The sequence below is a fragment of the Paraburkholderia suaedae genome, assembly GCF_040812055.1.
In the GTDB taxonomy this organism is placed as follows: domain Bacteria; phylum Pseudomonadota; class Gammaproteobacteria; order Burkholderiales; family Burkholderiaceae; genus Paraburkholderia.
Genome location: NZ_JBFOAH010000008.1, coordinates 56,865 through 114,535, shown reverse-complemented (window position 1 = coordinate 114,535; position 57,671 = coordinate 56,865). Strand labels below are relative to the sequence as shown.

General features: G+C 63.9%; 45 protein-coding genes and 3 pseudogenes (1 of these 48 only partly in view). 15 read left to right on the top strand and 33 right to left on the bottom strand.

Features of this window, described 5'->3' with window-relative positions; translation table 11 throughout:
* Window positions 1–149 precede the first annotated feature (149 nt).
* From ABQJ48_RS13915 to ABQJ48_RS13900, 4 genes are all read right to left on the bottom strand, one after another.
* Window positions 150–989, bottom strand: a complete 840-nt coding sequence (locus ABQJ48_RS13915) for an ABC transporter permease (protein ID WP_367838584.1) — start codon at window positions 987–989, stop codon at window positions 150–152.
* Between the two features lie 16 nt (window positions 990–1,005).
* Window positions 1,006–2,283: an ABC transporter permease gene (locus ABQJ48_RS13910; protein ID WP_367838583.1), complete on the bottom strand. Its 1,278-nt coding sequence runs from the start codon at window positions 2,281–2,283 to the stop codon at window positions 1,006–1,008.
* Between the two features lie 143 nt (window positions 2,284–2,426).
* The gene (locus ABQJ48_RS13905) at window positions 2,427–3,476 is read right to left on the bottom strand and encodes an ABC transporter substrate-binding protein (protein ID WP_367838582.1); all 1,050 of its coding nucleotides are present in this window, start codon (window positions 3,474–3,476) and stop codon (window positions 2,427–2,429) included.
* A 109-nt stretch (window positions 3,477–3,585) separates the two neighbouring features.
* Entirely contained in the window at window positions 3,586–4,683 is a 1,098-nt protein-coding gene (locus ABQJ48_RS13900; protein ID WP_367838581.1) for an ABC transporter ATP-binding protein, read from the bottom strand.
* Window positions 4,684–4,861: 178 nt separating this feature from the next.
* On the opposite strand from ABQJ48_RS13900, the gene pdxR reads away from it, so the two are divergent.
* Window positions 4,862–6,409, top strand: a complete 1,548-nt coding sequence (gene pdxR, locus ABQJ48_RS13895) for a MocR-like pyridoxine biosynthesis transcription factor PdxR (RefSeq protein WP_367838580.1) — start codon at window positions 4,862–4,864, stop codon at window positions 6,407–6,409.
* A gap of 16 nt (window positions 6,410–6,425) precedes the next feature.
* On the opposite strand, the gene ABQJ48_RS13890 is transcribed toward pdxR, so the two are convergent.
* Both ABQJ48_RS13890 and ABQJ48_RS13885 read right to left on the bottom strand, forming a co-directional pair.
* Window positions 6,426–10,235: a DUF748 domain-containing protein gene (locus ABQJ48_RS13890; RefSeq protein ID WP_367838579.1), complete on the bottom strand. Its 3,810-nt coding sequence runs from the start codon at window positions 10,233–10,235 to the stop codon at window positions 6,426–6,428.
* A gap of 291 nt (window positions 10,236–10,526) precedes the next feature.
* Window positions 10,527–11,972, bottom strand: a complete 1,446-nt coding sequence (locus tag ABQJ48_RS13885) for a DUF1254 domain-containing protein (RefSeq protein WP_367838578.1) — start codon at window positions 11,970–11,972, stop codon at window positions 10,527–10,529.
* 334 nt (window positions 11,973–12,306) lie between these two features.
* Between ABQJ48_RS13885 and ABQJ48_RS13880 the strand changes: the two genes are divergently transcribed.
* Together ABQJ48_RS13880 and ABQJ48_RS13875 are read left to right on the top strand one after the other, a co-directional pair.
* Entirely contained in the window at window positions 12,307–13,023 is a 717-nt protein-coding gene (locus tag ABQJ48_RS13880) for an FMN-binding negative transcriptional regulator (protein WP_367838577.1), read from the top strand.
* 131 nt (window positions 13,024–13,154) lie between these two features.
* Window positions 13,155–15,881: a heavy metal translocating P-type ATPase gene (locus ABQJ48_RS13875; protein WP_367838576.1), complete on the top strand. Its 2,727-nt coding sequence runs from the start codon at window positions 13,155–13,157 to the stop codon at window positions 15,879–15,881.
* A gap of 203 nt (window positions 15,882–16,084) precedes the next feature.
* Here ABQJ48_RS13875 and ABQJ48_RS13870 read toward each other — a convergent pair whose 3' ends face one another.
* The 6 genes and pseudogenes from ABQJ48_RS13870 to ABQJ48_RS13845 all read right to left on the bottom strand — a co-directional run bounded on the left by ABQJ48_RS13870 (window position 16,085) and on the right by ABQJ48_RS13845 (window position 21,316).
* A complete protein-coding gene (locus tag ABQJ48_RS13870; protein ID WP_367838575.1) occupies window positions 16,085–16,696 on the bottom strand; it encodes a flavin reductase family protein in 612 nt (203 codons plus the stop codon).
* Between the two features lie 183 nt (window positions 16,697–16,879).
* Window positions 16,880–17,839, bottom strand: coding sequence for a 3-hydroxyacyl-CoA dehydrogenase family protein (locus ABQJ48_RS13865; RefSeq protein ID WP_473094137.1), 960 nt, complete (start codon window positions 17,837–17,839; stop codon window positions 16,880–16,882).
* Window positions 17,840–17,951: 112 nt separating this feature from the next.
* Window positions 17,952–18,251 (bottom strand): hypothetical protein, encoded by a 300-nt coding sequence (locus ABQJ48_RS13860; RefSeq protein WP_367838573.1) that lies wholly within the window; start codon window positions 18,249–18,251, stop codon window positions 17,952–17,954.
* Between the two features lie 457 nt (window positions 18,252–18,708).
* Window positions 18,709–18,867, bottom strand: coding sequence for a hypothetical protein (locus tag ABQJ48_RS13855; RefSeq protein WP_367838572.1), 159 nt, complete (start codon window positions 18,865–18,867; stop codon window positions 18,709–18,711).
* 198 nt (window positions 18,868–19,065) lie between these two features.
* Complete coding sequence (locus tag ABQJ48_RS13850) at window positions 19,066–20,496, bottom strand: hypothetical protein (protein WP_367838571.1); 1,431 nt, start codon at window positions 20,494–20,496, stop codon at window positions 19,066–19,068.
* 133 nt (window positions 20,497–20,629) lie between these two features.
* A pseudogene (locus tag ABQJ48_RS13845) lies at window positions 20,630–21,316 on the bottom strand (MgtC/SapB family protein).
* Between the two features lie 296 nt (window positions 21,317–21,612).
* Here ABQJ48_RS13845 and ABQJ48_RS13840 point away from each other — a divergent pair.
* A complete protein-coding gene (locus ABQJ48_RS13840; protein WP_367838570.1) occupies window positions 21,613–22,722 on the top strand; it encodes an AGE family epimerase/isomerase in 1,110 nt (369 codons plus the stop codon).
* Window positions 22,723–22,728: 6 nt separating this feature from the next.
* The gene (locus tag ABQJ48_RS13835; protein ID WP_367838569.1) at window positions 22,729–23,124 is read left to right on the top strand and encodes an HNH endonuclease signature motif containing protein; all 396 of its coding nucleotides are present in this window, start codon (window positions 22,729–22,731) and stop codon (window positions 23,122–23,124) included.
* 84 nt (window positions 23,125–23,208) lie between these two features.
* Here the strand turns inward: ABQJ48_RS13835 and ABQJ48_RS13830 are convergent, their stop codons facing one another.
* Window positions 23,209–23,484, bottom strand: a complete 276-nt coding sequence (locus ABQJ48_RS13830) for a hypothetical protein (RefSeq protein ID WP_367838568.1) — start codon at window positions 23,482–23,484, stop codon at window positions 23,209–23,211.
* A gap of 228 nt (window positions 23,485–23,712) precedes the next feature.
* Here ABQJ48_RS13830 and ABQJ48_RS13825 point away from each other — a divergent pair, with 228 nt between their 5' ends.
* Window positions 23,713–23,916: a cold-shock protein gene (locus ABQJ48_RS13825; protein ID WP_102632542.1), complete on the top strand. Its 204-nt coding sequence runs from the start codon at window positions 23,713–23,715 to the stop codon at window positions 23,914–23,916.
* Window positions 23,917–24,026: 110 nt separating this feature from the next.
* Here the strand turns inward: ABQJ48_RS13825 and ABQJ48_RS13820 are convergent, their stop codons facing one another.
* Window positions 24,027–25,649: a methyl-accepting chemotaxis protein gene (locus ABQJ48_RS13820; RefSeq protein WP_367838567.1), complete on the bottom strand. Its 1,623-nt coding sequence runs from the start codon at window positions 25,647–25,649 to the stop codon at window positions 24,027–24,029.
* A gap of 264 nt (window positions 25,650–25,913) precedes the next feature.
* Here ABQJ48_RS13820 and ABQJ48_RS13815 point away from each other — a divergent pair, with 264 nt between their 5' ends.
* On the top strand, window positions 25,914–26,348 hold the full coding sequence (locus tag ABQJ48_RS13815; RefSeq protein ID WP_367838566.1) for a PaaI family thioesterase: 435 nt from the start codon (window positions 25,914–25,916) through the stop codon (window positions 26,346–26,348).
* A gap of 391 nt (window positions 26,349–26,739) precedes the next feature.
* On the opposite strand, the gene ABQJ48_RS13810 is transcribed toward ABQJ48_RS13815, so the two are convergent.
* From ABQJ48_RS13810 to ABQJ48_RS13770, 9 genes are all read right to left on the bottom strand, one after another.
* The gene (locus ABQJ48_RS13810) at window positions 26,740–27,588 is read right to left on the bottom strand and encodes an ureidoglycolate lyase (protein ID WP_367838565.1); all 849 of its coding nucleotides are present in this window, start codon (window positions 27,586–27,588) and stop codon (window positions 26,740–26,742) included.
* Between the two features lie 55 nt (window positions 27,589–27,643).
* On the bottom strand, window positions 27,644–28,387 hold the full coding sequence (locus ABQJ48_RS13805; protein ID WP_367838564.1) for an SDR family oxidoreductase: 744 nt from the start codon (window positions 28,385–28,387) through the stop codon (window positions 27,644–27,646).
* 45 nt (window positions 28,388–28,432) lie between these two features.
* Window positions 28,433–29,263: an amidohydrolase family protein gene (locus ABQJ48_RS13800; RefSeq protein WP_367838563.1), complete on the bottom strand. Its 831-nt coding sequence runs from the start codon at window positions 29,261–29,263 to the stop codon at window positions 28,433–28,435.
* A 7-nt stretch (window positions 29,264–29,270) separates the two neighbouring features.
* On the bottom strand, window positions 29,271–30,311 hold the full coding sequence (locus tag ABQJ48_RS13795; RefSeq protein ID WP_367838562.1) for an aldo/keto reductase: 1,041 nt from the start codon (window positions 30,309–30,311) through the stop codon (window positions 29,271–29,273).
* A gap of 236 nt (window positions 30,312–30,547) precedes the next feature.
* Window positions 30,548–31,858, bottom strand: a complete 1,311-nt coding sequence (locus tag ABQJ48_RS13790) for a UxaA family hydrolase (RefSeq protein ID WP_367838561.1) — start codon at window positions 31,856–31,858, stop codon at window positions 30,548–30,550.
* A gap of 42 nt (window positions 31,859–31,900) precedes the next feature.
* Window positions 31,901–32,227: a UxaA family hydrolase gene (locus ABQJ48_RS13785; protein ID WP_367838560.1), complete on the bottom strand. Its 327-nt coding sequence runs from the start codon at window positions 32,225–32,227 to the stop codon at window positions 31,901–31,903.
* Between the two features lie 25 nt (window positions 32,228–32,252).
* The gene (locus ABQJ48_RS13780) at window positions 32,253–33,320 is read right to left on the bottom strand and encodes an ABC transporter permease (RefSeq protein WP_367838559.1); all 1,068 of its coding nucleotides are present in this window, start codon (window positions 33,318–33,320) and stop codon (window positions 32,253–32,255) included.
* Window positions 33,310–34,857 (bottom strand): sugar ABC transporter ATP-binding protein, encoded by a 1,548-nt coding sequence (locus tag ABQJ48_RS13775; protein WP_367838558.1) that lies wholly within the window; start codon window positions 34,855–34,857, stop codon window positions 33,310–33,312. The genes ABQJ48_RS13780 and ABQJ48_RS13775 overlap by 11 nt, the downstream gene beginning before the upstream one ends.
* Complete coding sequence (locus ABQJ48_RS13770; protein ID WP_367838707.1) at window positions 34,854–35,816, bottom strand: sugar ABC transporter substrate-binding protein; 963 nt, start codon at window positions 35,814–35,816, stop codon at window positions 34,854–34,856. The genes ABQJ48_RS13775 and ABQJ48_RS13770 overlap by 4 nt, the downstream gene beginning before the upstream one ends.
* A gap of 352 nt (window positions 35,817–36,168) precedes the next feature.
* Here ABQJ48_RS13770 and ABQJ48_RS13765 point away from each other — a divergent pair, with 352 nt between their 5' ends.
* Window positions 36,169–36,957: an IclR family transcriptional regulator gene (locus tag ABQJ48_RS13765; RefSeq protein ID WP_367838706.1), complete on the top strand. Its 789-nt coding sequence runs from the start codon at window positions 36,169–36,171 to the stop codon at window positions 36,955–36,957.
* Window positions 36,958–37,086: 129 nt separating this feature from the next.
* Window positions 37,087–37,632, top strand: coding sequence for a hypothetical protein (locus tag ABQJ48_RS13760; RefSeq protein WP_367838557.1), 546 nt, complete (start codon window positions 37,087–37,089; stop codon window positions 37,630–37,632).
* 199 nt (window positions 37,633–37,831) lie between these two features.
* Here the strand turns inward: ABQJ48_RS13760 and ABQJ48_RS13755 are convergent, their stop codons facing one another.
* The 7 genes from ABQJ48_RS13755 to ABQJ48_RS13725 form a co-directional block, all read right to left on the bottom strand.
* Window positions 37,832–40,228: a bifunctional acetate--CoA ligase family protein/GNAT family N-acetyltransferase gene (locus tag ABQJ48_RS13755; RefSeq protein WP_367838556.1), complete on the bottom strand. Its 2,397-nt coding sequence runs from the start codon at window positions 40,226–40,228 to the stop codon at window positions 37,832–37,834.
* 252 nt (window positions 40,229–40,480) lie between these two features.
* Window positions 40,481–42,082: a peptide chain release factor 3 gene (locus ABQJ48_RS13750; RefSeq protein WP_367838555.1), complete on the bottom strand. Its 1,602-nt coding sequence runs from the start codon at window positions 42,080–42,082 to the stop codon at window positions 40,481–40,483.
* Between the two features lie 864 nt (window positions 42,083–42,946).
* On the bottom strand, window positions 42,947–43,243 hold the full coding sequence (locus ABQJ48_RS13745) for an H-NS histone family protein (protein ID WP_367838554.1): 297 nt from the start codon (window positions 43,241–43,243) through the stop codon (window positions 42,947–42,949).
* Between the two features lie 126 nt (window positions 43,244–43,369).
* Complete coding sequence (locus ABQJ48_RS13740) at window positions 43,370–44,569, bottom strand: serine hydrolase domain-containing protein (protein WP_367838553.1); 1,200 nt, start codon at window positions 44,567–44,569, stop codon at window positions 43,370–43,372.
* A gap of 119 nt (window positions 44,570–44,688) precedes the next feature.
* Window positions 44,689–44,892 carry a hypothetical protein gene (locus ABQJ48_RS13735; RefSeq protein ID WP_367838552.1) on the bottom strand — a complete coding sequence of 68 codons (204 nt, stop codon included), beginning with the start codon at window positions 44,890–44,892 and terminating at the stop codon, window positions 44,689–44,691.
* 508 nt (window positions 44,893–45,400) lie between these two features.
* Window positions 45,401–45,661: a hypothetical protein gene (locus tag ABQJ48_RS13730; protein WP_367838551.1), complete on the bottom strand. Its 261-nt coding sequence runs from the start codon at window positions 45,659–45,661 to the stop codon at window positions 45,401–45,403.
* Between the two features lie 88 nt (window positions 45,662–45,749).
* Window positions 45,750–47,237, bottom strand: a complete 1,488-nt coding sequence (locus ABQJ48_RS13725; protein WP_367838550.1) for a sigma-54 interaction domain-containing protein — start codon at window positions 47,235–47,237, stop codon at window positions 45,750–45,752.
* A gap of 313 nt (window positions 47,238–47,550) precedes the next feature.
* On the opposite strand from ABQJ48_RS13725, the gene ABQJ48_RS13720 reads away from it, so the two are divergent.
* From ABQJ48_RS13720 to ABQJ48_RS13705, 4 genes are all read left to right on the top strand, one after another.
* Complete coding sequence (locus tag ABQJ48_RS13720) at window positions 47,551–48,951, top strand: GntP family permease (protein ID WP_367838549.1); 1,401 nt, start codon at window positions 47,551–47,553, stop codon at window positions 48,949–48,951.
* Between the two features lie 224 nt (window positions 48,952–49,175).
* Window positions 49,176–49,649: a helix-turn-helix domain-containing protein gene (locus ABQJ48_RS13715; RefSeq protein WP_367838548.1), complete on the top strand. Its 474-nt coding sequence runs from the start codon at window positions 49,176–49,178 to the stop codon at window positions 49,647–49,649.
* Window positions 49,650–51,199: 1,550 nt separating this feature from the next.
* Entirely contained in the window at window positions 51,200–51,928 is a 729-nt protein-coding gene (locus ABQJ48_RS13710; RefSeq protein ID WP_367838547.1) for a hypothetical protein, read from the top strand.
* 996 nt (window positions 51,929–52,924) lie between these two features.
* Window positions 52,925–53,422, top strand: a complete 498-nt coding sequence (locus ABQJ48_RS13705) for a hypothetical protein (protein WP_367838546.1) — start codon at window positions 52,925–52,927, stop codon at window positions 53,420–53,422.
* Between the two features lie 1,365 nt (window positions 53,423–54,787).
* Here ABQJ48_RS13705 and ABQJ48_RS13700 read toward each other — a convergent pair.
* The 3 genes and pseudogenes from ABQJ48_RS13700 to ABQJ48_RS13690 form a co-directional block, all read right to left on the bottom strand.
* Window positions 54,788–55,405 (bottom strand): annotated as a pseudogene (locus ABQJ48_RS13700) (XdhC family protein); the annotation flags it as partial.
* Between the two features lie 227 nt (window positions 55,406–55,632).
* Window positions 55,633–55,983 (bottom strand): annotated as a pseudogene (locus ABQJ48_RS13695) (porin); the annotation flags it as partial.
* A gap of 150 nt (window positions 55,984–56,133) precedes the next feature.
* On the bottom strand, window positions 56,134–56,412 hold the full coding sequence (locus tag ABQJ48_RS13690) for an HU family DNA-binding protein (RefSeq protein ID WP_367838545.1): 279 nt from the start codon (window positions 56,410–56,412) through the stop codon (window positions 56,134–56,136).
* A 581-nt stretch (window positions 56,413–56,993) separates the two neighbouring features.
* On the opposite strand from ABQJ48_RS13690, the gene ABQJ48_RS13685 reads away from it, so the two are divergent.
* The gene (locus tag ABQJ48_RS13685) at window positions 56,994–57,119 is read left to right on the top strand and encodes a hypothetical protein (protein ID WP_367838544.1); all 126 of its coding nucleotides are present in this window, start codon (window positions 56,994–56,996) and stop codon (window positions 57,117–57,119) included.
* Window positions 57,120–57,290: 171 nt separating this feature from the next.
* Window positions 57,291–57,671 carry the 5' portion of a phage integrase family protein gene (locus tag ABQJ48_RS13680; RefSeq protein WP_367838543.1) on the top strand. 1,389 nt of this gene lie beyond the right edge of the window, so the window shows 381 of its 1,770 coding nt (coding positions 1–381); its start codon is at window positions 57,291–57,293; the stop codon falls past the right edge of the window.

Below are 57,671 nucleotides of genomic sequence, written 5' to 3'. Positions count from 1 at the left end.
CTAAAGAAGGCCTAGAGTATGCAGACCGGCAAACCTGTGGGGAATGGGAACATTCTTAGAATGGCGTCAGAGAGTTTGCTGATTGGGACGCCCGCGGGGAATGAGCTGTCATTCCCCCTGCCGAACGATGCGGCAGGCTGCCGCCCCGCTCAAACCCTGACCGCGCGCGCCGCATTGCGCCCGCGCAGCCATTCGAGCGCGAGCAATAGAGAGGTCGAGAAAATGATCAGGATGGTAGCCAGCGCGGCGATCGTCGGGCTGATGTTCTCACGGATACCAGTGAACATCTGCCGTGGCAGCGTGGTTTGATCGGCGCCCGCGAGGAACAGCGTCACCACCACTTCGTCGAACGAAGTCGCGAACGCGAACAGCGCGCCCGAGATCACGCCCGGCGCGATTACCGGCAACGTGATGCGGAAAAACGTCCTGACCGGACTCGCACCGAGCGACAGGCTCGCGCGCACCAGGTTGTAGTTGAAACCCTGCAAGGTGGCGGCCACCGTCGTCACGACGAACGGCACGCCGAGCGACGCATGCGCGAGGATCAAGCCGACATAGGTATTGGCCAGTCCGAGCGGCGCGAAGAAGAGATACATGCCGACACCGACTACGACCACCGGCACGATCATCGGCGAGATGAGGATCGCCATCAGCAGGCCCTTGCCGCGGAAGTTGGCCTTGGTGAGGCCGATCGCCGCGAGCGTGCCGAGCACGGTCGCGACCACCGTCGCCGATGGCGCGACGATGAAGCTGTTCTTCGCGGCCATGCGCCACTCGTCGGATGCGATCAGGTTCTGATACCAGCGCAGCGACCAGCCGGGAATCGGATACACCAGGAACGTGCTCGACGAAAACGACAGCGGCACGATCGCCAGCACGGGCAGGATCAGGTAGAGCAGCGTCAGCACGACGAGCACGCGCAGCGCGAAATACCACGCGCGCTCGATGAGCGACGTATGCGGTGCGAACAGGGGCTTGGCAAGTTTCATCGCAGGTGCGCTCCGTTCAGCCGAGACTCAAAGACGAACGCGTGAAGCGTCCATAGATCACGTAGAGCACGAGCGTCGCGGCGAGCAGCAGGCCGCCGAGCGCGCATGCCATGCCCCAGTTGATGGTGACGTTGGTGAAGTACGCGACGTAGTAGCTGACCATCTGATCGTTCGGGCCGCCGAGCAACGCGGGCGTGATGTAGTAGCCGATCGCCAGAATGAACACCAGCAGCGCGCCGGCGCCGATGCCCGGATAGGTTTGCGGCACGTACACACGCCAGAAGGCGGCGAACGGATGGCTGCCGAGCGACACGGCGGCGCGTTGATAGGTGGGCGGAATCGACTTCATCACGCTATACAGCGGCAGGATCATGAACGGCAGCAGAATGTGCGTCATGGAAATGTACACGCCAGTACGGTTGAACAGCAGTGCAAGCGGATCGTGCAGCAGTCCGCTCGCGATCAGCGCCCTGTTCACCAGGCCTTCGCTTTGCAGAATCACGATCCATGCAGCGACACGCACAAGGATCGACGTCCAGAACGGAATCAGCACGAGAATCATCACGAGATTCGCGCGACGCTCGGACAGCGTCGAAACCCAGTACGCGAGCGGATAGCCGAGCAGCAGCGTGAGCAAGGTCACGACCGCGCCGATCACGAAGGTGCGGCCGAACACCGTCAGATAGATCTGCTGATCGGGATCGGTCGGAATGATGCGGCCGAACGCGTCCTGTTTGTGATCGAGCGAAGCCAGCAGATAGAAGGGTGAAACTGTGCTGGCGTTTTTGGCGATGGCCTGCCAGTACGCGATGTCGTTCCAGCGCTCGTCGAGTTCGACGAACTTCGCGCGCAGTTGGGCGGGCGTGAGTTGCAGGGGCTGGCTGTTGTCATCGGCGAACGGCATGGCGTGCGCGGATTTGGCGACGAGCGAGCGATAGCCTGGAATTTCCACGTTCAGGCGCCGGGCGAGCGCGCCCATGCCGTCGCTGTCGGCGATCGCGGTGAGGTCGGTGGCGAGCGCGGTGAAGGCGGCATCGGGCGGCGGCGTCTTGCGGTCCCAGCCGCTCAATGCGCTGAGCGTATGCGGCAACGCGTTGGCGACTTCGGGATTCTGCGCGGCGCGGGTTAGCAGCGCGCCGATTGGCACGACGAAGATGAGCAACAGAAAAATCGCGAGCGGTGCGATCAGCAGCAGGGCCATCGCGCGCTTTCTGGACTCCGCGGCTTTTAGTTCGCGCTTGAGCCGACCTGTCGATTCAGGCGTCGGATCGGCGGCGATCGTCATCGTGGTCATGTCCGTTTCCTTTGTCGACTGGAGTTAGCGCTTTAGCGCTTACTCCAGTCCCATGCGAAGCTGTCGGGAGGAGTCAGCGCTTCAGCACCTACCCCAGTCCCATGCAGAGCCGTCGACCAGAGTCAGCGCCTCAGCACTTACCCTCACTTCGAAGCCCACGACGAGAACCGCTGCTCCAGCTCATCGCCATGATCGGTCCAGAACGTCAGGTTCTGCAGCACCGCGTTCTTGCCATTGGCCGGCGAATTCGGCAGATCCGCGAGGGTCTTCGCATCGAGCGACTTGATCGCGACCACATTCACCGGACCATAGGCGATGTGATGCGCGTAGTCCTGCTGCGGCTTCGGCGACAACGAATACGCGATGTACTTCTCGGCCAGCGCCTTGTTCGGCGAGCCCTTCGGAATCGCCCAATAGTCGAGGTCGTAGATGCTGCCGTTCCAGACCACCTTGAGGTTCTTGCCTTCGCGCTGCGCCGCGTCGATCCGGCCGTTATAGGCGGTGGACATCACCACGTCGCCGGCGACGAGAAACTGCGGCGGCTGTGCACCGGCCTCCCACCACTGGATGTTCGGCTTCAGCTCATCGAGCTTCTTGAACGCGCGGTCCTGGCCTTCCTTGGTGGCGAGTACCTTATAGACATCCTTAGGCGGCACGCCATCGGCCATCAGCGCGAATTCGAGGTTGTAGCGCGCACCCTTGCGCATCGCACGCTTGCCGGGGAATTTCTTCACGTCCCAGAAATCGACCCAGCCGTTCGGCGCGGTTTTCAGCTTGTCGGCGTTATACGCGAGCGCCGTCGACCACACGAAAAAGCCGACGCCGCATGTTTGCGGAGCCTCGGGAATCAGATCCGACTTCTTGCCGATCTTCGACCAGTCGAGCTTCTCGAACAGCCCCTCATCGCAGCCCCGGCCGATATCGCCCGACTCGACTTCCACCACGTCCCAGTTGACATGCTTGGCTTCGACCATCGCCTTGACTTTCGCCTGCTCGCCGTTGTATTCGACCGCCGTGACCTTGGCACCGCTTTGCGCCTCGAACGGCTGATTGAACGCGGCCTTCTGCGCGTCGCCATTCGCGCCGCCGAAGTTGACGACCGTCAATTCGGCTGCATTGACCTGCCCGGCGCCGAACGCGAGCGCGGCGGCACCGACAGCGATGGCGCAGCGCGATTTCCCGATGGTGTTCATGTTGCTCTCCTTTGGTGGTGTGCATCAAGCTGAGTACAGTGCGACTTGTTATGTGCTGCTGACTTGCCCTGCCTGCGTCGAAACTCGAACCACTACGCGTTGGACGCGTTCATGCTCCCGCGAACACCCGCAGATGCTCGGCGGCGAACTCCAGCGCAACCGGCGCGCCGGGCGCGAAGGTGTCGAGCATGTCGGTGCCGAGCGGCACCTTCACGAAGCACTCGTCCTGCTCGCGCACGCCGCAGCGCATGCGCACGTGATCGCCGAAATAGATCAGCCCGCGCGCTTCGCCGCTGAGCGCATTGGCGCCGGGCCGCGCCGAACCGTTCGCAAGCTTCATGCGCTCGGGCCGGATGCACGCGATCGCCGGCGAGCCCGCCCGCGCGCCGCCGACATTGCGGCCTGTCAAACGCGTGCCGTCGCTCAGGTGAATCTCGCAATAGTCGCCTTCCACGTTCGCGATCGTGCCGCGCAGCTTGTTGCTGTCACCGATGAAGTTCGCGACGAACTCGTTGCACGGCGATTCGTAAAGGCGGTCGACAGTGTCGAGCTGCTGCACGATGCCTTTATCGAACACGGCGACGCGGTCGGACATGGTGAGCGCCTCGCCTTGATCATGCGTGACGTAGACGAACGTGACGCCGAGTTTCTCGTGCAATGATTTAAGCTCATACTGCATGTGCTCGCGCAATTGTTTGTCGAGCGCGCCGAGCGGCTCGTCCATCAACACGAGTTTCGGTTCGAACACCAGGGCCCGCGCGAGCGCGATGCGCTGCTGCTGGCCGCCGGACAGCTGCGCCGGATAGCGCTTCGCGAAGCTCTCCATCCGCACCATTTTCAGCGCGTTGCTGGTGCGATGCGCACGCTCTTCGGCCGAATGTTTGCGCACGGTCAATGGATAGGCGACGTTCTGCTCGACCGTCAGATGGGGGAACAGCGCATAGTTCTGGAACACCATGCCGATGTTGCGCTTATGGGGCGGCACCGTATTGAGCAGCGTGCCGTCGAGCCAGATCTCCCCGCCGGTGGGAAATTCGAATCCCGCCAGCATCATCAGACAGGTGGTCTTGCCCGAGCCGGAAGGCCCGAGCAGCGTCAGGAACTCGCCCTGATAGATATCCAGATCGAGCTGTTTGACGACCAGCGTTTCGCCATCGTAGGTTTTGCGCACGCCTCGAAAGCTGACGATCACGTCATCGGTTTTCATACCTTCGTCTCCTCGTCGAGTAAGTGCTTCAGCACTTACTGCAATCCCATGCGAGAGGGTCGCTGCAATCCGGCAAGCCGCACGGTCACCGCAGCGGGATTACATCCATTGCGTGGCTCACTATAGACCGTTACGGTTCTACACTATGGAACCATTTCATTATTCCGGATAGAACCACTTGGACACTGTGATCTTGTCGGACTGGCTCGCCGCGCGACTCGACCGCAGCGCCGCCGAACCGCTATACAGGCAGACGTTGCGGGTGATGCAGCAGGCCATCCTGACAGGCCAACTGCCGCCGGGCACCAAGTTGCCCAGTTCGCGCATGCTTGCGGAGGACCTGGGCATCGCGCGCAATACGGTGCTGCATGTCTATGACCAGTTGACCGCCGAGGGCTATGTGATCTCGAACACCGGCAGCGGCACGTACGTCGCCGACACCCGGCCGGACACCGCCGCGGTGAACGCGCGCAGAAAGCCTGCGGTGGCCGGCGTGGATGCGCAAGGTCGGTTGATCGGGGAAACCCCGAAGCCGTCCAAACGCGGACTGGACGACCTGTCCTCTCGCGGACGACGCCTGATCGACAAGGCCGGCGTGTCCGCCAAGCAGTGGGGCGCGTTCATGCCGGGCGTGCCCGATGTCGCCGAATTTCCGGCGCGCATTTGGAGCCGCCTGCAAGCGCGTTTGTGGAAAGAGGCGAATCCCGACCTGCTCACGTATGCGCCCGGCGGCGGCTACCGGCCACTGCGACGAGCGTTGTCGGACTATCTGAGGGTCGCGCGCTCGGTGAACTGCACGCCGGATCAGATCATCATCACCACGGGCATCCATCAGTCGATCGACCTTGCCGTGCGTCTGTTGACCGATGTCGGCGATCGCGCATGGGTCGAGGAGCCGTGCTATTGGGGCGCACGCAGCGTGCTGCAATCGTCGGGTATCACGCTGGTGCCGGTGCCGGTCGACGACGAAGGTCTGAATCCGCGCGAGCAGGATCTGCAACAGCCGCCGCGTCTCGCGCTCGTCACGCCGTCGCATCAATATCCGCTCGGCATGGTGATGAGCCTCGCGCGCCGCCGCACGCTACTGGAATACGCGCGTCAGCATAACGTGTGGATCATCGAAGACGACTACGACAGCGAGTTCCGCTACGGCAGCCGGCCGCTCGCGTCGCTGCAGGGACTCGACGACGCAGGCCAGGTGATCTACGTGGGCAGCCTCGGCAAGATGCTGTTTCCGGGACTGCGAATCGGCTACATGATCGCGCCGGAACATTTGGTGGATACATTTCGCACCGGCGTCGCGGAGCTGTACCGCGAAGGCCAGTTGATGCAGCAGGCGGTGATGACCGACTTCATCATGGACGGCCATCTCACGTCGCATGTTCGGCGCATGCGGGCGCTGTACGGCGAGCGGCGGCAGATTCTGATCGACGCGATCACCGCGCGCTTTGGCAACGAACTGCCGGTGATGGGCGACCAGGCCGGCCTGCATCTGGTACTGGGCCTGCCGGATCACGCGAACGATCGCGCGGTGACGGCAGCCGCTTTCGACGCCGGCGTGATCGTGCGGCCGCTGGCGAGCTACTACAGCGTCGATCCGCCGCCACGCCGCGGACTGCTGCTTGGCTATGCGTGCGTGCCCAACGACAGGATCGGTCCCGCGTTCGACACGCTCGCCCGCGTGATCGAGCAAACCGCGCTGAAGGCGCCGACGCGCGCCGCCTGAACCCTGCCTCAAGCCCTTATTTCAAGCCGAAGTCCACGCGCGTGGTCGCGCCCTTGTCCTGGATGCCTTCGGCGTTCAGCTTCGGCGCGACGATGAACACGCGGCTGCTATCGATCTTGCCATCCAGATACTGCTGCACGCTCTGCGCGCGCTGTTGCGCAAGCTCGCGCAAGCTGGCGTCGTCGATCGGCGCGTTGGCGGCGAGCGCGCTCTTCATGTCGTCGTCCGGCAAGCTCTTCGTCAGGCCGACGAGGTTGCGTGGCTTCTTGAAGTCCGCGGACTTGTAGACCTTGGTCAGGTACTTGCCGTAGTCCTTCGCATCGACGCTCACGCTCGAAAGATCGACGCTTTCGCCGTTGCCCACCACGTCCTTGATCTTCTGCTGCTTGACGAGGCGGTCGACGTAGCGCGTGCGCAGCGCCGGTTCGTCGACGGCCGGGTCGACGCGGCCGATCAGGTCCATGCGGATCGACGGCTTGTCGGCGAGTGCCTTCACGATCGTGTCGAGTTTTTTGGTGTCGGCGTCCGTGAGTTTGGCCGAGCCCGGCTCGAACTCGACATAGCCCAACTCCTCGCCATTGCCGCCGAACGCGTGAGCCATCAGCGAGAACGGTGCGGTCACCGCCTTCTGCAGCAGATTGAGCACCGCATGCCAGATCAGGCCGCCGACGCTGAACTCGGGGTTCGACAGCGAACCCGACACCGGCAGATTCACGTCGATCTCGCCGCGCGAGTTTTTCAGCAGCGAGATCGCGAGACGCACCGGCAGCTTGGTCGCCGTATCGTTATCGATGTGGTCGCCAAACGTGAGCTGGTCGATGAACAGGTGGTTGTCCGCGTTCAACTGATCGTTGTCGAGCTTGTAGTGCAGGTCGACATTCAGCTTGCCCTTGGTGATCGGATAGCCGGCGTATTTCGACGAATACGGCGTGAGGTTGGTCAGCTCGATATCGTGTGCGCTCGCGGTCAGATCGAGTGCCGGTTTGGCGATCAGCGGATTGATGGTGCCGCGAATCGACAGCGGACCATTGGCCGCCAGCTTGGCGGCGATGTCGACCGGGGCCAAGGTGGTCGATTGCGTGCCGAACGCGCCGACCGTGCCCTGAATGCCGACCAGGTTGGCAGTGAAGTTGGGTTTGACGAAGTTGTCCGTATACGTGACACGGCCCTGCTGCAGCACCAGTTGCCCAAAGTGCAGCTTGACCGGACTTTGCGGCGGCGTGGCGGCCGTGACGCTGACGGGTGCGGCGGGCGTCGCCGACGAAGCCTGCGCGGGCGCGGACGCCGCAGCAACCGTCGATGCCGCCGGCGGCGTCAAGGACACCGGCTCCGCACCGCTCTTGTCGCGCGTGAGCGATTGCGCAGCGCCGCTTTCATGCGCGACCACGTCGTTGAGATTGAGCTTGCCTTTCGCGTCGAGCAGCACGCGCCCGTAGAACTTCGACAAGGTCACGCGGCCCGCGTCCACCGCCGTGCCGTGCTCGTCGTAGTCGGCCTTGAGGTTCGACAACGCGAGCGAGCCCCAGCCCGCGAAGCGGTCGGAGGTCGCCTTGTCGAGCATCCGCACGTCGACGAGCGCCATGTCGCCGTGATAGCTCGCTTTAAGCGCCTTCGCCTGAGTTACCGCGAGCTCGCCGTTGGCATTGAGCAGCGCACTGGCAATCACCGCATTCAGCTTGCTGCCGAAGTACGGTTCGAAGGCCGCTGCGTCGAGGCGGTTCGCGTTTATCTTGACGGCGAGCTTGAGCGGCGTCGCCGTGACGTCGCCCTTCAAGCCGAGCGTGCCGTTCCTGTTCAGCGTGGCTTGCAGATCGACCGGCAACGGACGGCTCAGGTCGTCGCTGATCTGCTGCACTTTGAGCTGCAGCGGCGTGATGCTCAGCTTCACCGGCTGCGGCGTGGTGTTGTCGGTGAAATTGGCGGTTGCGTCCTTGAGCGTCAGCTCGCCGATCTTGTAGTGCCACGCGGGCCCTTCGGCGTGGGCCTTTTTGGCCGCGTGAATCGCGGTGCGCTGTTGCGCGGCTTCATGCGGACCGGCGAGCGACGCGAGGTTGATGCTGCCGTCCTTCAAGCGCTGCGCGTCGACCGACAAGCCCGTCGTGGCAACGCTCGTGACATCCGCCGTGCGGGCGCTCACGTCCACCTGCTTGACCACCACGCTGCCTTGCGCGAGCGAAACCACCGGCTGTTTGTCACCGCGCGCGGCTAGTTTCAGCGACTGCAGGTCCAGTTGCGTATCCGCCACCATCACGGTCACCGGCGACTTCCCCCAGTTCGCGTCGATGTTCGTGTTCACGGACAGCGCGCCGTCCGTCACCTGCGCGGCGGTCACGGTGTCGAGGTAAGGCTGCAATAGCGGCAGCTTCAACGACTTCAGATCGAGCTTCGCGCTCGCCGTCTTCGCGGCGAGACCGAGCTGGCCCTGGGCGGCGAGCGAACCGCCGCCGCCCTTGAAGTCGGTGTTGAGCGTGTAGTGCGCGGGCGCGCCGGCGAGCGTCGAAAAATCGTTCAGCGTCACTGCAAGTTTTTGCAGACCGACATCGACTGGGCGCGAAGCCGCGGCGTCGTGCACGTTGACCGTGCCGTCGTTGAGCACGAAGCGTTTGATCGATACATCTAGAGGCGCCGCGGTTTTTTTGGCGGCGTTGGCGTTGGCTTTCGCATCGGACGCATCGGACGCACCGGACGCCGCGGATGCGGCAGCCGGCGCGCTCGCCGCATGCTTTTCCGCTGCACTGGCCGCGCGCGCTGCGGCAGGCGCCGGCGCGAACATCCGCTCGACGCTCAGTACACCGTTCTTGTCGCGCGCGAGACTCGCGCTCGGTGCGTCGATGCGAATCTCGTCGAAGTGATAGAGGCTCTTCAACGGTTCGAGCGTCGCCGCGGCGACGTGCACCGCGCGCGCCGCGAAGAACGGCGCCTTGGCCTCGTCGCGCACGTCAACGTCGTTCATATCGATGGTGCCCGTCACGCGCAGCGCAGGCGCGTCGTTGGACATTACGAAGTTGAGCTTGAGATCGGTGGACAGCTTGCCGGACTGGACGGTCACCGGCAGTTTGGCCGGCGCATACGACATGAGCCGCGGCACGTCGAGCCCATCGAAACGCAACGACACTTCCGATTCGCGCGAGGCCGCAAACGGCTTGGTCTTGCCGTCGATGGCGAGCGGACTGCCGTCGATGCGCGCACGCAGCAACGGCTCGACGAAGATATTGGTTTTCGAAGGCAGCGTGGCGATGAACGGAATGCCGAGCTTCCATTGATCGATTACGTGCGTCGCGCCGAGCAGTTTGTCGTCGAACGTGATCTGGCCGTTTTCGAGACGAATGTTCGACACGGAGAAAAGCGTCGGCTTGGGCTCGGGCTGGGCCGGCTGCTTCGCGAACTTCTCGATCAGGTCGGTAAAGTTGAAATGCTGCGCGTCGTAGCGAACGATATGAAAGCGCGGCGAGTCGAGTTGCAACTCGTCCACGATCGGCGCGCCGCGAAACAGCGAACTCCATGACGGCTTGACGATCAGCCGTGAAATGTCGACGAAAGCTCCCGCGCCGCCGCGTTCGCCGATATGCACGTTATCGGCTTCGAACCTGAGCGTATAGGGATTGAGCGCGATGCGGCCGATCGTGGCGGGTCGATCGAGCTGTTTGCCGAGTTGTTGCTCGGCGACGTGACGAATCAACGGCGGTGCCGCGAAAAAGCCCAGCAGACCGAATAACAGGAGAAAAACCAGCAGGCCTATCAGAACGCGCCGTGTACGGCGTGACTGCGCAACCTCGCGCACGGTCTGCATGGAGGACGCTAATGATGCTTTATTGAGGCTTGCCATGCTCGGTATTGGGTAATGCGGCGGCAAGCCCGCCGCGAAAACGAAAATCCCGCAAAGCGGCAGTATAAGTGGTGAAGGGGGTGGCGGACAGAAATGTCAGCCGCGGGTGACAATTAAGGCGGCGCAACAGGGCCGCATTTCGGTCCCGTTTGCATTGCATTCTTGCCGCATTTGCGTCGCAGCAACGCGAGCGCAAATGCGGCATTTCGATAGGTCATGCGCGCGCGGCCGCGATGCCACTGACGCGCGGTTCAGTTCCGACCGTTGGCCGGCACACTTCGTCGACCCATCTCATTGGCGCACGACGGCCGGCGGTTGCCAACTGCCGTCGGCGGCTTGCGGTTTCGGTGCATAGAGACGCAACACCAGTTGCAGATCGGTGCGCGGCGCAGGCAACCAGTTACCGTTGCGTGCGCGAGTGGACGATACGATCACATCCAGCGAGCCGTCGCGATTGCGGTGTGCGCCAGTGCGGTCGCCGACCGCCAGACGCGATGGCGCGCTTTCTCCCAATGCGCCGTCCCTCGTGTATGCGGCGATCGACCAGAAGCCCCGCACCGGCGGCAACTGATTCGGCGCGAAGTGGATCACGTAGCGATTGGCGCCGTTCAGCGGATGACCGTCGCTGTCCTGCGCGACGACCGCGCGCACTTCGTCCTCGCGCGTGCCGACACCCAGTTGCATGTTCGCGGCATAGGAGCGTAGCGCGTAGTCCGGACCGTAACTGCCCGCGCCATCGCCGAACCAGTTCCAGCCATTGCCGCTCAGCAAATTGGGCGGCGCGCTGGCGACGCGCTCGCGACCGTCGGCGAGACCCGCGGCGATCGCATCCGGCGCGCCCGGCAAGCTCACCGGCTCACCGGGCGTCACGCCCAGGTCGGAGAGAATCGTCAGCGCATGCGGGTCGGCAGGGGTCGGCGGATTGTCGGGCAACGCGGCCGCGAGACGGCTAAAGAAGCCTTTGGCGTCGAGCGCCGCAACTTGCGCGGCCGGCGTGCCATGGGTGCCGGTCGCGGTATCGGCGGCGCTGCCGCGCGGCGGCGCAACCGGTGCGGTGCCCGCCTCGCGCATGTCGCCCGCGCGGGGCGCCTCGCCGGTGTAGACGCTCAGCGGCTCGACGCGAATCGCGCGTTGCAGCTTGCGAACGGCCGCGAAGTCGCGCGCGCCGTTCGACTGGATGCGCACGCTCACCCATGCATTGCGGGTCGGCACATCCACGCGTTTCACGCCTTGTGGCAGATCGCCTTGCCAGCGCGGCCCGACGAACGCGATGGCTTGCGTTTTCAGGCCCTTCGCACCGGTCGCCAACTGCGAGCCGGTCGACCACACGACATTGGTCCACATATCGAGCACGCGAGCGTCGACATAGCGACCATGCGAATCGGGCAGTGCGATGACCACCGGCTCGCCGCCGAGGTCGAGCCAACCGGTCGAATCGAGCGTGTCGACGCTCGGCCGTGGCGGATTGGCTGCGCCGATCGGCGGCAAGGCCTGCGCGTGACGCAGCGTGTTCAGGGGCGCCTGGCCCGGCCCGGTGCCGACCGCCGCGTCGCGCGCGACGCCCATTAGCACCAGCGGATAGCCGAATACGTAGGAATCGGCAACTTCGTCCTTGATCCAGCCAGCGGTCTTTGGCGGCGCGGACGGGGTCGACGCGCAACCGGCCAGAAATAAGAGGCCTGCAAGCGACGCGCAGGTCCAGTGGATCGAAAGTGGTGCTCGGCGACTTTTTAACATTCGTTCAGATAGCGGAACGTGCGGTGCTATGGGAGATGCCGACGCGCGGCGACGCCTGCATGCGTGGTCTCCCAAAGCCCAGCGCAGCCAGTCCGCGGTTCGCGATGCCAACTTCGGGTTGTATCGTATCCTTCGTTAGCAGGCAAGCGCAAAGGCTGCGATGACGCTTCGTCGTGCCCGGCCGGACTCCAGTTACAGTACGGTGGATGCTTTTGACGCATTGCTGCTGTGCCTCGCGTAGCGAAGGCCCGGCCCGCCGACGCGTCGACACCGTTTGCTCGTTCTGTTCTTTCGGGCCTTTAAGCTTTTCCGTTTTCGTATCCGGAGCGCGTCAATGTATATGCCAGCCCATTTCGAAGAGAACCGCCCAGAGCTTCTGCATCGCCTGATGGTCGAGCAGCCGTTCGGCGCGTTGATTACGCTCGGCCCCAATGGGCTCGACGCGAACCACCTGCCCTTCGACGCGGAGCTCGTCTGCGCACGCAACGAGTCGCAGCCAGAACGCGAATCCGGCGACGCGCAGGCTGCCGCCCTGGCGGACGGCGCGATAACGGGCGCGCGTTGCATCCTGCGCGCCCACGTCGCACGCGCGAACCCCGTCTGGAAGGAAGCCGCCATGCATCCCGACGCCCTGGTCATCTTCCAGGGGCCGGCCGCCTACATCTCGCCGACGTGGTATCCCAGCAAGCATGAAACGCATCGGCAGGTGCCGACGTACAACTATATGGTGGTGCACGCGCACGGCAAGATCGTCGTACGCGACGACGAGTCGTTCGTGCGCGGCCTCGTCGCGCGACTCACCCGCAAGATGGAAGCCGGCGAGCCGGTCCCCTGGAAAATGGGCGATGCGCCCACCGACTTCATCGCGCAGATGCTTGGTGCGATTGTCGGGATCGAGATCGAAGTGACGCGGCTGGTCGGCAAGTGGAAGCTCAGCCAGAACAAGGATGCCGCTGACCGTCGCGGCGCGGCTAATACGCTGCTCGCGCGCGCCGGCGATCAGCAGCAGGCCGTCGGACAGGCCATGCTGGACGCGCCGCCGGCTCTGTGAACGCACGTTTCGCGACGCCCGGTCGGCGGCCCAGCTCGCTCGATGGGTCGTCCGTTCTTGACATTCCCGCCATGGGAAGGTCGATACTGAATTCACGATGCGGCCCAATGCCGCCAAGAGCCTGATCCACCATGCCCGACCTTGCCGATCCGCGGCGCGCCGACGCCGCGTCCCCCGCCCCCACCCGACTCGCCGAATTCGAAATTGGCGGCATGACTTGCGCGTCGTGCGCGCTGCGGGTTGAAAAAGCGCTCGCCAAAGTGCCAGGGGTCACGCGTGCGTCGGTGAACCTCGCCACGGAGCGCGCGCGCGTCGAAAGCGACGCCTCGGTCGAGCCGGAAACGCTTGCCGCCGCCGTGCGCAAAGCGGGCTATGAAGCCGCGCCGTCCGCGCCTGCCGATGACGCACCGCTTCAGGCGCCACGCGCGACGGAACTGGCGATCGGCGGAATGACCTGCGCCTCCTGCGCATTGCGCGTCGAAAAGGCGCTCGCCAAAGTGCCTGGCGTCACCCGCGCGTCAGTGAATCTGGCGACCGAGACCGCCAGCGTCGATCTGCAGGACGCGAGCGTTACTCCAAATGCGCTGATCGCCGCAGTCAAGAAAGCCGGCTACGAGGCGGACTGGATCGCGCCGCCGGACGCAGCCGCAGCCGCCGAGGCGCCCGGCCGCCCCACCACCGCGGCCGCCTCGACCGCCGTTGCCCACAGGGAGCGCAAACGCAACGAGTCGCGCCGCGAACTGGCCGCTGTGCTCGTGTGCGCAGCGCTGACGCTGCCGCTGGTCGCGCCGATGGTCGGCGAATGGTTCGGCATGCAGACGATGCTGCCGCCGTGGCTGCAATTCGCGCTCGCGTCGATCGTGCAGTTCGTCTTCGGCGCGCGCTTCTATCGCGCGGCTTACCGGGCCGTGCGGGCCGGCGCGGGCAACATGGATCTGCTGGTGGCGCTCGGCACGTCGGCGGCTTATGGCATCAGCCTGTACGAAGTCGCGATGCATCCCGGCGACACGATGCATCTTTACTTCGAGGCGTCGGCGGTGGTGATCACGCTGGTGCGCTTCGGCAAGTGGCTCGAAGCGCGCGCCAAGCGCCAGACGACCGACGCGATCCGCGCGCTCAACGCGCTGCGCCCCGAGCGGGCGCGCATTCGCGTCGACGGCGGCGGCGAACGCGAGGTGCCGCTCGCGCAAGTGCGGGTCGGCACGGTGGTGATCGTGCGTCCGGGCGAACGCGTGCCGGTCGACGGCGCGGTGCTCGAAGGCCGTACGCATATCGACGAATCGCTGATCACCGGCGAAAGTCTGCCGGTGCCGAAACAGCCCGCCGATGCGGTCACTGCCGGCTCGATCAACGGCGAAGGCGCGCTTGCGGTGACGACCACCGCGATCGGCGCCGAGACGACGCTCGCGCGGATCATCCGGCTCGTGGAAAGCGCGCAGGCGGAGAAGGCGCCGATCCAGCGGCTGGTTGACCGGGTCAGCGAAATCTTCGTGCCGGCAATTCTGGCGATTGCCGTGCTGACGTTGATCGGCTGGCTGATCGCGGGAGCCGGCGGCGAGACGGCAATCCTGAACGCGGTTGCTGTGCTGGTGATCGCTTGCCCATGCGCGCTCGGGCTGGCGACGCCGGCGGCGATCATGGCCGGCACCGGCGTCGCGGCCCGGCACGGCGTGCTGATCAAGGACGCCGAAGCGCTGGAAATGGCGCATCGGGTGGCGATCGTCGCCTTCGACAAGACGGGTACGCTCACGCTCGGCCAGCCGTCCGTGACGGCTTTTGAGCCGGTCGGCGGGATGAATCGCGACGACGCGCTGGCGCTGGCCGCCGCAGTGCAGCGCCACAGCGACCATCCGCTGGCGCGAGCGGTGGTGAACGCATATGAAGCGGCGCAGCCGGCTGCGGCAAGCGGCGTAACCCCGGCGGGGGCAGGGCAACCGACGCTGACAGCGCACACAGCACCGCCGACAGCGCACGCGGCCCGGACAGCGGACACAGCAGCGGTCGCCACAGAGACGTCATCAACGCATGCCAGCGCCGCGACTGCGGCCACGCGCCCATACGCGCCTCGAGCCATGGCCGCCCGAGCGGTCGCCGGGCGTGGCGTCGAAGCGGAAGTCGAAGGCCGTACGCTTGCGCTTGGCAGCACACGCTGGCTCGATGAACTCGGCATTGATCTGCCGCCCGCGCTCGCCGCGCGCGCTCATGAGCTCGAAGCCGCGGGCAACACGATCTCGTGGCTGATGCAGCGCGCCCCGCTACCGCCGCAGGCGCTCGCACTGATCGCTTTCGGCGACACCGTCAAACCCACCGCGCGCGCCGCCGTCCAACGGCTGGCGCGGATGGGCATCGTGAGCGTGCTCATCACCGGCGACAACCGCGGCAGTGCGGCGAGCGTCGCGAAGGCGCTCGGCATCGACGAATTTCACGCGCAAGTGCTGCCCGACGACAAGGCCCGCGTGATCCGCGATCTGAAGATCCGCCGGACGGGCATCGTCGCGATGGCAGGCGACGGCATCAACGATGCCCCCGCGCTCGCGGCCGCCGACGTCGGCATCGCAATGGCAACCGGCACCGACGTCGCCATGCACGCGGCGGCCATCACGCTGATGCGCGGCGATCCGGCGCTGGTAGCGGACGCCATTGACATCTCGCGCAAGACCTGGCGAAAAATCCAGCAGAACCTGTGCTGGGCGTTCGTCTACAACCTGATCGGCATTCCGCTTGCCGCTTTGGGTTTGCTCAATCCGATGCTAGCGGGGGCGGCGATGGCGTTTTCGAGCGTGAGCGTCGTCACCAATGCGCTGCTGTTGCGTACGTGGAGCGGCACGTCGGGGCGCGTGGGGCGCTCGCAGGTTTAAGCGCTCGCGGCCATCAATAGGCGCAAGCGGCGCAAGCGGCGACTACGACAAGCTCGCGCCGCCGCCATCCGAGCCCTTCAGCACAGTCGCGATGTGCGAGTCCCGATCATGACCGTAACAAGCACGGCGTTCGCGGGGCGGCGACCGGTGCGCTATGCAGCGCGGCATGGCGCGGTCCGGCGTCACTGGAATACCGGCGGTGTTCAGGCAGTCGGGCGGAACATCTGGAACATTTCGCCGATTTGCGCATAGTCGGCGCGATAGCCCGCGCGCATGATCGGCTGCGCGGCGTGCGTGTCGAACAGGCCGTCTTTCAGATAGGCCTCGTTGATGTGCACACCGACCACCTGACCGAGCGACAGGTAGTTATCCATCGGCTCACCGTCGAGCGTATGCAGGCGCACGACCTGCAGCAGCTTGCATTCGAGCGCGGCGGGCGATTCCGCCACATGCGGCACGGCGACGTTGCGGCCCGGCGCAGGCGTGAGACCCGCGAGTTCGAATTCGTCGACGTGCGGTGCAACCGGCGCCGACGAACGGTTCATCTGCTCGGCAAGCGGCCGTGTCGAGAGATTCCAGACGAATTCGCCAGTGGCTTCGATGTTGGCGACGCTGTCTTTGCGGCCCTCGCTGCAGAAGCCGATGATCGGCGGAAAGCTGGCGAACGCGCCGAAGAAACTGTACGGCGCGAGGTTCAGCGTGCCTTGCGTATCGCGCGAGGAAATCCAGCCGATCAGACGCGGCGCGACAATAGCCTTGAACGGGTCATGCGGCAGGCCGTGACCGGCGAGCGGGTCGTAGAAGTAATGGGCCATGAGATCAGGTGGCAGTCGGCAAGGTGATGCGAGGGACTAGTTATACCGCAGCATGAACCCCGTTGCGAAGCGCGCCTCGCGCCGACGCGCTTTCAGCTTTGCATTTTTGCTTTAGCGCTACACCGCGCGAAGCTGGCGCTTTCACGGCGCTGACTCGCGCTCACGGATGGTCAATGGCCTCGATCAACCGCGGCTGAGCAGTTGTCTACGCGCTTCTCTCACCTGCGCCAGACGCGCTTCGTCCCAGTCATAGAAGCCCGCGCCGCTGCGCACGCCGACGCGCCCGGCGTCGACCTGTTGGCGCAGCAGGTCCAGCACGTCTTCGTCCTTCGCGAGTTCGGGCATCAGGTGGATGGAAATGTCGAGAAAGGTGTCGAGCCCGCCCATGTCCGCGCCTTCGAGCGGACCGACGATCCCCCAGCGGCGCCCCAAGGACGCCTTCATCACCCGATCGACCACCTCCGGCGTCGCCGCGCCTGAACGAACGATATGCAACGCCTCGCGCAACACCGCGAACTGCAAGCGGTTGCCGACAAAACCGGGAATCGCCCTGGTCAGTACCACCGGTTCCATGCCTATTGCGCTCATCAACGCCGCGGTTTGCTGAGTCACTTCTGGCGCGGTCGCTGTGCCCGGCACCACCTCGACGAGCGGAATCATATGCGGCGGGTTCCAGAAATGGGCGATCAGAAAACGCTCTTTCGCCCGCAGCGGCGCGGCCAATTGATCGGGCGGGAAGCCACTAGTATTGCTCGCGAGAATCGCATCGTCGGCCAGCAGGCCGCTCAGCGCCGCATACAGGCGATGCTTCATTTCGAGCACCTCTGGAATCGCCTCGATCACGAATTGTGCCGAGGCTATCGCATCCAGTTGCTCATGAGTTTCAATGCGCGCGAGGGCCGCTCGCGCGGCTGTCTGGTCGATACGGCCGGCGTCGATCAATTCGTCGAGCACGGCTTGCGCTTTGGGCGTGACGCTCGCGAGCCGCGCCGCGTCGACGTCGTGAACGACCGTCCGGTATCCGTGCAACGCGCTTTGCGTCGCAATGCCGACGCCCATCAATCCGGTGCCTACGACGCCTATCGTTACGCTTGCCTTGTCCACGCCGCTCTCCTGTTGCCGTCGATGAAAGCCTTCAAGCATAGCGCAGCGCGCCGGCTGGGCAGGCCGAACGTAACAAAGCCGGTCGTCCGCGAGGAACGACCGGCTTTGTGAACGACTTCATGCCGCGCCGGGCGCCGGCGTCACGCGTGCATCAATAACGATGCGGCTCGCGATGATCGTCGTGACGATGCGGATCACGATCGTGCGGGTGATTGCGCATCCACTCGTCGTGGCCCCAATAGCGGTGGCCGTCGTAATAACGGTCGCCGTGCCAGCCGACATTGATCGATACGTCCGTCGGCACCATGTGCGGCTGACCGTATGCGACCGGTCCGTGGCCATTCTCGACGAACACGCGTTGCTGAGCGAAGGCGCTGCCGCCGGCGAGCAATGCGCCACCTGCGATCAGGGTTGCGACAATAGAACGCGATGTCTTGTTAAAGGTTTTCATAGTGACCTCCCATTAAGTTGTTCAGAGCCGGCGTCCGTGTTCGTTCGGTCATCACCTCGTAATTGCTTCAGGCTTCGAATTTCGGCTCGGACGCCGTACGCTTGAGAACCACTGTAGCGGCGCACACTGCGTGAAGACGTGAACACTTGTAAGTAGACATTTCAGAGATGGGGACGGATCGCGAAGCCAGGGTTTCGCGCGGAGAGCCTATCGGCCAAGCGTTGCAGGGAAGGTGGGCGGCGACAAACGCCGGCTGCGCGTCAGGCGGCGTTACATTGATTTCGCCGGGGAAATATTTGGCAAGCGCTGACTTCGCCTGGGCCGACCCCGGCAAAAGCGGTGAGCGGCAAAAAAAACCGCACTACGCGAGCTGCGTGGCGCGGCTTTCATCATGCATGTCGACATGCGACATGCCGCCCGTGCGCCGTTTAAGCGCTCAGGAGCTTCTGCGTGGCGCTTAGTCGATCAGCTTGATGCCGAACAACGTGGAATGTGCGCGACGCACGCGCTGCGCTTCGCGGCTACGCGCTGCGTAGGAGTAGTCCGCATCCAGCGGCAGATGAGGCGACGCAAAGAGGTCGCTGACCTTTTGGAACAATGCAAAAATGAAACTCATGGCGACTCCCGGTTGGTTGCTGCGTTCTCTAGGGTTTTCCCTTAGCAAGTATTATAGGGGTTTTCCCTAGTAAAAAGCTAGTGCAGTGCAGCAATTTTTCGGAGTCCGGTTTGCGCGGCGGCCTCCTCCACGCTATCGCAGGACGGCGACGGAGATGCGCGCCACGCACGCGGCGCACCGCAGCGGCCGTGCTGTCGGTCAATGCCCGCCAATCGCCTTCACGCGATGCCCCTGCTGCGCTCCCGACGGGTGCTTGCCGCGCGCAGGAATCGCAGCGATCGGCTTCGGCGTGGCGGGTGCCGGCGGCGGCGTCGGGGAAGCGGCAGTGAGCGCCGCCGCGTTGGTCATCGCGAGACGCATGTCCACCAGGCTTGCCATGGCAGTCTGCTGGTTCTGCACGATCTGTTCGATGCGGTGTTGCTGGGCAGTGGTCTCCCGAGTCAGACGCATGAGCAGCACCGTCTGCGTGATGCCGATCGCGACCGTGACCAGCAGCGCACCGACGACGATCGACAGCATCCATTTCAGGCTGCGCGAATGATCGGTCGCGGCGCGGCGCTGATCGGCGATGACGCCATATAACGCGTCGATGGTATCGGCAAAGGCCGTTGCCCTCGCGCGATCGAGTTCCGGCGCGGCGCGCAGTGCAGTCGCAGTCGCATCCGCGCGTTGGGCTTCGCGCCACGGCGATGCCGCGAACGCGGCGTTGGCGTTGGCGTTGGCCGCGGACGCTACATTGCCGTTGGCCGCGGACGCTAACGTATTGGCCGACCGCTGCACACCCGGCTTCGGAGCAAGTGCCTCGACTTGCCCGGCAGGGGCAGCGTCCCCTTGCCTCTCAACGCTTCCGGCAAGCTCGTTCGCCGCTTTGCTTCCGGTCGCAGCCACCTCACCTGTAGTACCAGCCGCTTCGCGCGCGGCCGTCGTCGCCTTCCCGCGCGTTGGGGTAGACCGTTGCGGTGGCTTACTGCCGCCTGCTGTCGCTGCACCCGCCGAATCCGCCGCCCCGCCAGCTTCGGCCGTCTGACGCAGCACGGTCACGCTCCGGGCGACGGTTGCGGCCGCCATAGCAGGCGTGAGCGGCGCAGCCGGATCGGGCACGGCGTCAGCCGACTCCTCTTCATGTTGCATGGCCTGTTGCGAGCCCCCTTCAACGGTCACACCTATCCCGGAGTTCACTTCCGACCAGCCCAATTCCCCAGCACCCAAAGCCAGGGCCGCCGGCACCTCGCTCTCAAGCCCGCTCATTTTTGGACTCATCGGCGCCGGCTCGTCAGCCCTCGGGGAACGCGGCGCTCGGCGCAGGCCCGTCGTGTCGAGCGGCATGCCGTCGCCGGCATCGATCGCGCCCACCGCCGCGAGCACCGCGTCGGGCAATTCGAAGCCACGCAGCGTGCCTTGCCGGACGTCGACGTTCATCGCTTGCAGCGTCGCACGCGTGGGATCGTCGGGAAACAGGTCGAGGGTGCTGTCGTCGCGCGAGGCGCCGCTGAGTTGCGCGAGGCGTTGTGCGGAACGGGCCGCGCGCGCCAGCTTGTTTTCGGTTTCGGTAGAGACGGTAGGCTGGCGCTGCTTGCTGGAAGCAGCTCGGGAAGGCCGGGACGGTGGGGATGCTGCGGAATCTGCCATATAGAAAAGAGCGGTCGTCGCCCGGGAACGAGGCGCCGAACTCCGCTCGTCAATGCCGTTGGGATTTTTCGGGACCGCATTGTCGCATGGTCGCCCGCAGCCGCCGAAGCCATCGGACGCAGATTTTCGCGCTTCAGGACGACACGTCGTCCTGCCGAAACTCCTTGACGCCGCGCAGTCCACGCAAACGCGCGCAGATCGCTTCGTATTCCGTGTTCGACACCCGGTGCAAGGTCAGCATGACTTCGTCGCAGTCTGGCGAGTCGTCGCTTTGCTGCATCACGAATTGCTTGACGCGCGGACTCGCGGCGCCGAGTTCGTCGTGCAACGAATGGAACGTCATGCTGCCGCGCCCGACGATCATCGGTACTGGCGCCGTTGCTTGACCGTGATGAAGCGCCGTTCCATCGGCTTGATGCCCGCGAGGAATGATCAGAATGATGATGGTCGCCGCGATCGACGCCGTGTACAGCCCGCCGCCCACCGCCAGGCCGATCGCTGCGACCGACCACAGGCTCGCCGCGGTAGTCAGCCCGCGCACGATCTCGCCGCGCAGCAGAATCGAGCCCGCGCCCAGAAAGCCAATGCCCGATACGACCTGAGCGGCCATCCGCGACGGGTCGAGCACGACGTGTTCGCCGGTCAGCACATCGGCGAAACCCTAGGCCGACACGATCATGATGAGCGTCGAGCCGACGCAGCCCAGCATGTGCGTGCGCAGCCCCGCCGCCCACGACAGCCGTTCGCGCCCGAAGCCGATAACGCTGCCGAGCGCCGCGGCCAGCACCAGACGGGAAATGAGTTCGAAGTTTCCCAGCATTGTTTTTTCCTCCTTGCCGGTAATATTTCAAGCGCGCCGCGCACGTGTGCCGGCGTGTCAGCGGGGGCCGTTTGCTTTGTGCTACGCTGCACGCCGCCGCGCGGATTGCGCTGACTGCCGCAGCACCCGCCCATGCGAATGTCGATGCCATCGCGCGCAAACCGCCTGGCATCGGTTGCTTTGCAGCGCGTGTGCGCGCCCGTGCGTCACTCGGTGGCGCCGCGTCACTCCGTGGCGCAGGCTGCGCACCGGGAGCGCGGATGCTTCGCAACTGCGCGGCTGACCACAACTTCACTATGCCAAGTATGAACTCTGCCGCCGCTTCGACAATCGCTCGTGCCACCGCACTGCGGGATCACTTCATGGGCGTGGTGCTGCCCATCTGGCGCGGCCCTGGCTTCAACAGCGCGCTAAAGCTGCCCTACGAAGCGTTCAGCGCCAAGGACCACGCCCCGCTGCCCGCCGAGCGCTACCGGGCGATGGCCTGCGCGCGCCAGCTGTTCGTGTTTGCGAAAGCCGGCGACGCGCAGCATGCGAAAGTGCTGTTCGATTCGCTCGCGCATACCTTCCGGGACACAGTCCATGGCGGATGGTTTTACAGCGTGGACGCGCAGGGCGCGCCGCTCGATACCACCAAAGACCTCTACACGCATGCGTTCGTCGTGTTCGCATGCACTGAGTATGCGCAGCGTTGCGGCGACCCGGATGCGCTGAAGCTGGTGCACAACACATCGGCGTTGATTCAGTCGCACTTCGCGGCCGACGGCGACCTGTTCAACGCCGCGCTCACGGCGGACTTCGGCACTGTCACCGGCACGCCGGTCCAGAATCCGCTGATGCATCTCACCGAAGCCTGGCTCGCCGCGTGCGAAGCCACGCGCGACAACGTGTTCGACGCGGCATTGCGCCGTCTGGCCGGCGCGGTCGCGCATCACTTCGTGCATGCGCCGACCGGCTGCATCGCCGAATTGCCGATTGGCACGCGTGACAACCGCCTGGAACCCGGGCACCAGTTCGAGTGGTTCTGGCTGGTCAGGCAGGCGGGCGGTCTCTTCGAAGGCACGGGTCTGAAAGAAGCGATGACACGTGCGTTCGTCTTCGCGCAGCGCTATGGCGTGGACCGGACAAGCGGCGGCGTTTGCGCATCGCTCGACGAAACCGGCGGGATCAAGGACGCGACGCAGCGAATCTGGGCCCAAACCGAATATCTGCGCGCGCTGGCTTGTCAGGACGACCCTGCCGCGCGCGCGGCGCTGCCCCGGCAAATGGAATTGTTCGAGCAACGCTTTCTGCATGCGCAAGGCTGGTCCGAATGCAAGACGCCGGCCGGCGACATCGTGCGTGCCGACATGCCGTCCACCACGCCTTACCACCTGGCTACCGCTTACGCCGCGTTGCCGGTTTGAGCGCCTTTGCGCTTTGGCGCCCGCTCACAGTCAACCGGCGCCCAAGCGCGACTGACGGCACGATCGCCTGTTCCGGCCATGGCCAAAAAACTCGCCGAACCGTGGTACCAGCCACCGCCCGCCGACGAAAACTGCCCGCTCTGCGGGCGGCCGATTCCGCCGAGTCAGCGCGACTTGCACCACTGGGTGCCGAAAACCAAGGGCGGTAAAGACGTCGCCGCGCTACACCGCATCTGCCACCGCCAGATTCACGCGCTTTTCACGGAAAACGAATTGGCGCAGCACTATTCGACGATCGAAGCGCTGCTGGCTGACGAGGCGGTCCGGACTTTCGTACGCTGGGTTCGCGCCAAGCCAAACGATTTTTACGAGCGAACTCGCCGCAGCGCGAGAAAAGGCTGAGCGACGCGGTCATCCTCAAGGCCGCTCGACACCATCGACGGTCTCGCAAACGGTAGCCTGCATGAGCAGCGTCCACCGGCCTGATCAATACGCTTCGCGCTGCCAAGGCCCCCAACCGGCCTCGGATGATTTGAAACGCATATAGGTTGCGCTTTGTCCGGTGGGAATGTCCGACATATCGCCTTGCGGCTTGCGATCGGTCGTGTGCAGGGCGAAAGCCTGACGGTCTTCGGTATCGACGGTGATGCGGCCGACGGGGTCCGGCGCGTCTTCCTGAGGGGACTTAGACTCCAATACCGCGAGATAGGGGGTCAAACGACTCCAGAACGACGTGAGTTCTTCTTGCAGATAATGTGTCAATGTTTTTCCTGGAAAAGTAATACGCGCAGTTTACCCTACCCGGCGCAGCCCCTTCGAAAACCTTCCAACCGCTTTCGAAGCGCTGAAAAAAGTTGAAACGGGGGAATACCCGGATACGCCTGGGTTGGCGTCCTTCATAAAGACGTGATACAACTCTCCCTTCGCGCTCGATCTCGTGTTGAGAAATAGCGGTCGCGAATGCAACACACAACATTTACTGGATCAAAAATGGCAACAGGTACTGTGAAGTGGTTTAACGATGCAAAGGGCTTTGGCTTCATCACGCCGGACGACGGCGGCGAAGACCTGTTTGCGCACTTTTCGGAAGTTCAAGGCAGCGGCTTCAAGTCCCTGCAGGAAAACCAGAAGGTGTCGTTCGAAGTTAAGCAAGGCCCGAAGGGCAAGCAGGCTGCAAACATCCAGCCGGCCTAAGTACCCAAGGTACTTCGAGGCACCCTTAGGCGCTTGCGTCTGATGCAAAATGGCCCGCGAAAGCGGGCCATTTTCTTGGCAGAAATACCGTTTTTTAGCGCCGGCCCGGCTTAAATCGCGCGCCTTTCGGAGACCCCGAACCCCGTGCCCGGCACGCCCATCTCCTCACGCTGTTGCGTGCGCAACACAGTTTCAGAAATTTCGAAGACGGAAACCGCCTGCTTCAATTGCCGGGTCTGTTGATGCAGCGAAGCCGCGGCCGCCGCGGCCTGTTCGACGAGCGCCGCATTTTGCTGCGTCATCTGGTCCATCTGTATCACCGCCTGGTTGACCTGCTCGATGCCGGTGCTCTGCTCGAGCGACGACGCGCTGATTTCCGCCATCATCTGCGTGACGCGCGAAATGGACGCGGACACGTGGGTCATCGCTTCGCCGGCATGCTCGACGAGCGTCGAACCGCCCTGAATCGCCGCGGCCGATTCGCTGATCAAGGTCTTGATTTCCTTGGCCGACTGCGCGCTGCGCTGCGCGAGGCCGCGCACTTCACCCGCCACCACGGCGAAACCACGCCCCTGCTCGCCCGCGCGCGCCGCCTCGACCGCCGCGTTCAGCGCAAGGATGTTGGTCTGGAACGCAATGCCGTCGATCACGGAAATAATCTCGGCGATCTTGTCCGAGCTTTGCGCAATCCCGCGCATCTTCTCGACCACCTCGTTGACCACTTCGCTGCCGCGCGAGGTCGCTTCGAGCGCCGTGCCGGCGAGCGCGCTCGCCTGGCGGGCGTGATCGGCGTTCTGGCGCACGGTCGAGGTCAGCTCCTCCATGCTCGACGCGGTTTCTTCGAGCGATGCCGCCTGGTTTTCGGTGCGCGCGGAGAGATCGGCGTTGCCGGTGGCGATTTCATCGGCGCCGAGGTGGATCGAGTCGGCGGATTCGCGAACGCTCTGCACAGTGCGCGCGACGCTCGCCTGCATCTTCGCGAGCCCCGAGAACAGCCGGCCGATCTCGTTGGTGCCGCGCGAGGCGATCGGCTGGTCGAGACGTCCTTGCGCGATCCGCTCGAAGTGGCGACCCGCTTCCTCCAGCGGCGCCACCACGCCCCGGCGCAACGCCGCATGGACCGCGAGCGTGCCGCCCACCAGCGCCAGCAGGATCACGATGCTGACGACGCGAAACATCGCCATGCGCGCGTCGATCGAATCGAGCGAAGCGCGGCTCGCGGCGTCGCCGAATTGCACGAAGTGGTGCGACTCGGCGAGGTAGGCATCCTGGAACGACTGGGTCGGTTGATCGAGGAAGGCCTGGATGTTGCTGGAGTCGAGAAACTGCACGAGTTCGGCGAGCGCGTCGTGCAGCTTTTTATAGCGCTCGGCGAGCGCCGTGGCGCGCGTGCTGTTTTCGTCACTGCTCTTTCGCGCGCTCATGAAGGTGACGAACGACTGATCGGCGGCCGTCAGCTGCTCGCGCGCGTGCTGCACGATGTCCGTCGGCTCCGCGCCGCCGCGCACCATGCGCGTACCGGCGCGCGACAGGTTGATGCGCGCATCCATCAACCGCTGGGTCGTTTCGTTGACCGCGTCCACCTGTTGCAAAGCGATGTTCGACAGATCGCCCACGTCGTCATGGGTGCGGGTAAGCGACCAGAAGCCGAGACCCACCGTGACAAGCTGGAAGACGCAGAACGCGGCCAGAACACACAACAGGCCGGACGCGACCTTGATCTTGCTGAACATCTCGAACACCTAACTCAAAAGAATGACGTGAACTGAATCAGGGTTAACGGCAGGCCGTCGCCCAGCTTGAGACCAATTTCGCCAAAAATCGGCCTACGGGGGCTTTTCATCGCTCAACGTCATGACTGAGCGTGTTTCGCGCAACAATCCGGCACACATTTTTCTGAATCACCTTGACGCAGCGCATCCACGCTTCCTAGAGTGGGTAGGGACTTCAACGCACACCGTGCGATGCCACTGCGGGCCTTGCCCGAAGGAATCACGATGACCGACCTTCTCGACCGGGCGCGCGGCGCACTGCATGCCCAGCCGTTCAGCATGCTGCTAGGCGCAGAGTTGATGCATACGGGCACGAGCGAGCTCACCCTGAGCCTGCCGATCCGCGACGAACTGCGGCAGCAGCATGGCTTCGTGCATGGCGGGGTGCTCAGCTATCTGGCCGACAATGCGCTGACATTCGCGGGCGCGTTGTCGCTCGGGCCCAAAGTCGTGACGGGCGAATACAAGATCAACTATCTGCGCCCGGTGATGAACGGCACGCTGATCGCTCGCGCGAAGGTGGTCTACGCGGGACGGCACCAGGCGACCTGTCAATGCTACGTGTACGTGATGGAAGGCAACCGCGAAAAGCTGGTCGCGGTCGCGCAAGGCACGGTCAACCGGATCGGTGAAAACGGCGAGCATGAACCGGCGAGCTGACGACACCGCTTGCAGGTAGACCAAGGCGATATCTGGACGGTCGGCGTGGGCTGCATTTGCCGGAATGTGCGCGCCGACATCCACCACACGCCGCCGGTCGATAGGGGACTCTTGCGCGAGCCGTGGACCGGCCGCCTTCCCTGCTTCATGATGCGTCTGAATCGGACCGGCGCAGCCGCGACGCGGTCAGTCTCTTAACGCACGATTTCCGGATGGGCAGAACGAGCGCACTGGCCGACTCGTCGATCTGCTTGCACGGCTGCTCGCCCAGCGGCGCGGAGGATGGTGGCGCTCTAAACGACAAGGCCGTTCCCGCATGCCGAGGGAACGGCCTTTTACAACGGCACAACCGCAACGCCGTTCAACGGAGCGCGAGAGATACTCCGCTGGGTTACTCCGCCGCGTACGTCTTCTGCGTCTGCTCGCCGAGACCTTCGACTCCGAGGCGGACGGTCTGACCCGGCTTCAGGAACACCGGATTCGGCTTCACGCCCATGCCGACACCGGGCGGCGTGCCCGTCGAGATCACGTCGCCCGGTTGCAGGCTCATGCACTGCGACACATACGAAACCAGCTTCGCGACGCCGAACACCATCGTCTTCGTGTTGCCGTTCTGGTAGCGATGGCCGTCCACTTCGAGCCAGAGGTTCAGGTTCTGCGGATCGGCGACTTCGTCGCGTGTGACGACCCACGGGCCGATCGGGCCGAAGGTATCGAAGCCCTTGCCCTTGTCCCACGTACCGCCGCGTTCGATCTGCCATTCGCGTTCCGACACGTCGTTGATCACGCAATACCCGGCGACGTGGTCGAGCGCATTGGCTTCGTCGATATATTTCGCCGGCTTGCCGATCACCACGCCCAGTTCGACTTCCCAATCGGTCTTCTTCGAGCCGCGCGGAATTTCGACGTCGTCGTTCGGACCGGAAATGGCGCTCGTCCACTTGTTGAAGATCACCGGCTCGGCCGGCACCGGCAGATTGGATTCGGCCGCGTGGTCCGCATAATTCAGCCCGATGCAGATGAACTTGCCGATCTTGCCGACGCACGGCCCCATGCGCGGATTGCCTTCGACGAGCGGCAGCGACGCCGGGTCGAGCGCGCGCAGTCTGGCCAGACCTTCGTCGGTGAGCGCGGCGCCGTCGATATCGCCGATCACCTTCGACAGATCGCGAATCTTGCCCTGCGCGTCCAGCATGCCGGGCTTTTCCTGGCCTTTCGGCCCATAACGAAGCAGTTTCATCGTTGTACTTCCCTTTACGTTCAATAGTGGTGTTCGGTTCGCAAATCGGTGCGCGTCAATTCGACCAGCCGCCGTCGATCACGTGCGCCTGGCCCGTGGTGAACGACGATTCGTCGGACGCGAGATACAGCGCGAGCGCCGCGATCTCTTCGGGCTTGCCGACGCGGCCCATCGGCTGACGCGCGACGAACGCTGCTTGCACGGCGTCGAGCGTCGCGCCTTGCGCCTGGGCTTGCGCCGCGATCCGCTGTTCGAGCGACGGCGAGGATACCGTGCCCGGGCAAATCGCGTTACAGCGTACACCATGCGTAACGAAGTCGGCCGCGACGGCCTTGGTCAGCCCGATCACCGCAGCCTTGGAAGCGCCATACGCAAAGCGGTTCGGCACGCCCTTGACGCTCGAGGCCGCCGACGACATGTTGATGATCGAGCCGCCACCCTTCTCCAGCATTGCCGGCAGGAACGCGCGGATCGTGCGGTACATCGCCTTGGCGTTCAGGTCGAACGCGAAATCCCAATCCTCTTCGCTGCATTCGAGAATCGAGCCGGCATGCACGTAGCCCGCGCAGTTGAAGAGCACATCGATCGCGCCGATCTCAGCGGCCAGCGCCTCGATCGCCGCCTTATCGCGAACGTCGAGCGTGCGCGCGTCGACCGGCTTGCCGGCCAGTCCGTCGATGCGGATGTCCGTGGCGATCACCCGCGCGCCTTCGCGTGCAAAGAGTTCCGCGGTGGCGAGGCCGATGCCTTGCCCTGCCGCGGTGATCAGGGCCGTTTTGCCGGCCAGTCTTTGTGTCATCTACGACTCCAGTTGAAGGGGCTGCTGGTTGGCTGCTTTCCGAATTCAGAGGCGGTAGAACGCGGCCGCGTTGTCGCCGAAAACCGCTGCGCGCTCAGCGTCACTCAACGACGCAAGCAAGGTGGTCGCCACCGAATGCCAGAGCAGATAGTCGCCGTTCAGTTCGAGCACGGGCCAGTCGCTGCCCCACATCAGGCGCGCCGGACCAAACGACGTCAATAGATGTTCGACGTAGGGCCGCAAGGTCTCCTCGGTCCAGCCAGGCGAGGCTTCGGTCGCGAGACCGGACAGCTTGCAATGCACTTGCGGCAATGCCGCGAGGCGCGTGATCGCGTCGCGCCAGGTTTGATAGCCCGCGCGGCCGTGTCGGATGGGCGGCTTCGCGCCGTGATCCACGACGATGCGCAGCGCGGGAAAACGCGCGGCGAACGTCTCGATATGCTCGACGTGGCGCGCGTAAATCAACGCGTCGAATGTGAGGTCGTGCGCGATCAGCGCTTCGATGGCCGGTGCCAGGTCGGGGTTCGCGATCCACGTGTCGTCGGGCAGATCCTGCAGCATCGGCCGCACGCCCTTGAACTTCGGCTCGCGCGCGAGCGCCTCGATGACGGTCGGCGCCGTGGGCAACAGCAAGGGCACCCAGCCGACCACGCCGGCAATCGACGGCTCATGGCGCGCGAGGTCCAGCAGGTAGCGGGTTTCTTCCAGGGTCGGGGCGGCCTGCACGACCACCGTCCGCTCGATGCCCGCCCTCTCGCGCAACGGCTCGAGATCCGCCGGGCCAAACGGCCGATACAGAATCTTCAATTCCGGCGTGAGCCACTCATAGTCGCCTCGCGCGGGGTCCCAGTAGTGCTGGTGCGCATCGATCAACATCGTCGTATCAATCCTGTGGCGCGGGCGCGCGCGCGTCGAGCAGCCCTTCGTTGCGCAACGCGGACCACAGCGCCGCGGGGATCGGCTGCCCGAACGACGCGACGTTCTCGCGCAATTCGTCGGCACTGCGCGCACCGGTGAGCACGGTCGCGACCGCCGGATGCGCATACGGAAACTGTAATGCGGCGGCGGCGAGCGGCACGCCATGAGCGCGGCACACCGCTTCGAGCCGAGCGACGCGCTCGATCACTTCGGGCGGCGCGGTGCCGTAATTGAATTTCAGATCGCCCTGTACGCCCCGCGCCAGAATGCCCGAGTTGAACGCGCCGCCTAACAGGATGCTGACGCCGCGAGCTTCGCAGGCCGGCAGCAGATCGTCGAGCGTGCGCTGTTCGAGGAGCGTATAACGGCCCGCGAGCAACGCGCAATCGAGATCGAACTCGGCCATGGCGTCCAGAATGATTGCGCCTTCGTTGACGCCGAGGCCGACAGCCTTGATCGCGCCGCTCGAGCGCAAGCGGTCGAGCGCGCGGAAGCCGCCGCCTTCGGTCAGTTGCCGCCAATAGTGAGGATGCTGATCGCTGTGCGTGGCTCGGCCAATGTCATGCACAAGCAGAACGTCGATCTCGACGATGCCCATGCGCTGCTGACTGTCTTCGAACGAACGCATGACGCCGTCGTGCGTGTAGTCGTAGATCGCCTCGAAGGGCAGCGGGTTTTGCCAGCCTTCGGTGTCGACGAACGCAGTGGTACGCGGTACGAAGCGGCGCCCCACTTTGGTGGACAACACATAGTCGCTGCGAGGATAGCGGCGCAATGCGTCGCCCAGACGATGCTCCGCCTTGGTATTGCCGTAGTGCGGTGCGGTGTCGAAGTAGCGCACGCCGGCGTCCCACGCCGCGGCGACGGTTGCGAAAGCCTCTTCATCGGACAGGTCGCGGTACAGGCCGCCCAGCGGCGCCGTACCGAGACCCAATCCGGTTACCTGCAATGCGCCGCGGCCGATGCGGCGACGCTGCGCGACCTTTGGAACGATCGTTGCGATCATTGAACCCGTCTCCTGTCGACGGGAGTTAGTGCTTCAGCACTTACTCCCGTCCCATGCAAAGCTGTCGACGGGAGTTAGTGCTTCAGCACTTACTCCCGTCCCATGCAAAGCTGTCGACGGGAGTCGGTGCTTCAGCCCTCACTCCCGCTTCTCTTGCGTTTTTACCATGCGCGGACGGGCTTTGCCCACCGCATCCGCCCCTGCTGAACGCCAGCCCTCTCCCCGCCCCCTACCCTTCAACGCGCCTCAATCGCGACCACGCGCCGCGCCAGCGCGTCGCTCGACGGCAAGCACGCAGGCCCGACCGGCTCGAACGTCTTATAGGTCAAAATAAATTCCTGATGCCCGAGCGTTTCCGATTTCGACGCCGCGCCGCACGCCACCGCCACCGTCTGCTCGAACACTTCGCGCCCCACTTCGTCGAGCGTGCCGCGGCCTTCGAGAATGCGGCCGGCGTCGACATCCATGTCGCCGGCGAGCTTGCGATACGTGGCCGGGTTCGCGCACACCTTGATGACCGGCGAGATCGCCGAGCCGACCACCGAGCCGCGTCCGGTCGTGAACAGAATCACATGGGCGCCGCACGCAATCAGCTCGCCGATCTCCGCGTTGTCGCTGATGTTCGGAAAGCCGAAGCGCGGTTCGCCGTCCGGCACCACGTCGAGCAGATAGAGGCCGCCGGTCGGCGGAACGTCACCCGGTTTGACGATGCCGACGATCGGCGACGCGCCGCTCTTCGCATACGCGCCCAACGATTTCTCTTCCTGCGTGGTGAGGCCGCCGTCCGCGTTGCCGACCGCAAAACTGCCGTGCCCGAGAATCGAGTAGTAGCGCGCGGCCTTCGCGACGCACGCAACGATCTCATCGCCGAGTTCCGGTCGCGCCGCGCGCGTCTTCATGTGAAACTCGCAACCCACCAGTTCGCCGGTTTCCTCGAACAGGCATGTCGCGCCCGCGTCGATCAGATCATCGAACGCGCGGCCGACGGCCGGGTTCGCGGTGATGCCGCTGGTACTGTCGGAGCCGCCGCAAATCGTGCCGATCACCAGTTCGCTCAGCGCCATCGGCACTTTGCGTTGCGCGGCGAGTTGCGCGCGCGCGCCGCGAATCCAGTCGACGCCGTATTGAATCGTGCTGCGCGTGCCGCCTTTTTCCTGGATCGTCAGCACCTCGACGGGACGGCCGCTCGCGCGTACCACCTCCACCAGATAGTGCTTGTTCATGCTCTCGCAGCCGAGCGACACGAACAGCACCGCGCCCACGTTCGGATGAGTGGTGAGCCGCTCCAGCATCTTTTCGGCATAGCCGTTGGGGTAGCAGCCGGGAAAGCCGATCAGATGCACCGGCGGCTCGCGTTCGGCCGAAGGGTCGTCGAAGGCGTCGAGCGGCTCGCGAAACTGCGTGACGATCTCGCGTGCCACGTGATGCGCGCACTCGACGAGATAAGCCACCGCGACCACATTGCGGATGCCCTTGCGGCCGTCGCTGCGCAGATAGCCTTGCAGCACAGGCTGCTGCGCGGCGCTTGCTACGGATGTGTCAGTCATGATCGTTCCAGCGCGGCGCGAGGCCGCGTCATTGTGCGCCTGTCAGTGGTGGACGAACTCGTGGCCCGCGTCGTGCGTATAAGTCGGCAGGTAGTCGCTTTCGAGGTTGTGCGTATGCAGGTGCGCGCCGCGCGCGACCGCTTCGGTCACGTGGCCGATCACCGCGCCGTAACGCAGCACCTTGTCGTCCTTCGCGAGTTCGCGGCGTGCCAGCTTGTGACCGAGCTCGATGGTCTTGGCCAGCGTGACGCGCTCCCCTTCGATCTCGAGCTGCGTGCCGGCATCGAGCCGCGCCGCCGCGATCAGGCAGTTGTCGGCGGGGCTGAGCAGGATCAGGCGCGGGTCGGTTTGCAATGGACGGCTGGTCAAATGAGGTCTCCGTGATGCATGGGCATTAGTTCTGGCCTTCGCCGCTCGCGAGGCGCGCCACCATCAGCGAGCCGAGAATGATCGCGCCGTAGATCGCCTGAATCCAGAACGACGGCACCTGGGCCAGCGTCAGCAGGTTCTGCACGACGCCGAGCAGCAGCACGCCGGAGAGCGCGCCGAGCATCGTGCCCTTGCCACCGTCGAGCGAAATGCCGCCGATCACCGCGGCGGCGAACACCGTGAAGATCATGCCGTTGCCCTGGTTGGCGTTGATCGCGCCGACATACCCGGTCACGATCAGGCCGCCCAGCGACGCCAGCATGCTGCCGAGCATGAACACGCCCCACGTGATGCGCTCCACGCGAATCCCGGCCGCGCGCGCCGCGTCCGGATTGCCGCCGATCGCATACAGCGCGCGGCCCAGACGATGATAGCGCAGCACGAACGCGGCGATCGCGAACGCCGCTGCCGCGAGCCACACCGACAACGGCAAGCCGAACACGATGGTAGTGGCTAGCGTGAAGAACGACGGCGGCATGTCGAACAACGTGCCGCCCTTGGTCGCGCCGACCAGCATGCCGCGCAGCACGATGAGCATGGCGAGCGTGACGATGAACGCGTTCAGCCGCAAACGCACCACCAGAAAGCCATTGATCAAGCCGATCAGCGCGCCCACCGCCACGATGGCAACCAGCCCGAACGCCGCCGGCCATTGCGTCCCGAAGCCAGCGGACGCAGCCGGCATCACCAGCATGGCGCCGACGGCGGGCGCGATGCCGACCGTCGATTCGAGCGACAAATCGAACTTGCCGGTCAACACGATCAGCGATTCCGCGAGCACGACGAGCGCAAGCGCCGCCGATGCGCCGAGCACGCTGATCAGATTCGCCCGCGTCAGAAAGCTCGGGCTGACGAACGCGCCGATCACGATCAGCAACGCGAGCGCGGGCAGCAAGGCCAGCTCGCGCAGGCGGGCGAGTTCGGAGCGAGCACGCTTGCCGCGCGGCGGCGTGCCGATGTGCGGCTGCGTTGGGTGCGGTTTTGCCTGGCCTTGGGCCGCGCCGAATGCGGGGCTGGGCACACTATTCTTCATGGAGACTGACTCCTTCAACGGATGCGATCAGGTCGTGGTCCTGCCAACCCGCCTGGAATTCGGCCGCGACACGGCCACGAAACATCACCAGCACGCGGTCACAGGTGCGCAGATCGTCGAGTTCGCCCGACACGACCAGCACGGCCTTACCCTCTTCTCGCACGCGATCCACGACGGACAGCAACGCTTCTTTCGATTTCACGTCGACGCCCGCAGTGGGGTCGATCAGCACGAGCACGTTGGGATCGGTGGCGAGCGCGCGCGCCATCACGACCTTCTGCTGATTGCCGCCCGACAGTCCCGAGACGACGTGCTCCGGTCCTTGCGCGACGATTCCCAGCGCGTCGATCATCTTCTGGCCGAACGCGCGCTTTTTCGCGGGCGGTGCCATGCCGCACTTGCCGAGCAGCCGGGCGATCGTCATCGACGCGTTTTCCGCGACCGATTGCGTCAGCACCAGCCCTTCGTGATGCCGGTCCTTCGGCACGCAGCCGATGCCGTGCGCCAGCGCCGCAGGTACGTCACCCGGCGGCAAAGCGACCCCCTCGACGCTGATCGAGCCGCGTTTGGCCGCGCGCAGCCCGGCAATCGCTTCGGCGACGCTGGTGCGCCCGCTGCTCGTCGCGCCCGTCAAGCCGACGACTTCGCCGCGCCTGACGCTGAACGAGACGCCGTCGTAATCCGAGCCGGCGAGGTTATCGACTTGCAGGGCGATCGCGGTATCGCCGGGCAACGCGTCGCGCGCGGCCGCGTCGGCGACGGCCAAGCCCCCGCGTTCGCCGGTCATCGCTTCGATCAGTTGCTCGCGCGGCAGCGCGGACACCGGCGCGCTGACGATATGCCGCGCGTCGCGCAGCACCGTCACCGTCTGGCAAATCTCGTAGACCTCCTGAAGATGGTGCGAGATGAACAGGAAGGTCACGCCTTCGCGCTGCAGTTCGCTGATGCGCCGGAACAGGCGCTTGATCTCGTCGCCGTCGAGTTGCGCGGTCGGCTCGTCGAGAATGATGAAGCGCGCGCCGTACGACAACGCCCGCGCGATCTCCACGAGTTGCCGCGCTTCCACCGTCAGATCGCCGGCGCGCGCGTCTTCGCGCACCGCGATCTTCCAGTGCTCGAGCAACGCGCGCGCGTCGCGGCGCATCGCCTGCCAATCGATCATGCCGCCGCGCATCGGCTGCCGGTTGATGAACAGATTCTCCGCCACGCTCAGGTCGCGGATGATCGTCGAATGCTGATACACGCACGCGACGCGCTCGCGCCACGCGTCGCGCTGCGCGATCGCCGGCGCGGCGAGGCCGCCGAAACGCACTTCGCCGCTATCGGGCTTGCGCAGACCGGTGAGAATCGACACCAGCGTCGACTTGCCCGCGCCGTTGCGCCCGACGAGCGCATGCGACTCGCCGGGCATCACGCGGATGCTCACGTCCTTCAGTGCGGGCGTCGAGCCGAAGCGTTTGGTGACCTCGAGCGCTTCCACGACCGCAGGATGTCCCTCGTCGTCAAGCGGCGGGAGGGATGGCGTCGGCTCGCTCATTTGACCGTGTTGCCCCACAACGCCTTGTCGTCGACGTTCGCCTTCGTCACGAGCGGCGCGGGCAACTGGTCTTCGAGAACGCCGGGCGCGAGCTGGATGATGTTGCTGCCGTGATCGGTCGGGCCCGGCTTGAAGGTTTGCCCGGCCAACGCGGCCTTGATATAGAACAGGCCGTATTTCGCGTATGCATCGGCAGGCTGGGACACGGTTGCGTCGATATCGCCACGGCGGATTGCTTCGAATTCCTGAGGAATGCCGTCGTTACTGACGATCACGACGTGCTTCGCATCGCCGGCGGGAAACAGCATCTGCTTGCGCCGCAAGGTTTGCAGCGTCGGCGACAGATACACGCCGCCCGCCTGCATGTAGATCGCCTTGACGTCGGGATTCGCGGTCAGCAGGCTGTCGAGCGCGGTGGCCGCCACGTCGCCCTTCCAGCTCGCCGGAATTTCCAGCAGCGACAAGGCGGGGTAGCCCTTCAGACAAGCGCGAAACGCTTCGGACCGGTCACGGCCATTCACCGATGCCAGATCGCCCATGATCTGCACGACCTTGCCCGACTTCACATGTTCGCCGATGTACTTGCACGCCTTCTCGCCGTAAGCGCGGTTGTCGGCACGCACGACCATCGCGACCTTGCCCTGCGTCGGCGCGACGTCCACGGCGACGACCGGCACGTTCCTGGCCGCGGCGGTGTCGAGCGCGCGGCTGATCGCCGCCGAATCCAGCGGCCCGACCACGATGCCCTTCGAACCCAGGTTCAGCAGGTTGTTCATGTCGGTGATCTGCTGGGCCGGATCGCCGTTGGAGTTGACCGGCGCGAGGATGTCGAGGCTCATGTCCTTCGCGTACTTCGGCAGGTAGTTGTTGTACGACTGCCAGAACGGCGACGTGAGCAGCGGCAGATCGAGGCCGATCTTGCCGGCCTCGGCGGCTTGCGCGGCGCCGCTGACCGCCATGCCGGCGACGCAGGCAGCGGCCGCGACGGTGAAGAGCGAACGACGGAACAGACCGTGGGCCGGGTGCGGCCGTTTAACGAACGACATGGGGTTGTCTCCTGCTATGCGTTGTTGAACTGCGTGAACCGGTCATGGCCGGCACTTCGTCGTGCGCTGTGTGAGCGAGTCATGATTCGCGTGGATTCATTCACCAATGAACGTATTATTCATATACGAACTTCTCTAAGTCAAGCGATCCGCACTGCAGCAAGAGCCGGTGTTTTCCCTGACGCACCATTGCTTGCCGAAGATTCGCGACGCACTTACATTCACCCGCCACATAATGAAAACACCACACGGAACCTCGCTGACGATGGAAGCCGAAGACAAAGACGACGACGACCGTTACCGCGCTCCCGCGCTCGACAAGGGGCTCGACATCCTCGAACTGCTCGCCGAGCAGAAAGAAGGGCTGACGCGCGCGGAAATCACCAAGCTGCTGGGCCGCAATGCGAGCGAGATGTACCGGATGCTCCAGCGCCTCGTCGCGCGGCAGTACGTGGTGCGTTCGGCAGGGGGCGACCGCTATTCGCTGAGCCTGAAGCTGTATGCGCTCGCGCACCGTCATCCGCCGATGAACCGTCTGATCGCCGAAGCGCTGCCGCTGATGCAACGCTTTGCCGATGCCGCCGAACAGTCGTGTCACCTGGCGGTGTACGACCGGGGCAACCTGCTGGTGATCGCCCAGGTGGACGGGCCCGGCACGTGGGGCATGTCGGTGCGGCTCGGCTCGCGCGTCGGCCTGATCGATACGGGCTCGGGTCGCGTGATGCTGGCGTTTCAAAGCATCGAGCAGCGTCAGCAGATGCTGGCCGAGCATACGAAGGTGAAGGGCGAGGTCACGGTCGACCGTGACGCGCTCGAGCAAGTGTGCGAGCGGATACGCGCGGCGGGTTTTTCCCAGAAGGACAGCCAGCAGATCTTCGGTGTGACCGACCTCACGTTTCCTATCCAGGGCCCGTCCGGGCAGGCGATCGCCGCGCTCACGTGCCCGTACCTGCGGCGGATCGACGAATACCTCGCGCCGACGCTCGAAGCGGCCACCGCGTTGCTGCGCGAGACGGTGCAGGCGCTGTCGATGTTTCGCGAGCAAGCCGCCTGACGTGCGCGGATGGGGCTTGGGTTAGCGGGGCAGCGCGCGGAAAGCCGCGCGCCCGCTCGCCTGGTTTAGAATGGCGGCCCTCTCAAAATTGCGCGCAGGAGTCCGCTCCTGTGCGCCCATCGATAAGCAATGGCGAAACTTCTGACCGATTCCGAATCCCTGCGTTTTTCCGAACTTCAGCAGAAGCAGTCGAGCTTCACGATCACACCGGACGAAGCCGACGAACTGCGCGACATCGTCGCTCATGCGCAAAAGCGCCGTGACGACCGCGCTGCGGCGATGCACAGCATCGAAACCTTCATCCAGCAGTTCGACATCAGCCCGGACGAGCTGTTTTCGCCGGCGCAGATCGGCGACGCCGCGCGCACTTACGGCCTGATTCCGGCCGCGAAGAAAGAGCGCGTGCTGCCGCCGTCGTTCACGTTCAATGGCAAGCCGTACCAGTGGACGGCACGTGCGCTGCCGGACGATATTCGCGTGCCTTTGTTCGATGCGTTCAAGGCGGGCGAGTCGGTGAAGTCATTCATCGCGACGCTCAAGGATGCGACCCGTTGCGCGATGACGATCGCGCGTCTGGAGCGAGAGACCGGCGCGGTGTATGCGCAAGCTTGGCTGGAAGAGTTGGCGGTGACGCGTACGCAGGTGGACGAGGCTGCGGCCAAGCTGGCTGCTTGAGGTTGCGGTTTGTTTGTTTGACGTGAGGCCGCGGGGCTTCTCGCGCGATGAGAAGCCATGCGGAGCTGTTGCGGCGTGGGAACTGGCTCCCGCCTCGCAGCCGTTCAGGCCCACGCGTCCGTCTTTGCAAACCGTGGCTGTTCTGGGCCGTTAGTTGCGCCGTCGACAGTGCGGCAATGATGCGTCTGTAACGGCGCTGTCACGCGCGCGGAGCCTCGGCGTCGCGCTCGCCGGCTTCATCCAGCGCCATACGAAATCCCACTACGCCGGGATCTTCGGTTCGCGTGATCGTAAAACCGCAGTTTTTCGCCAACGAGATCATCGCGACGTTTTCGCGCAACGCCTCGCCGACCAGCCAATGCGTGCCGCGCGCCCGCGCATAGCGGATGATCCGGTCCATCAGCAACCGACCCAGTCGCCGCCCCTTCTGGTCCGAGCGCACCGCGACCGCGAATTCGGCCGTCTCGTTGTCGGGGTCGGCCACGGCGCGCACCACGCCCAAGGTCCGCGAGAGGCCCTCTTCGCTCGTCACCGTGGCGATTAGCGCCATTTCGCGGTCGTAGTCGATCTGCGTCATGCGCGCGAGCTGCGAATGGTCGAAACTCCCCACCGCGCCGAAAAAGCGCAGACGCAAATCCTCGGGCGTCATCGCTTCGACCAGGTCGTGATGCGCGGCCTCGTCCTCCGGACGGATCGGCCGTACCGTCACGCGTACGCCGTGCCAGTCGAGCGTTTCTTCGAAGCGGCGCGGATACGGCATGATCGCGAGCCGGCTGCGCTGTGCGGTGAGCTTCAGGACGGGGTCGACCACCGTCACGCGATCGCCGTATACCCTCAACGACAACGACAGGCCTCCGATCTGGCTGACCTCGCAAACCGTTTGGGACAGCGCGGTCAGCGCGGCGAGGGCCGGCTCCGGCGCAATCAGCCGCGCGTACGGCGAGCGCATCACCATGTCGCGCGCGAGTACTGGATTCAGCGGCGGCAGCCCGTAGATGCGCTGCGCCGCGGACATGCCGTCGGCGGACGGCATGGTGAAGTGGAAAACGGGCCCGAAGTTGTCGTCGTCGAAAAGCTCGATGGCGATCTCGACTATGGGTTTTTCCGACGATTCGCCATTGTCTACTCGCCTTTCGACCTGCAGCCCAAAGCTCGCCAGAAAACGCGCCGCCGCTTCGCCAGTCAGCTCCCGCTCGCCGCCAGCGAGCGCGGCGCAAACCTGCGCCTGAGCGACGTCGATCGCTTCGGGAATCTGCGCAGGCAATCCTTCGGGCGTTTGCATCAGCAGTTCGCGGCCCGTCCGGTAATCGACCAGACGCGCGAATGCGCGCGCAAGCCGCCGCGGCGTCGTATGAACCGGAATGCCTTGCGCGTGCAGCGCATCGCGCGTCGCCGCATCGAGGCCGCCGAAGAAACACGCGAGCAGGCCACGATACGCGAAACGCTGATTCGCAATGAGAGCCTGAGCGACTTCGCCGACCGGCGCGCCGTGCGTCGACGCATGAACCACGAAGGCGGTGCCCGTGCTGCGATGCTCGGCCAGCAGTTTCAGCGCGGTGCCGAAATGCTCGGGACGTGCGTCGTCGCCCAGTTGCAGCGGATTGCCGCCGACCGCGTGCGGCAGCACCTGCCGCAACGCGTCCGACACGTCGGCGGGCCACGGCGCGAGCGTGTCGCCGGCGGCGGCGAATGCGTCGCAGGCGAGCGTGGCGAGGCCGCGGTCACTCGTAATCAACGTCGCCGACGCGCCCGCCGCCACGCGGCCGACGCCGAGCGTTTCCACTTCGTCGAGCAGGTCGTCGAGCGCGTCGACGCGCACCATGCCCGCGCGCCGGAACGCGGCGGAGTAGAGCCCATCGACGGGGTCCGCGCGCCCGCTGCGCAGCGCCAACACCGGCTTGTTGCGCGCCGCCGCCCGCGCCGCCGACATGAACTTGCGCGCCGAGCGCACCGTATCGAGTTCCAGCAGAATGGCCCGGGTGCCGGGATCGCTGGCCAGGTAATCCAGCACGTCGCCGGCGTCCACGTCGGCTTCGTCGCCGAGTGCCACGGCATGCGAGAAACCGAGCCCACGCGCTTGCGCCCAGCCGAGCACCGCATTGGTCAGCGCATTCGACTGCGAGACCCACGCGACGCCGCCGGCGCTGACCGTGCACGACGGCGCGCCCAGATGCGCGCGCAGCGCGGGCGAGACCACGCCGAGGCTGCCCGGCCCCACAATGCGCAGCAGATGCGGCCGCGCCGCCGACAGCGCGTGCCGCACCGCGAGACGGTCATCATCGCTGCGCGCCTGGCCGACGATGATCGCCGCCCGCGTGCCCAGGCCGCCGAGCTTATGCACGATGCGCGGCCATGTGGCAGGCGGCGTGCAGATCAGCGCGACGCTGGGCGCTTGCGGCAGATCGCCGGCGTCGCGGATCACGGCGCGCGCGCCAAGCTGCTCGTAGTTCGGATTGACCGGCCACAGCGGCCCGTCGAAGCCGCCTTCCAGCACCCGAGCCCAGACCATGGCGCCGGTGCTGCCCGGCCGTTCGGACGCGCCGATCACGGCGACGGAGCGGGGTCGAAACAACGCGTCGAGATTGCGTACGGTCACGGGGCGCTCCGCGGGACGAGAAAGGCGCGACGTACAGGTGGGTCGCGTCTCAGTCAGCATAGGCGAAGTCGGGCGTTCGTGCGGCGCGTGCGAGGCGCGACCAGGGTATGCGTCAGCAGATCGCGGCTCGATGCATGCGTGAACGGTCGCGGGATCGCGGGCGAAAAAAAAGCCGCGTCATCAACGCGGCTCTGTCTTTTCTACTTCATTCGCTAAAACTGGGTCTGCAATTGCACCCTTAACCGCAGCAAATCACATCGCCCTCTTGAACGGAGCGCCCGAATGCTCGCGCAATTCGTTGAACACGATCTTCGGCCACGCCTTCTGCGCGACTTCGATCTCGGACACGTGCGACGCCAGATAAGTCGGCGCATCGGATGCGTCGAGCGCGATGCGCGCCGCGTACGAATCGGTGAAGCGGCGCAATTCGGCCGCGTCGTCGCAAGTGACCCAGCGCGACATCCGGTAACGCGCCGGCGCCATCCGCACGTCCACCTTGTACTCGGTCGATAAACGGTGCGACACCACTTCGAACTGCAGTTGGCCGACCGCGCCGAGAATCGTCAGACCGCCGCCTTCCGGACGGAACACCTGAATCGCGCCCTCTTCGCCGAGTTGCTTCAGCGCTTCGCCGAGCTGCTTCGCGCGCATGGGATCGACCACTTCGACGGTCTGGAAAATTTCCGGCGCGAAGAACGGCAGGCCGACGAATTGCAGCGGCTCGCCTTCGGTCAGCGTATCGCCGAGACTCAGCGTGCCGTGATTCGGAATACCGATGATGTCGCCCGGATACGCCTCACTCACGGTCTCACGACGCTGCGACAGGAACGTCACCACATTGTTGGCGCGGAAGGTCTTGCTCGAGCGCGTGACCTTCACGGCCATGCCGCGCTCGAAACGCCCCGAGCACACGCGGATGAACGCCACGCGGTCGCGGTGCGCGAGATCCATGTTTGCCTGCACCTTGAACACGACGCCGGTGAACTTCGGCTCGTCGGGCATGACAGGACGCTGCACCGTCATGCGCATGGACGGCGGCGGCGCCAGGTCGACCAGCGCGTCGAGAATTTCCTTCACGCCGAAGTTGTTGATCGCCGAGCCGAACAGCACCGGCGACTGCTGGCCGGCAAGAAACTGCTCGCGGTCGAAGTCGGGCGTCGCGCCGGTGATCAGGTCGATCTCGTCTTTCGCACGCACCCAGCTATGGCCGAAACGGCGCTCGCCTTCCTCGTTGCCCAACGCCTGCAGCGTTTCCACCGCGCCGCCCGCCGTATCCTGGCCGGCGCGAAACACGCGCACCTGATCGCGCTGGATGTCGTAGACGCCCTGGAATTCCTTGCCCATGCCGATCGGCCAGGTGAACGGCACGGCGGCGACGCCCAGATGCTGCTCGATTTCGTCGAGCAGTTCGAGCGGCTCGCGAACTTCGCGGTCGAGCTTGTTGATGAAGGTGACGATCGGCGTCTTGCGACTGCGGCACACCTCGAGCAGCTTCAGCGTTTGCGCTTCGACGCCGTTCGCGCCGTCGATTACCATCACGGCGGCGTCGACCGCGGTCAGCACGCGATAGGTGTCTTCGGAGAAGTCTTCGTGACCCGGCGTGTCGAGCAGGTTGATGACGGCGTCGCCGTACTCGAACTGCATCACCGAGCTGGCCACGGAAATGCCGCGCTGCTTTTCGATCTCCATCCAGTCGGACGTCGCATAGCGATTGCTCTTGCGGCCCTTCACGGTGCCCGCGATCTGAATCGCGCCCGAGAACAGCAGCAGCTTTTCGGTGAGCGTGGTCTTACCCGCGTCCGGGTGGGAAATGACCGCGAACGTGCGGCGGCGTTTGAGTTCAGAGACTGACATCGGGTCTGGCGGTCACAGATAGGGGTTCGGGCGGTTCCCGGCGGCCGGTGGCGGCCGGTGTGCCGCGCCTTGCGCGGCGGCGTGAGCTGCTGGAGTCGGGCCGGAACCCAGCGCGACTGGCCATTTCGCCGCGTCGGAAACAGGTCGGGAACAAACGTTCGACAAGGCGGGAATCGCCAGCGCAGAACAGCGCAGGGAACGAATGATACACGCCCGGGGCGGCGTCGGGGGAAAGGGCCGGTCGCGGAGCGCCGCGCCCAGTGGGCGGCTTCGAACGACTTACGCCTCGCTGGCCCGATTCGGTGTGGGCGGTCGGGCGCCGGTGCTGCCGTGTATCCACGCAAACCCGGCTCCGCTGTCTGCGCGAGCAAAGACCGGCGCGCGTCGGAAAAACGCAAAGGTGAGGGTTTTCGGGACGCTACGCGGATGACGCCGCGCCGAACCCGGAAGGTGAAAGCTTCGAAGGCCGCTCACGCACCTGTGGCGCGAGTTGCGGCTGTACTTTGAACGCTGGCAGGAGCGCAAACGGGATTCGGATGCTGTTGCGGCGACTTTGCTTAGTCCCTGAAACGCCTGCTAGTCAAGCTTGACGGGACTAGCTCTGGATCTTTCGTGTGCCGCCCGATGCAGCGCACCGATCGCATGAGAAGGTGCGTCGGTCGGCAAGACCGCGCTCACCGAGAATGGGTGGAGCGTGCGCGCGTCGACAGAAAAAGTCCCGCTCCGACCTGCCGGTTCTGCGAAAGGTGAGCGTTTTCGGGACTCGCGCAGCGGTGCGGTAGGAATCGCGCGCGACATCACTTTGGCAGTTCTGCCGCGGACCCACAGCGCACGCGGTGCGAAAGCGTCCGCCGCCAATGCTCGTCACACTTCGATCAGAAAGCGCTCGCGATTCTTGCCCGCGATCCAGCCGGGCGAGCGTCCGCGACCGCTCCAGGTTTCGCCGGTTTTAGGGTTTCGATATCGAGGGACCGACGTCGAGGCCGACTTGCGCGCCGGCTTGCGTACGCTCGTGAAACCGAGCTCCTCGGCTGTCACGTCGTATTCGGCGATCTTCTGCTTGATGTCGGCAATGGCTTGCGCCATTTCTTTCTCCCGGGCCGCTGCGACTTCCTGGTGCAATTTTTTCAGCTGCGCGGTCAACTGTTTGTACGAGGCCATGGCGGTGCTCCCATCGATTGACATTGCAGAGCGGACACTATCAGATGAATAAAGTGCCGGATAGCGAGACCCGCGATCGCATCACGCCAGGCGCGCGCGGCTCCGGCCGCGGCGATCAGGACACTCTCAATCGTCAATGGAATCGTACACGCGGCGCTCAAAGTCGATCGACATCGGGAAAGGTTCGATGCTGCGCCGCTGGATCATCATGAGACCGATCATGTCTTCGACCGGATCGGCAAACCAGCTGGTGCCATATGCGCCCGGCCAGCCGAATGAGCCCAGCGAGCGGTAGCCGAGCGCGAGTTGCTGCGCGGGATCGTCGACCACGGATAAGCCCAGTCCGAAGCCCTGACCCAACCACAACACGTGCCCGAAGGCCGGCACGCGCCGCTGGTCGCGCGTCAGAAAATTAGAGCGCATCAGGTCGACCGAGCGATGCGACAGCAAACGCGTCTGGCCGACGCGCCCGCGTCCGAGCAGCAGTTGCGCGAACTGCAGATAGTCCCACGCGGTGGAAACGAGCCCGCCGCCGCCGCTCTGAAAACGCGTCGGGTTGGCCCAGCGGCTCGCCGACGGATGATCCTCGACCACGCGCCGTTGCGTACCGGGCTCGACGCCATATGCGGTCGCCAGGCGCTGAAGTTGCGCGTCGGGCACCCAGAAGGCGGTATCGCGCATGCCGAGCGGCTCGAATAGACGCCTGCGGAAAAAATCGCCCAGCGGCATGCCGCTCACGCGTTCTATCAGCACGCCGAGTACATCCGTCGCGATGCCGTAGTGCCAGCGGGAGCCGGGCTGAAACATCAGCGGCAAGCCCGCAATGCGCGCGAGCCACACGCCGCTATCGCCGTGCGCTTCGAAGCCGTTGAAAGCGGCCGCGTAGGCTTCGGCCAGCGGCCCGGTTGCGGTGAAGTGATAAGCGAAACCGGCGCGATGCGTGAGCAGATCGAGCACGGTGGGCGATGATTTGGCCGGCTCGGTGTCGTCGAGCGGACCGGTGGGGTCGCGCAGCACGCGCAGTGCGGCAAGTTCGGGCAGCCAGACGGAGATCGGCGTGTCGAACGCGAGCCGGTCCTCTTCGATTAGCATCAGGATCGCGGCGCTCGTCACCGGCTTGGTCATCGACGCGATGCGAAACAGCGTGTCACGCTCCATCGGCGTTTGCGCGGCTTCGTCGCGCGAACCGAGCGCCTCGAAATAGCCGATTTCGCCGCGCCGCCACACCATCGACACGACGCCCGCGACTTCGCCGCGTTCCACATAGCCCTGCATGGCGCGGCTTAGCGCCGCCAACCGCGGCGCGGAAAGTCCTGCTGGGTGCATGAGTGTCCTGGTCAATGCAAGTTCGGCCGATGGAAACCGTCCGGGCGCGGTGGCAAACCGACGCAGCGAGCCGTCAGGCGCTACGCGGTTGCGATGCGCGACTGGCCGGCGGGCGGCGTTCAGGCTTTCTGCCGCATTTCCAGCGCGGACAACGCGGCATTGAGCCGCTTGATGCGGCTGGCTTGCGCCGGTACCCGGACAGCGTCGGAAACGACGTCGATACGGCTGCGCCAATATGACAGCGGAATGCCGTCTTCGAGGGAAAGATGGGAAAAAACACGTTCCAGATGTTCAATGTCTTTTTCGAGTTGCTGATGATTCATTGCTATCCCCGGAATCTTGGAATTAGTTTGGACCGTAAATCGCAAGCGTTGAACGTGCCGCGATGGGCGCGGCACCGCAAATCACAACCGGAAAAAATTTCTTGAGTCTTTTCCCCGTCAAGTAAATCAGGAAAATATGCATTATTCGTGAAACTGGCGCGCGAGAACGACAATACTGCCTGCGAACTCAACGTTCCGTTGGCTTCCGCACCGACTCGTGCGGACGAGCAGAAGCGGAGGATCGTTAAGCCGCGGCTTGGTGCTGCTGTCGCGAAAATATATTACCAGCCTGCCGCTGAAAGATTGAATTTAAAAACTCAATACGCATAGTAACGGCTGGCGCAGTGTGCGCGATGAATACGGACTATTTCGGAGCCGTAACTTGTCGGCGTGGCAATTGATGCGCCAAGGCGCGCGTACCACCGTCTTTCCACCACTTAGCGAGGCGAACTGAAATGTGCCGCGGACCATGGCGCCCGCATTGCGCCGGCGCTCTATCCGCTTTGTCTTATTTCGCGCGGCACGCGTATATCAGGCTGAGCGTGCCGCTCTCGCTCGACTGTCGCACGACGTCGAATGCGCCGCCGCAACTTGCACTGGCCTGCTGCGAGCAGGAGTCGGAGCCGGCCGGGCATTGAACCAGTGTGGTTGCGCGGCCATCGGGCAGGAATAGCGGCGCGCTGCTGCTGCAAGCGCCGAGTACGGAAACCGCGCCGAGCGCAAGCGAAGCGCTGGCCCGGCGAGCCGATGACGAAAGACTGTGTTTCATTGCAAAGCCCCGATCACATCTTCTTGTTCGATCCAGAGATTGTGCCATGGGGACATCGCACTGCGTCACTCCAGCTCGCCGGAGCACCTCATACCTCAATGCCGTACGCCGCGATCTTCTTGTAGAGCGTCGCGCGGCTCATGCCGATCTGGCGGGCGGTGTCGATCACGCGGCCGCCGTTGGCGCGCAGCGCGTCGCTCAGGAAGCGCTTTTCGAACGCGGCCATTGCTTCTGTCCATGACGCCGGTTCGGGCGTTGCCGCGCTCGCGCGTGATCCTGGCGACAGCGTTGGCGTGAGCGCGGCCACCTTCGTCGCGTGAAGACGACTCTGCCCGCCCGGCTGGGCTGAGCCGATAAACGGCGCCAGCGTCCGCGCGTCGATCCGTTCGCGGTCGGAGAGCAGCACGGCCCGCTCCAGCGTATTGCGCAATTCGCGCACGTTGCCTGGCCACGCATACGCGCAGAGCAGCCGCAGTGCGTCGTCCGCCAACTCGAAATGGCTGCCCGCGCGCGCGTGCGTCGACAGATCCTCGAGGATCGCGTAGGCCAGTGCTTCGATGTCCGACGGCCGCTCGCGCAACGGCGGCGCGTGGATCGTCAGCACGTTCAGCCGGTAGAACAGGTCGGCGCGAAAGCGTCCCGCGGACACGAGCGCGGGCAGATCGGCAGAAGTCGCGGCAATGATCCGCACGTCGGCGCGCACGATCCGGTTCGAGCCGAGCGGTTCAAACTCCTTCTCCTGCAACACGCGCAGCAGCTTGCCTTGCAAGGCCAGCGGCATATCGCCGATTTCATCGAGAAAGAGAGTACCGCCGTTCGCCAGTTCGAATTTGCCGACGCGGCCTTTGCGGTCCGCGCCGGTATAGGCGCCGGGCGCGGCCCCGAAGAATTCCACTTCGAGCAAGGTATCGGGGATCGCCGCGACGTTGACGGTGACGAGCGGCTGATTCGCGCGGGCCGAGCCGCCGTGAATCGCATGCGCGAGCAGCTCTTTGCCAGTGCCGGTTTCGCCGAGCAGCAACACCGGCGATTCGAGCTGCGCCGCACGGCGCGCGTGCCGCTTCACTTCGAGACAGGCCGCGCTGGTGCCGACAAAGCTGCCGAACGTATAGCGCGCGCGGCGCGCCTGCGCGAGCGACTTGCGCGTCGCGATCAGTTCTTCCTGCACGCGCGAATAGTGAGAAAAGAGCGGAGTGAGCGCCTTCAGTTCGTCGAACAGCGCGAAGCCAACCGCGCCGAGCGTCACGCCCGCATCGTCCTTGAGTGGCAAACGGGTGACCACGAGCGGTTCGCGGTCCGTTTCCATGATGTCGAGCAGGATAGGCTTACCGCTGGTGACAACCTCGCGCATCAGGCTATTTGGAATCACCGCTTCGCAGTCACGGCCAATCGCCTGCTGTGGATCGGCAAAGCCGAAGCGCGCCGCGTAACGCTTGTTGATCCAGACGACGCGCGCATCGGCGTCGACGATGAACGTGCCTTCGCTGAAATTTTCAAAGGTGCGAAAAAGCGAGTCCCTCGCCCGGCGCAGTACGTCGCCGTAAGTGGCAGGCAGGCCCGCGCAATCGTTCATCATGTCGTCACTGTCTCCGGCTATCGTTCTTGCGGGCGTGTCTCTTCTGCGAGACAAGCTTATCTCATTTCTGAGAACGCCGGAAATCCCCTGCTCGCAACATTTACCACGTGGTAGAACCCGTCGTGCGCGCGTTTGTGTCCGAACTTTGAGACGTTTGGGTACAATCCGCCGGTTCGCGCTTCCCGCCTCGGTCATCCGCTCGCTGTATCAACCGTGGCGGCGGGCATGGCACGGAACCTGCTTTCTCGCGGCGCCATGCCGTCGCACGAGTAGCACGGCGTCACATGTAGAACAACCAAGCTTTGGAGACTTAATGTCCTTTGTCATCGTCCTCGCCGCCCTGGCGTTCCTGATGTTTGTCGCCTACCGCGGCTACAGCGTCATTCTGCTGGCGCCAATCGCTGCGCTCGCGGCCGTCCTGCTCACCGAACCGGCCGCCGTCGCCCCCGTCTTTACGGGCATCTTCATGGATAAGATGGTCGGCTTCGTGAAGCTGTACTTCCCGGTGTTCCTGCTGGGCGCCGTGTTCGGCAAAGTGATCGAACTATCCGGTTTCTCCGAGTCGATCGTCGCGGCGGCAATACGCTATATCGGCCGCTCGCGCGCGAATGCGGTGATCGTCGCCGTGTGCGCACTGCTCACCTACGGTGGCGTGTCGCTCTTCGTGGTGGTGTTTGCGGTCTATCCGTTCGCCGCCGAACTGTACCGCCAGAGCAATATTCCGAAGCGCCTGATGCCCGGCGCCCTCGCGCTGGGCGCGTTCTCGTTCACGATGGATTCGCTGCCCGGCACGCCGCAGATCCAGAACATCATTCCGACCACGTTCTTCAAGACCACCTCCTGGGCCGCGCCGACGCTCGGCGTGATCGGCTCGCTGTTCATCATCGTGGTGGGTCTGTCGTACCTGGAATGGCGCCGCCGCGCCGCGATGGCGACCGGCGAAGGCTACGGCACGGACCTCGTCAATGAACCGGAACGCGTGGAATCGACGCAACTGCCGCATCCGTTGCTGGCCGTCGCGCCGCTGGTCGTGGTGGGGGTCGCCAACTTCCTGCTGACGCGCTGGATTCCGGTTTGGTACGGCCCGACCTTCACGATCACGCCGGACATCCTGCCGGGCCTGCACGCGCCGGTCGAAACCACCGTCAAGAGCGTGGTCGCGATCTGGGCCGTGCAAGGGGCGCTGCTGCTAGGCATCGTGATGGTGATGCTGACCGCGTTCAGCCGCGTCAGCGCGCGCTTCGCGGTCGGCACGAAGGCCGCAGTGGCGGGCGCGCTGCTGGCTTCGTTGAACACCGCGTCGGAATACGGCTTTGGCGGCGTGATCGCGGCGTTGCCCGGCTTCCTGGTGGTGAGCGACGCGTTGAAGAGCATTCCCAATCCGCTCGTCAATGCAGCGGTTTCGGTCAGCACGCTGGCGGGTATCACGGGCTCGGCGTCGGGCGGCATGAGCATTGCGCTCGCCGCTATGTCCGACCTGTTCATCAAGGGTGCGGACGCGGCGCACATTCCGCTGGAAGTGCTGCATCGGGTGGTGGCGATGGCAAGCGGCGGCATGGACACGCTTCCGCACAACGGTGCGGTGATCACCTTGCTGGCGGTCACCGGCTTGACGCACCGCCAATCGTATCGCGACATCTTCGCGGTGACGGTGATCAAGACGTTGGCGGTGTTCTTCGTGATCGCCGTGTACTACGCGACCGGGCTGGTTTGATCGAGCGAGGCGAGCCGCATCGTGCTGACGTCGGTGAAGTTTGAGTTTGATGTCAAACTTCACTGGTCTAAAATTCACCCTTGTACGGTAAATGTGACCTCGTCAGAGTAAGTTCTCGCTCTGAGAAACCTTGCGCGCAAAATTTCTCTCCGGGCAGTTGGCCCTGCCCGTTGCCTTAAAAAGCTGCCGCCCTACACTGCGCTTACCTAAAAAACGAAGAGAAAATGACGAGGCGAAGCCCGGCGCTGGTTCGGCTGTCCCATGCGGTTAGCTACTTACGGACGCAGGGGAACATCTCTGCCCAAGAGCTAGCCGACGCTGCGGGCATCAGCAGGAATACCCTCTTCCTTATGGAGCGGAAGCAAGGGAACGCTAAGTTGAGCACAGTCGACAGACTCGCGACGAGCCTGGACGTGGCACCAAGACAACTGTTTGAGGTGCGACCTTCCCTAGACGACAAGTACACCCCCGGGCCTCCCCTGCAGGCAACCGTCGCACGCAACATCGCGTGTGCCCGCTCGCAGCGCGCGATGAATATGCGGCAACTGGAACAAGCCGCTGAGCTTCCAGTTGGATACGCCTCACTAATTGAGCGCACCAGTCCGGACCTCAAAATCGAGATGGTCGAACGAGTCGCAAACGCATTAGATGAAAAAGTCTCTGCCCTGCTCGACGTAAACTTTATCGAAGAGACTTGAGCGCAATCAACGGCGCACTGACGAAGCTTTCTTGCGGGTGCGGACATCGCGCGCATGTTATAGGTCGATGTCGCTACGCTCCTGGAAACCGGCGCAAGGGCTTGCGCCGAGTTCGAGCTCAAACGGAGCTTCCTTGTCTCCCTCCCGCCACTCTCTAGGCTCCCCAGCAGCATTCATTTGTAGACAGCAGCACTTGACTCGACAGACAGTGTCAGTTTGCTTCTTCATTCCCGACTTGCTAGCTACCTTTTCAGTGCGAGGAAAAGGTCAAGCCCGAAGCCGCGAAGCGGTGCGCCGGAGGCGCAGGCTTGAGGTTCGACTCGCACAGGAAAATCATTTCCATAGTTGGGAGTGGACGGCATCTCCGATGACATTGTCTGACTGGTCGAGTACCGGCTAATACAATTCATTCAACCGCATGAGCCGAATAGTCGTCCGGCCGTTCTCTTGCGAGTGATTCCGTCGCCTCGCGCACACCCGCCACTGCCCTTCCCTGCTGGCCACCATCGTCCGCCCCAACCGTTCGCACAATTTGCTGCGCGGCTCGCAGCCGGTCCAACGCCCGCATGCAGCGCCCGACCATAGCTGGCGCAAGGTTGGGTTCACGTGCGACGACCTCAACGTCCCTCTCGACGTCTGAAATCAGAATGCGGAGCAATTGGTCGGCAGCGGCTAGAAGAGATGACTTTGTTTTCATCAAACGTCTAGCGCGCGAGACTCATACTCCGCGCTACCGTCGCGTTTAGATTTGAGAGAGACACATGTCCCTCATTGCGGTTAACGCCTCCCCCTGGCCCCCTTAAGACCTTCGAGAGCATCGCCGCTGTACTTCGTATCGACGTCACCGCGTTGCCAGCAGACCACGTGAGGACATTGCGTAGCAGTGAACGCGAACGCTGCATCACCCTCGTCTACCCGTTTGCCGGTCGACATCTCTGGCGCCACGTCAGCGTTCATCCCGAGCCATTTTCTGTAAGCGACGCAGCTGTCTCTTCAGCCATCCCTTGCAGGTGAGTCGAATATGTCCGCGACACCTCGCCTTCTCCAATCCCGAAAAACCTCACCGTCCTGAGCGAGCAGCATCGTGGAGAAGCAACCCTAATATCAAAGCCGGCGCACCTGTGGTGTGCGAGAAACGCCCGTCCAAGCCCCGAACAGAAATACCTACAATCTGACCGCAATTCGTGAAGACCTTCATTTGGGGTCACCATGCGCTTAAAATGCGCCTGAACAATCGATAACGAGAGCTTTGGGACAACTGCGGGTCCGGAACATCAATTTGTTCTCAGGAGGCCCCCGGGACGAAAGCGAGCGCTGCCTCCAATCACCGCTTGGAAGCCATTTGGGGGCATCAGTTGATTCAGACAGATTTTGGTACGTTCAACGGCACAAGCTGTGAACACTTATGCCAGATGGCGTTCAAGTTGAAGTTCGGTGCGCTTTACCAGCGGATGCCCGCTTCCCCTGGTGACTACGGCATTGAAGGCTGGACCACTGACGGATTGGCCTTTCAGTGCTATTGCCCGGAAAAGAGCTAGACGCAGGAGGAGTTGCGTGAGGCAATTCGCGACAAAATCACACAGGATGTGCCCAAGCTACGAACTTATAAGGAAGAGATTGCTGGGCGGATTGGGTCCACGAGGATTCAGAAATGGCTGCTCGTCACCCCTGTTTTCGACCACAACCAGCTTCACGCGCACGCCAGAAAGAAGGAGAACGAGGCGCGAAAATGGGGACTCTCCATTCTGCACGAGGACTTCACGGTCTTAATCCAGGACGGCGGCTACTATGCCACGGAATTCGAACAATGCCGTCGCTCCGAAGGGCACCCGTTGCAACTGGGCCCAGCCATTACCGCGGAGGATGTGCTTCCACATGCTCCCGAAGAATTCGAAAAGCTCATTGATCGAAAGAACAGAGCAAGACTCCGAGATAAGTCCGGTTCGCCCTCGTTTGAGTCCGAGTTGCTCAGATTCAATGCGCTTACCGAATCAAAGTTTCTGAAATGCGACGCACATCTCGCGACCATCGAGCGCAACTCGCCCGAAGCGTTCCCGCAAATCATCAGAGTGGTTGGACACTATGCCGAGGAAATGCAGGAGGTTCAGTTCGCATGGACCGGGGAACGGAACGGATTGGTCGACGAGATAAAAGCAGAACCGGGGCGACGTCTCGAAGCGGATTTGAAGGGGACAGTGGGTTTCAGTGATGCCCGACGGCTGGCAGATTTGATGGTGTCACGCTGGCTGGCAGTCTGCCAACTCGATTTTTCCGATTGACATGCTGAAGAGCGATCCGAGACGGCCAAAGGGCGGCAGTGCCTTGTGAATACGCCAGTATCCCCGCAACACCGCAACGTACTCGGCATCTCGATTTCGTCGGGGCATAGAGATATCGGCAGTGTCTGTGAACAGAGGGGAAGTGTCTTGTATAGGCAAATTGTATAGTAAAGGGCAGCCTGCAGACGGATGGCCGTCGTCCGCGAGTGCACTGCCCATGCGAACCGGCATGGCCCCGGTATTGCCGTGTCGGGAGCCGCCTGCGCACCGATCCCCTCACGCCAGTAGCACCGTTTTCCACGGCTTTGTTTATGCCTCGCGACATCTTGACAAACACAACAATCTACAGCGGCGGCGATACTTGCCCTGGCCTGAATTGTCAAGGTAGCTGCGGTGATGTTCGTTCCGGTTGAAAGATCAACAGCCCTCATCACGTCACATCGCCAATCGCCTGTTCCCGAACCACGCACACCGGGCATCCGGTCGCCCCAATACCCCGATTGAGGGTGCCAGGTTGTGCACTTCTGCAAGTCAGGCATGGCTCGCTTCTGCACCGACCCATCGAACCACGATGCCCGCTGTCAACCGAAGCTTCCGGCCGGCGCACTCACTGCGCGGACCGCTGGCCTCTGTGCAACCGGGCGGCACCTTTTGAGTCGGACCGTATAAAAAATTCCCGTTGCAAGGCCTCGTCACCCGCGTTAACATCCAACTCAACAGATCCCCAACCCACTGATTTTTATACCGTTTTTTATACAACACCCCGTATCAGACCTTTAAACCCTACGAACCATGAACATCCCTGACCAAACTGAAATTCCCTCCAGCACAACGTCACATAGTAAGGATACCTTTGTGTTACGCGGTGCCGATATCAGAGCCTTCGTTCCGGTCGAAGAAGACAGTTCTTTTATAAAGCGACTCGCTGGCATGCCGACCTTGCGAATCCATACGGACTCACACGAGTGGCTAGGGTGCAGGGGAGACTCCGCTTCCTTGACGCTGGGCGGGCACGAAACGCCGCTGGGCCCGCTGCTGACCATCCAGTTTCACGTGGCGAATTGCTGGCTCTTCGTGTTTGCTGACTATGGAGACCCGGAACTCTGGACACTGCTGGATTCGTGGGCCGAGTCTCGATGCGCCCTGGTAGAGGTCGTAGTGGGGTTAGATCTCTACCGGGAACTGCTTCCAATCGGCGACCTCCGCAGTTTCGCAAAGTACCGTTCCGAACTTGACATCCCGGACCGCTCGGGTTTCATGGAAGCTGTTGTGCGCTTTCTGGACAACCGTGCGCCCGAGCGCCATGTCCTGTCCAGAACGGAGAATGGCACGCAGCACCAGGTGGTCGAGGTCAATCTTCTGGCAACCGCCAGCGTAGTTGAGAGCGTGACACGAATGAACATCTTCTCGGTGATACCGAAGACTCATTCATGTCCAACCGGGCAGGACTGCCGCGGCGACGTTTATCCGCGCGGCGCCGCCCCGCTCCACTGACGGGTTCGTGACTTTATGCGAGGCGGTTCTGCCCCACACTCCGCGGGGCGCAACATAAGAATTACGCCGAGACAGAGTAGCCCATCGATAACGAAACCGTGGCGCATCGGAGTTTTCCGTGAAGACGCGCTATCGCCTTCAGCACCGGCGATGCGCGTGACCCCGGCGAAACGACGTCTGGCTTCATGGCGTGCTGACATGGCTTGTGCTCGACGACCGGGCATAGGGCGTGCCGATTGGTACGCAAAGCATTTCGATCATCTCTCACCCGGGAGCGGTATCCGCTCGCCTGATGCGCGTGCGCAGATTGAATCGTGGTTGCATGAAATCCACGCGCAGTAGTTGCTGCGCGAAAGTGCGACGCTGGGGATTCTTGCAGGGTTTGACTGAGCGTAGTCGTCACCCATGCAGATTGTTAGCGCAACGCGAGTAGCAGAGAGGGGATTCGTTGGTTGAAGCGGACGACAGACATCGCTGTCCGAACCGGTCTTTTTTGCAAGCAAATTCAGGTGGAGGAACCATGGACCAGTGCGACGATGAATACGAGTGCTTCACTTGCACGCGACGATTCCCCGGCGCGCTTTTTTCTCTATATCGAGGGAATGGGGAACGCGTTATTACCACGACGGCGACCCTGAGGTCGAAATCTCGGGAAGCGAAGGTCTCGAATGCTACTGCCGCCAGGTCTGTGCCACCGCCCGGTGTGCACTGGTGATGGCGAGAGAAGGCGTCCCGATTCGCCGCCCGGGACTCGGGCCTATCGAGCCCTGCGCCAGCTGTGGGGCGCCGGTGGATATGCCCGAGTGCCATCTCACCTACCTGGAGAGCTTCGATGTGCACGAGAGCAGTTTGGTCCTAACGTAGAACACATTAAAGATGTCAACGTTGCGACTATAAATTCGTCAACATGGCCTTTCGTGAGGACCGGTTGGGTGGCGAGCCTTACTCAGCATGGGCTTTCCTAACGCGAAATAAAGTCGTCACTCCGTCTCAAGGTGCGGCGTCTAAGGCAATGGCCGCCGACAGTGGGCGGGAAATACTGCGGCCGAACGATGCGACCGCATCGGGCAGCACGCGGGGCCACTTCAAGCCGGTCGATCCTGCGCTAGGCGGTCGTGCAGGCATCCCGGCGGACAGCGGTCTTTCGGTACGGGCAAGGACGGCAAATCCTTATCTGGGAGGCCACGTAGATATCGAAAGGACCGTGGTCTAACTGCCGCGTGCATGGCATTTCCATGGCTCGGCGCCATCATCGTCCAGCGGTGGATTTCACGTCATTCGGATAAAACGGAAGAGCGGTTCTGGCACTTTGTAATCCCCACAGTGTTGGGGGCGATGGCGATGGCTGGCACTTCCGCCGTGCGTCGTCCCCGGCACGTCCCACGCATCGATATATTCCTCGCGCGGATCGCACACCGTCACCTGATAGTCGAGGCCGACCGCGATCTGCGAGAGATAGCGCGACAACTGGCCTGCGCCAATCACCAGTATCCGGTAGCGCGGGCCGTGGACCGTGGTGAGACGCAGGCCGTCGAAGCCCGGGCCGTCGGTGTGGCGGGCGGCCTCCAGCGCCGTAGCGCCGGTCGTCGTGTTGAGTGTGCGCGCGACGAGGCGCCCGGCCCCGACCGCGTGGCACAACTCTCTAATACCGGACGCGGGTGTTAAAGGCTCCAGAACCAGCTGTATTGTTCCGCCGCACGGTAGGCCGAAGCGGTGCGCTTCCTCGGCGGAAATCCCGTATGTCAGAGTCTCCGGCGCGGTTTGATCGATACCCTTCTGACGTACTCGCTCGATCAGGTCATCCTCGATGCAGCCCCCCGATACCGAGCCGGCAACGAGACCGTCGTCACGCAACGCCAGCATCGCGCCAGGCGGCCGAGGCGACGATCCCCAGGCCTTCACCACCGTCACGAGGAGCGCGCGATGTCCTTGCGCGAGCCAGTTCTCGCTCGTCTTCAGGACTTCGAGATCCACGCTGTCCATAATCGACCTCCTTTCTGGTCTGGAACGCCTCCCGGGTCTGCACTTGGAGGCCCCCCTTTCGACGTGTAGTCGGCAGACTGACCACGCCTTCAGAACCGATCCTGGACACGCTCTGATAACCTATGCCCATTTTCCGTTGCTTGCTAAATCTGACGATAGCAATACCTGTCGCAACTGGTATCAATGCGCTTTCGGCGACCGGGCAATGCAAGCCAAGCGGCAATACGTTAGAACGTATGACGCAAGCCCATGGTCACTGCAAATTGTTGATTGTTAGACGACGGCGCCAGCGTGTTGAGCATCGCATGCGAGAGCACCGAATCAGCCGGCGCGCCATGCACGTTCTGGTAGGCACCTTCCAGATAGACGTCCGTACGCCTGCTCAAGGCATAGTCTGCCTGCAACATCGCGGTGTTCCAGCCGGGCGATGTACCGTTATACGCTCCGTGCGTGTAGGTGTACGCGCCCGACAGGGTAAGCGCCGGCGTCAGTGCGTACTTCACATTGATCTCGTAGTTATCAAAGCGCAGCGAGCCTGCTAGCGTGCCCGCCGACGAGTCGTCTGCGCCCAGATAGGTATCTTTATAGATGTGCAGCGAATCGCAGGGGCCGCAGTAGGTCGCGGCATCTCGCACTGGATCCTACCAGGCCGGCGGGCCAGGGTCCAGGCCCCTGCCCGATCACGCCGCGCCGTCGGCAGACATCCGGCCGACGGCCTGCGTCCGTTCTCAGGCGCCGTTGACGGCGTCCTTGAACGCCTTGCCCGCCGTGAACTTCACGGTCTTCGCGGCAGGGATCTGGATCTCGGCGCCGGTCGCCGGATTGCGGCCGACGCGCGCGGCACGCGCGCCCGTCGAAAACGATCCAAAGCCGATCAGCTGCACGGTGTCACCTTTCGTGACGGCCGCGGTGACCGTGCCGATAAACGCATCGATCGCCTCGCCGGCGGCCGCCTTGCTTGCGCCGGTCTTCGCGGCGACTGCATCCACCAGTTCCTGCTTGTTCATTGTGACTTCCTCGTTGTGGTTGAAATCTCGTCACCCTACCCGATCGGCGCGCCTTCGCGCAATCGGCACGCAGCGGCATGTGGTCCGCCACAGGCCCGTCGTCCTGTTGTGGCGGGCACGCACCGGGAGAAGTCGCCAGGGGAATCTGGCCTGGGCACGGTCGAGGACGCTGACGGCGAAACGTCAACGCCCGGGTTCTGCGCGAGAGCTAGTCTTCCCCGAAGGTCGACCGCCGCAGATCGCCGGGCACGTCTCTGCGTTTTCAAAGTCTTCCATTGCGCGTGGCCGCGCGCTTCGCGGCTGCGGTCACAAATCCAGTCCCGCGTCCTCAGGTTACGCGCACCGCGTCGTCACGCCAGGTCCCATCCGGCGACGTCATCCGGTTCCTGCAAGGGTCCGTGTCCGCAAATGAAGGGGTAGATAGCCACAACTATCCACCCCTCTCGATTCACTGCTGGCTGTGAGAACGGCTGCGCGTCATTCATTCCGGCGCTTTCCGGTCGTTTCAATCCTGATAAGTCGTAATAGCAAAACCGCGCTTAATCGCCACAACCTGCCGAGGTATCAATGAATGTCCGCAAATGAAGGAGCTGACAGCCCTGGCTTCCCCCTTCATTTCCGTCCGCCCTGCCCGGCTGACGCACGACCCGCGCGCGCCGATCGTGCGGATCCACGAACAGGGCGCGGCCTACCCGATTCCATCGTGACCGGCCCTGGCACCATAGCGTTTGATCACCGACCTCGCCTATCCCGCCCCCACTTGGGTGCATGATGTCATGCGTCACTTGCGATAACTCTACTTATCGCAAACGCCTTCCCCGTGACCTAAACTGTTTCCATGACATCCACCTCTGCCCGGCCCCCCGGGCGGAGGACCCGTGCCGGACCGACCGGATCCGCCGCCCCGCCCGACCTGCCCTGACCTGGCGTCGCTCGCCGCGCTGCGCGCGTGGCACGAGGGGCTGACCGCGCGCGCCGCCGTGACACGCTACCTCGATCACACCCGTACCGACGGCCAGTCATCCCGCGGTGTGCTCGCCCGCATCCGGCGGCAGCTCATCGCGTGCGCCCGCGCCTGCCAGCGCGACGACCTGATCCCGTTTTTCGGGTGCCCGGCCGGCGGGCGGACCCGGCACGCTGCGGCCGTGGTCCATGCGATCGACCTGCTGCGCACCACCCCGATCCCGGCGCCGCGCCCGGCCGACCCGGTGAGCCGGTGGCTCACGCCGCGCACCGCGCACGCACTCGCCGCCGCCGGG

Excerpts from the sequence above, each read along its gene's own strand:
- ABQJ48_RS13775 (WP_367838558.1), bottom strand. The coding sequence starts at position 34,857 with ATGAGCGAGCCGACGCCATCCCTCCCGCCGCTTGACGACGAGGGACAT.
- ABQJ48_RS13770 (WP_367838707.1), bottom strand. The coding sequence starts at position 35,816 with ATGGCGGTCAGCGGCGCCGCGCAAGCCGCCGAGGCCGGCAAGATCGGC.
- ABQJ48_RS13720 (WP_367838549.1), top strand. The coding sequence starts at position 47,551 with ATGTCCTTTGTCATCGTCCTCGCCGCCCTGGCGTTCCTGATGTTTGTC.
- ABQJ48_RS13735 (WP_367838552.1), bottom strand. The coding sequence starts at position 44,892 with ATGAATCATCAGCAACTCGAAAAAGACATTGAACATCTGGAACGTGTT.
- ABQJ48_RS13765 (WP_367838706.1), top strand. The coding sequence starts at position 36,169 with ATGGAAGCCGAAGACAAAGACGACGACGACCGTTACCGCGCTCCCGCG.
- ABQJ48_RS13825 (WP_102632542.1), top strand. The coding sequence starts at position 23,713 with ATGGCAACAGGTACTGTGAAGTGGTTTAACGATGCAAAGGGCTTTGGC.
- ABQJ48_RS13860 (WP_367838573.1), bottom strand. The coding sequence starts at position 18,251 with ATGAAAACCTTTAACAAGACATCGCGTTCTATTGTCGCAACCCTGATC.
- ABQJ48_RS13885 (WP_367838578.1), bottom strand. The coding sequence starts at position 11,972 with ATGTTAAAAAGTCGCCGAGCACCACTTTCGATCCACTGGACCTGCGCG.
- ABQJ48_RS13715 (WP_367838548.1), top strand. The coding sequence starts at position 49,176 with ATGACGAGGCGAAGCCCGGCGCTGGTTCGGCTGTCCCATGCGGTTAGC.
- ABQJ48_RS13730 (WP_367838551.1), bottom strand. The coding sequence starts at position 45,661 with ATGAAACACAGTCTTTCGTCATCGGCTCGCCGGGCCAGCGCTTCGCTT.
- ABQJ48_RS13725 (WP_367838550.1), bottom strand. The coding sequence starts at position 47,237 with ATGATGAACGATTGCGCGGGCCTGCCTGCCACTTACGGCGACGTACTG.
- ABQJ48_RS13790 (WP_367838561.1), bottom strand. The coding sequence starts at position 31,858 with ATGACTGACACATCCGTAGCAAGCGCCGCGCAGCAGCCTGTGCTGCAA.
- ABQJ48_RS13685 (WP_367838544.1), top strand. The coding sequence starts at position 56,994 with ATGAAGGAGCTGACAGCCCTGGCTTCCCCCTTCATTTCCGTCCGCCCT.
- ABQJ48_RS13690 (WP_367838545.1), bottom strand. The coding sequence starts at position 56,412 with ATGAACAAGCAGGAACTGGTGGATGCAGTCGCCGCGAAGACCGGCGCA.
- ABQJ48_RS13905 (WP_367838582.1), bottom strand. The coding sequence starts at position 3,476 with ATGAACACCATCGGGAAATCGCGCTGCGCCATCGCTGTCGGTGCCGCC.
- ABQJ48_RS13880 (WP_367838577.1), top strand. The coding sequence starts at position 12,307 with ATGTATATGCCAGCCCATTTCGAAGAGAACCGCCCAGAGCTTCTGCAT.
- ABQJ48_RS13915 (WP_367838584.1), bottom strand. The coding sequence starts at position 989 with ATGAAACTTGCCAAGCCCCTGTTCGCACCGCATACGTCGCTCATCGAG.
- ABQJ48_RS13870 (WP_367838575.1), bottom strand. The coding sequence starts at position 16,696 with ATGGCCCATTACTTCTACGACCCGCTCGCCGGTCACGGCCTGCCGCAT.
- ABQJ48_RS13910 (WP_367838583.1), bottom strand. The coding sequence starts at position 2,283 with ATGACCACGATGACGATCGCCGCCGATCCGACGCCTGAATCGACAGGT.
- ABQJ48_RS13745 (WP_367838554.1), bottom strand. The coding sequence starts at position 43,243 with ATGGCCTCGTACAAACAGTTGACCGCGCAGCTGAAAAAATTGCACCAG.
- ABQJ48_RS13900 (WP_367838581.1), bottom strand. The coding sequence starts at position 4,683 with ATGAAAACCGATGACGTGATCGTCAGCTTTCGAGGCGTGCGCAAAACC.
- ABQJ48_RS13810 (WP_367838565.1), bottom strand. The coding sequence starts at position 27,588 with ATGAAACTGCTTCGTTATGGGCCGAAAGGCCAGGAAAAGCCCGGCATG.
- ABQJ48_RS13760 (WP_367838557.1), top strand. The coding sequence starts at position 37,087 with ATGGCGAAACTTCTGACCGATTCCGAATCCCTGCGTTTTTCCGAACTT.
- ABQJ48_RS13850 (WP_367838571.1), bottom strand. The coding sequence starts at position 20,496 with ATGGCAGATTCCGCAGCATCCCCACCGTCCCGGCCTTCCCGAGCTGCT.
- ABQJ48_RS13840 (WP_367838570.1), top strand. The coding sequence starts at position 21,613 with ATGCCAAGTATGAACTCTGCCGCCGCTTCGACAATCGCTCGTGCCACC.
- ABQJ48_RS13795 (WP_367838562.1), bottom strand. The coding sequence starts at position 30,311 with ATGATCGCAACGATCGTTCCAAAGGTCGCGCAGCGTCGCCGCATCGGC.
- ABQJ48_RS13855 (WP_367838572.1), bottom strand. The coding sequence starts at position 18,867 with ATGAGTTTCATTTTTGCATTGTTCCAAAAGGTCAGCGACCTCTTTGCG.
- ABQJ48_RS13865 (WP_473094137.1), bottom strand. The coding sequence starts at position 17,839 with ATGCTTGAAGGCTTTCATCGACGGCAACAGGAGAGCGGCGTGGACAAG.
- ABQJ48_RS13750 (WP_367838555.1), bottom strand. The coding sequence starts at position 42,082 with ATGTCAGTCTCTGAACTCAAACGCCGCCGCACGTTCGCGGTCATTTCC.
- ABQJ48_RS13740 (WP_367838553.1), bottom strand. The coding sequence starts at position 44,569 with ATGCACCCAGCAGGACTTTCCGCGCCGCGGTTGGCGGCGCTAAGCCGC.
- ABQJ48_RS13875 (WP_367838576.1), top strand. The coding sequence starts at position 13,155 with ATGCCCGACCTTGCCGATCCGCGGCGCGCCGACGCCGCGTCCCCCGCC.
- ABQJ48_RS13820 (WP_367838567.1), bottom strand. The coding sequence starts at position 25,649 with ATGTTCAGCAAGATCAAGGTCGCGTCCGGCCTGTTGTGTGTTCTGGCC.
- ABQJ48_RS13815 (WP_367838566.1), top strand. The coding sequence starts at position 25,914 with ATGACCGACCTTCTCGACCGGGCGCGCGGCGCACTGCATGCCCAGCCG.
- ABQJ48_RS13890 (WP_367838579.1), bottom strand. The coding sequence starts at position 10,235 with ATGGCAAGCCTCAATAAAGCATCATTAGCGTCCTCCATGCAGACCGTG.
- ABQJ48_RS13800 (WP_367838563.1), bottom strand. The coding sequence starts at position 29,263 with ATGTTGATCGATGCGCACCAGCACTACTGGGACCCCGCGCGAGGCGAC.
- ABQJ48_RS13805 (WP_367838564.1), bottom strand. The coding sequence starts at position 28,387 with ATGACACAAAGACTGGCCGGCAAAACGGCCCTGATCACCGCGGCAGGG.
- ABQJ48_RS13780 (WP_367838559.1), bottom strand. The coding sequence starts at position 33,320 with ATGAAGAATAGTGTGCCCAGCCCCGCATTCGGCGCGGCCCAAGGCCAG.